Genomic DNA, 57,671 nt, shown 5'->3' on the forward strand with positions numbered 1-57,671 from the left:
ACTGCGCCTGACGGGGATTCCTCGCTTTCTTCGTTGCTTTGCCTTGTCCGGTGCTCATTGCCTTAGGGCAACTCCGCTCCTGCCAAGCCTTCGCGCCTCGGAAGACAAACGGTTTCATTTCGCCTGACGGGGATTCCTCGCTTTCTTCGTTGCTTTGCCTTGTCCGGTGCTCATTGCCTTAGGGCAACTCCGCTCCTGCCAAGCCTTCGCGCCTCGAAAGACAAACGGTTTCATTTCGCCTGACGGGGATTCCTCGCTTTCTTTGTTGCTTTGCACATGTCTGGTGCTTATAACATCACTCCTCTGAGGCTTGCTAATATCTCGTAAGCTTAAATGCATCGTGGAATCCTTGTACATACATCAAACGCTCACCTTCGCTAATCATGGAATTCACTTCGCTTTCTATGTCCAGTAGCATCGCTTCTTCGAAACCAGGAAGCGTTTTTAAGTTTTCAAGCATTCGATAGAAATTTGTATAGGACGTTGCATACTCCATCGATTGCTTTTCAGGGATCACTTGCTCCATTCTTCGATAGATAAATTCTTGAAAATCCTTTTGAAAATGTGAATCCATTCGATCACCTCCACAGAACATTTGTTCCCTGTTATCATAAAACAAAAACCACTAATCGTCAACTTTTTTCTAAAAAAGCACAAATTGTGTTATATTAGTGTTTAGAAGTCTTAAGATAAAGAGGAGGTCACCATTTTCACTAAATAAACCAAGCGATGGTCTTTTTAGTGAGATGGAATACAAAATGAAAGCTTTGGCCAATCAATTAAAAAAGCTCCGGAAAGCACGTGCATTTACACAAAAACAGCTGGCTTTGCAATTGGGCATAAGTGAAAGCGCCATCGGAATGTATGAAAGAGACGAGCGTGAACCCTCTCTGCCTCTGCTCTTAAAGCTCGCGGATCTATATGATGTCTCTCTAGATGAATTATTTGAACGATCACGCCCACTGCCACAAGAAGTCATGGAAGACTCCACTCTTTATGAAACAGCTGAGTTGAACGAGCTGCTCAAAAACTTGCAAAATGCCGATGCTAAAGAGATTAGAAAGCTTTTGGATCTCTGGGTCATCCTCCGAGCTTGATTTCATCACACGACTTCTTTTAAACACATAGTAAAATGACATTCAAAGAAAATTCTGGTACGCTTATACTAGATTTTTAGTGCCATTATTATTGGTAAATAGAGTGAAGATAAAAAGGAGTTGTCGTTGATGATTTGTCCTTACTGTGGACAGGAAAATGAAGAACACGCAGCTGCATGTTCTCGCTGTGGAAGATCATTACAAATACAAGAAGAAGGAGAAATGAATGAGACCAATGAGCCGACACAACAGCAAACGGTAAGCACACCGTCTCCAGCTCAAAAAGCACCTGGCAAAAGTGATCAATACATAGCTGTTGCAAAAAAATCGGCTTCTAACTACGGTCAATTCCTTTCAAGAGTATTTAAAGCACCTCTAACTACAGCTCAGTCAAGCACAAGTGCTGATATGGTCAATGGGATTATCTCACTTGCCCTCTTATGCCTTTTGTTTGCAGTCACTATCGCTGTATCCTTTGCAGATTTCGATGCGGGTTTTGTTGATGGATTCTTAAAACCATTACTGAACATCATTCTCTTTTGTGGTTTAGGACTTTTAGGCGTATGGGTAGTTGCGATCCTACAGAATGCGGCTCCTTCGTTTCAGGAAACAGTCGCAAAGCTCGGCACCTTATCAACCATTTCTGCAGCACTTGTCTTACTTAGCATGATTACTCTCTTATTTGACAATGGATCCTTGTTTTACACATTGATGTTTTTCTCGATGTTAACGTTTATGATTGCTTCAAGCTTTGTTCTTGTGAGCTTTAAATCAACAAGTTCACCACGGATTGATTACTTTTACGGCATTCTCCTTGTCGTACTTTTCGAATTCGTGATCTTCAACCAACTCATTAGTGGGTACATCAGTGGTAGTGAACTGCTCAATTCGTTCTATTAAAAATAGAGCATGACCTTTGCATTTATCACTGAATGTAAGTAATACACCAAAAAGCTGAGTGTCTCAATTAGTGAGAGCACTCAGCTTTTTTTATATTGCCAATGATTTTAAGGCTTCTTTCACATTCGTAAAAGACCTAAATTGGAAGATCTCTTCGTTCATTCCAATACTCGTTAGAGCCATGCCAGGACGAACGCCAGTCATAACTAGTTCGGTTCCCATTAATGATAGCATTTTAGCAAGCTTTAAAAATCCTTCACTCAATTCTCCTTCAAATACATCCAGTCCAGATAAATCGACAATTAAATAATCTTCGCCATTCTCCTCGACACCCTCTACTACTTGTTCCTGTATAATCGACCAACGTGAACGATCAATTGTTCCGAGTAACGGGAGAACAGATATGCCATTGCCAACAGGAACTACTGGCGCGGAAAGCTCTTTAATTTTCTGAAGCGACAATGAAAGCTCTTCTTCCATTCCTTTTCTTTGCGTAATATCTTTTTGTACGCCGACAAAAAGGCGACGATCTTGATTTTTCACATACACCGGATCAATCTGGAGCTCATTCCAAAAAGGCTCACCGTTTTTTTTGTAATTTAATAGCTCAACCAGAACGGATGTATTGTTTTCTATGGCATTTCTAATTTTATCTACAGAGAATGCGGACGTTTTATCCCCTTGCAAGAAACGACAATTGTTTCCAATGACGTCTTTTTCATTATATCCTGTTAAGAGCTCAAATCCTTTATTCATGTATACGATTGGGTTATCCTCAAGTGAAGGATCCGTCACAACAATGCCCACGTGGGAGTGATTCAGAGCTTCTTTGAGCAGTTCATTGAATTGACGACTTTCAAGAAGCGTGCTTGTTTGATTGGAGAATAGCTCAAAACAGCGGATAAAATAGCCGGCTCCATTCTCCAGGATAAGTGGATCCGTTTGTAGTTCAAAAGTGACATGTCCTCGAGATTTAGTTTTAAACACAAGCGTCGAGACGGATTGAAAAGAACCGTTTTTTTGGGGCCATGCTGCAATAAGAGACTTCAAAGAGACCCCTTGAAGCTCGTCCACTTTATATCCAAGCCTTTCTGCCAACGCGTTGTTGATGAATTCAATGTCAAACTTTTCGTTAGCTATAAATGCCGGCTCACGAAGCTGCATAAAAAGCTGTTTGTACATAAAAACTTCCTCCCTCAGAAATACACACAAGACATTACTTTATAATGTACGTTTATTTTATAAAACGCAAAAAAGAAAGCATATCTAGAGTAAGATTACGGTTATTTCCAAAAAAAACAGAGAAACACAGGGTTTCACTGTTCCCTTAATCATAGTATCTTTACCCAAAACAAGCCGGCTACAAACGAAATTGCTTCTGCCGAAAATGTTAAAAGATGGTTGTTAGCAAAATCATCAAAAGCAAACCAACAATAAACGCAAAGGTGGCAGGTCTTTCATGACCATCACCATGACTTTCTGGAATGAGCTCTTTGTATATAATAAACAGCATAGCCCCTGCTGCAAAAGCTAAACCAATTGGTACAAGCCATGCCACAACAGCCGTCAGAAAATAACCAAGCAACGATGAGACAATTTCAACAGCCCCAGTTGCCGTTGCTATGAGAAAGGCTTTATGCTTTTTAACTTTTTCTTGGATGAGATAGAGCGCTACCAGAAATCCCTCAGGCGCGTTTTGAAGACCAATAGCTAATGCGACTAGGCCGCCTAGACCTTCGTCGTCACTTGCATAGCTTACACCAACTGACAAACCTTCTGGTATATTATGCAGTGTAATTGCTGCAATGACGAGTAATGCCTTCCGATCAAACGGGACCGTTTGTTTACGATGGTCAAGCTCGACGTGAGGGATTGTATATTCTAATGAAGTAAGGACAAGGGCACCAAGGAAAATACCAATAACTAATGCTACATACGACCCTTCTTCAAGTGCCTGAGGGATGAGGCTGAATGTGGCAGCAGCCATCATGACCCCTGCTGTAAAGGCAAGCATAATATCCCGCCAGCGATGCGTCACATTTTGTAGCATCAAAATTGGCAGAGCACCTAATCCTGTTGCCATTGCAGATAGTACACTTCCAATCAATACATCTAACATAGGTGCATTGAAACGAGTTTCAGACTCCTCATTTCCTTCCTCCCTTGTATTAACTTCAATCCTCTATAGCGGTTTTCGTTATAAGATAATTATGATGACGACAGTAATTAAAGAAAGAATAAGGACAAACCCTATAAGGAGAATTATGCTCAACAAAACTGTCCCTAATGACGACCAGCGAGAAAACTGATGCACGACACTAATGGTATTCAGTGAAAGCACAAATGCCCATATCGTAAATATCGTACCGATGTAGGAATATGCAAGGCTTACGGCCAATAGTGCCCCGCTAACTTCTGCAGCCGGTGTAAGAACCGAACTCCCTAAACTAATAAGACACAGTAAGCTTATGATGCCAAAAACCATGCTTGGTACGTTTGCCCATACATACGCTATTTGCATTTGCTTAAAGGTGCCTGTTCCTTTAAACCATTTACCTACCATTGTATAAAGCCATGGAGTCAACCAATACATAGAGATCAGGCCTAATAAGAAACCTCCGATGAGGACTAGCGCCCAGACCATTGTAAAGGGCAAGTCATCAAAGGGCAGCCAATTGGCTTGCTCTGGTGAAAAACTTAAATCGGGTTGGAAGAATAGGCTTGATGCTACACTTCCTATGCCAGCCAAAGCGACAATAATAAGGAGCAATGTACGTGTAGGCGTACTGTTTAATATATGTCGAATGGTTTCTCGTGGTGCTATCCAAATTCTAAGAAACGCTTTCTTTTCACTTTGGTTCATTAAAGCCACCGCTCCTTCACTTTACCAATCTTCTTTCATTATATGTACATGCCTCACATTGTACCATAGGTTTCCTGTTTTTTCGTATGGTTAAACATTGAATTAAGAAGGGTAGCACTAAAAAAAGACCTTCAGATGTGAGCCCAGTATGATTCATACAATTTATGTAAAAAGGCTAGAACTTACCTAGTTTATCCTTATAAATCTCAGAACAAATCAATCGCATCTGTTCGGAGTTTTGTTTTTGCATACTATGTTTTTTCCCAGTCTCGTATAATGAAGAAAATGACCCTCAGGCAGTAGAGATGACGGCAAGAGATGTATCACAGTGAGGTGCTTTCGTCTTAGGCAGAGCTGAAGATCGAGGTGTCCATTGACTGTGCTTATAACGAGCGGATTAAACTAAAACTGGTTGGCTTAAGCTCGGTAAAATACCGAACTCAAACCAACCAGTAAACTACAATATTAGAATTCTACCTTTTTTAGGTCTCTTACTTTATTCACTCGCGCTATTTGCTACATTTTCACCGTTCAAGACAGCTTGTACATTCACTTGCATGTCTGGATACTTTTCTTGAAGCAATGTTTTATACTTGTCAGCAATTTGTTGACCTTGTTCAGCAGTCGCCGTATTTTCTAGTGTAATTGCAGCGATCACGCTACCATTAGACTGATAGATCTTACCATCAGCTACACCTGCTTCTTCTTTCAGCTGTGCAGTTAAGTCTTCCTCGGCAGTTGTTGCAGCTCCATCATCAGTCGCCGCTGCGTCTTCACCCTCCGCAGGTGTTTCTTCGTCTGTACCTTCTGCAGGAGCAGTCTCACCATCAGCAGGAGCTTCAGATGTTGCGTCACCATCTTCAGCTGGTGTCGTTGCCGCGCTGTCTTCTCCACCACTCTCATCAGTCGACGACTCTTCTGTCCCCGTGTCCGTCTGACTAGTGTCTTCTCCATTGTCTGTGTTAGTGTCGTCTGAACCACCTCCACTACAACCAGCAACAGCAATTAGGGTTGCCGCTGAAAGCGTCATAAGCCATTTTTTTGTTTCCATAAATTGAACATCCTCCTTTATTTATACATGGTATTTCTTTCTTACGTTTACCTATTCGTACATTTCCCTTCATCGATGGGGGTTAAACATTTCTTGATTGAGCTGTTGCAGGTTGATGGTGTGCACGTCGTTGTTTTGCCATGGAAAGGAGAAGGAGAACGGCAGAAACAAGAAATAATCCTGACATAGAGTAAAAAACGAAAGATATCCCATATACACCTGCCATTAAGCCTCCCATCATTGGACCGATTACGTTTCCAAGAAAGCGAAAGCTATTGTTATACCCTAATACTTCACCTTGCACGGAAAAGGGAGATACTTGGCGGATAAACGCTACTCGGCTTGGTATAAATCCACCAATGGCGACACCAAAAAGTATACGTAACACGATCAGCTGCCATATCGACGTTGCCATCCCCTGTGGGAAAAAGAACAATGCACCAAGGAGCATAACCGCCACCATCACTTTGTCGTAGCCAATACGGTCACCAATTTTCCCCCATTGCCTTGTGAAGAGCAAATTGCCTAATCCTGTTGCCGAAAAGACGAGTCCAGCAAAAAAAGCATTGCTTTCAGGTCCATGAAGCTCAGTGACAAAAAGCGCTAGTAACGGCTGAATGCTAAAATTAGCGGCTTGAATGAGAAGTGAAACAAACATAATCATTAACAGGACTGGATGGGACACGACGTGTTTAATAACTTCTTTCGAAGATAAAGAGTTTTGTTTGCCTTCTTTTTTATCCTGCAAAATAAATTCTCTCACACCGAAAAAAACGACCATCGCCGTGAGAACCATGACAATTGCTGTAATAAAAAAGGTGTACCTAAAGCCTGTCAAATCGGCTAGTATTCCTCCGAACAACGGACCAAACAAAGCACCTGAGACGTTTCCAGTCTGCAGGGTTCCTAACACTTTTCCTGATATTTTCTTAGGCGTCTGTGCAGCGATTAAGGCCTGAGACGTGGAGATAAACCCAGTGAACACACCCATAAAAAGACGCAACGTGAACAATTGATACACATTATCGACCCATGTCATAAGGAGCACAGAACACCCCAGACCAATCGCAGATATAATAAGGATCTTCTTGCGACCGAATTTGTCGCCAAACCTCCCCCAAAGAGGAGAAAATAAAAAGGCGGTTACAAATGTCACGCCGAAAGACAACCCTGCCCATTTCTGAACATAGTCAGTACTGTATGACCCCATCGAATCTATAAACAGTGATAAAAATGGCAGCACCATTGTCATGCTGCTAGCAATTAAAAAGTTCGCTGCCCACATAATGACGACATTACGTTTTTGAGCTTCGATCTTTTGCACCTTCTTCAAATAAATATTTCGATTCCCTAAATATATTTTACACTATTTCTTGACTAAAGGGAAATTCGCGAAGTTTGTCACTTGTTCCTAACGCTTATAAGTCTAACCCTTTATGATTTTGCTTAAATGGAAAAAGCGAAGAACCAAAATCATTTGGTTTCCTCGCTTTATAAAGGGAACTTCCATGCAAGTAAAACTATTCATTCACCCAAAGCTCGATATCTCCTGAGCCAGTTGTGACCTTTAATGAGGACTCATTGTTGCCGATCGTTGCCTGGAATGAATGTTCCTCATTCAACTGAGTTTGCCATTGTTCGACACCCTCCACATCAATAGAGCCAGAGCCACTATTCACATTTAGCTCTGCAGAAGCCGGCGTTTCTTGGACCCCCCAATCAACGTCTCCTGATGACGTTTGGACGGAGGAATTCCCATTTAGCTGCTGTACATTCACTTCCACCTCACCAGAAGACGTGCGAACTGTAAGCTCTCCTTGGAGCAGTTCTCCTTCTAGATCACCTGAAGAAGAATGGTGACCAATCGTCTCAGCAGCCACTTGATCAAGCGTTGTTTCTCCAGATGACGTATTTGTTTTAAGGTTTGAAAAATCGCCAGTATATACATCAATGTCGCCACTACTTGTCTTCAAATCCCAAGTTTCTCCCGTACCACGATCAACGACAATATCGCCTGAGTTCGTCCCTGCCATTACATTCTCACCATCAATAACCGAAAGTGACAGGTCCCCAGATGTTGTCGATGCTCTCACGTCGCCACCATCAATATCAGCAAGCGACAAATGTCCTGATGTCGTCTGAATGTTCGTGTTTTCCATAGTTCTTCCTGGTAAGCTTACATACAATTTATTCCTCGTAAACATGCCAAAAGTCAACCACCCACGTCGATCATCATCAATCTCAATCCGCAATTCATTTGCTGCCTCATCTTCATTCACTTGGAGTGTTTCCTTCCCGACATATCGTATAAGAATGTCATCTCCAGATGTTTCTGATACATAAACATCTGTTGATTGACCAGTAATCGATAGCCTTTTGAAGTCTCCCGTAATCGTTCTCTCTTCTTCCGCTTTGGCGCTTTTCTCCATATTGATGAGTCCAGGGAACAAAATGTATATAGATAAAAGGACCCCAAGGGCTACTAATATAAAACCAGCCAATTTCCTTGTCATACGACACAACCTTTCTGAGCCATTCACATCTACCTTTAGTCTAACCAGCCCATCTCCTTCTGAAAAGCGCTTAAAGATGTACCCCTTCCTCAGTCTTTTGTATGAGAAGTCTCGGGTTGTGCGTAGAAGGAAGGGGATATTTCGTTCACTAGGATGAGCCCGTCGTATTGTTGTCTCGGAATAAACGTTTCTTCTGTCATCCCCCAATAGGAACCATTCAGTGGCATGACCATCCAACTGTTGGCTGGTGATAGTGTACTCGTCAAATCCACAAAAACGGGAGAAAACGGCGCTGTGTGCAACACGGATTCAATGCTATAGGAGGAATGGTCAGCATTGATCGGTGCAATTGCCCCATCATTTCTCATCGTCTCTCCTTTATAGCCAAATAAGCCGATATGATAGCTTTGACGCTTTAAATTCGCTGGCAGCAATTCACCCATTGTAGGCAAATAATCGCCGTTGTGAGGAACTGGCTCAAACGCTTGAATCATCAATGAATTGTTCTTTCGAATATGATAATTATGCCCCCAAATAATGATCTTTTCATTTGGATACAACTCATTAGCCATCCAGCTAATCGTGTTCGCCATCCCTTTGTCACGGAGATAGCTTGCATTTTCCTTTTTCGAGGAAGATGGATGAATATAGGAGGAGTTGGTTTGTTGATTCGCCCTAATTTGCGCCTCAAGCTCTGATGTTAGAAAACGAATGCGAAGGTCGATCACTTTATCAATACGTTTCATTTTATCTGAAGTAAGTTTTGTTGGATTTTCTAGATAAAACGTCGTCAAAAATTTCTCCATTTCGATGTATTTCGGAAGCAGCTCTTGAGCGATTTTCTTAGCTTGATGAAGGTCTGTTTCGTGATGGTATAATGCCCAACAAGCATCTTCAGTTCGTTGGATTTCAGCAGCGATTGTTGGATCGGTCTCACGAACCATATCACGGATGAATGCACCGAAATATGGATCAACCTGTGTATCAAATCCCGTAAAATGCAGAGGATGGTGGGTTTCAGATGTCTTTTCCATATATGAAAACAGGGCTTCTGTTTCTTCTGTGTGCCATGCCTTAGAAATGCCATGCTTCATGATGTTCATTGGCGATCCAAGTTCAGGACTTAGTATCGAAACAGCTTGACCTAATGGCGATTCAAATGCGACCACAGAAAATCCCATCTCTTTATGTAAGTAGCGAATAAGCTTTATTTTCACTTCGTTAAATTCTTTTGCCCCATGGGAAGATTCACCGAGCAAGACGATACGTTTATCTTTTAAAAGCGGCTTAAGAAACGCTAAATCAGTGTCTTCTTGGTGCTCTGATAGATCAATTCGTTCAGCAATTGATTCTATGCCCTTCGACCAGCGTGATTCTCGTTCTGCTTCAATTGGTTCTATATAAGCCATAGCTGGTGTGATCGTTCCAAAAACGATGCCTATAATGAATAAATAAATGAGTGCGTTTTTAAACATGGTCAATCACGCTCCGTCCTCTCTGGGATGATAAAAGGGAATTGTAAAGGTCTTTCTGCCGTGTGTTGCTATCCATCAAACAGTCTCTTACAATAAAAGAACATTATTTTGATGAAGGAGCAGCCAAAATGAAAGTCGGTCTTTTTGTTATGCTTGGTGGCGGCGTTGGTGCTTTATCACGTTACGGATTAATGCTTCTTTTTACAGACCTTTCCCTTATTGCGACGTTGACAGCTAACATTAGTGGCTCTTTCCTGCTCCCAGTCTTGATGCTTCGTATTCCTAATACTTGGCCGCAAGAATTAAAAATAGCACTTACTACTGGAATGATTGGCGGCTATACTACCTTTTCAACGTTTTCTTTTGAGGTTCTAACCTTTTTCCAACATGAGGAGTGGATTCAAGGCATAAGCTATGGCTCCGCAACGTTCCTTATCTGTTTTGTTGCATCCGCTGCTGGCTTTGCTTATGGATCTAAAGGCAGACCACAACAGAGGAAGCACATATGACCTTTCTTTATGTTGCTATTGGCGGTGCACTCGGTGCCTTGGCACGTTATTTAGTCGTTTTGATGATCCCAATGAAGCCATCTAAATTTCCACTAGCTACTTTAATTGTCAATCTTACAGGGTCTTTCTTTATCGGCATTTTCAGTACTTTAGCCCTCTCAAATTATACCTCTTTGCTCATCATTACAGGGGGGTTAGGAGGCTTCACCACGTATTCGACCTTTTCAATTGAAAGTTGGACGTTATGGCATGAAAAGCGCTACGTTGCGTTTATTGTTTATCTCACCACTTCTTTCGTCGGTGGAATTAGTGCTTGTGCCCTCGGTTGGTATGTAACGTTACTATTATCTGGTTTTTCTTGACGAACAGGACGTCGCCAATGTACAATGTTGATAACTATTCTCATTTAAAATACAACAAATATGGAGTGATAAAATTGCCATTTGAAGCCAAAAATACGACAGCTGGTCCAGTTGCAGAGGCTATTCGCAGTCGTCGATCTATTAAAACCAATTATTCGAAAGAACCAGTTCCTGGAGAACTCGTTCGTGACATTTTAGAGGACGCTGTTTACGCACCAAATCACGGTCTCCGCGAGCCTTGGCGCTTTTTATTTATCTCCTCTGAAAGAAAAGATGCGTTTGTCGAAGAACTCGTCACTCTTTTTCCACGAGACAGACAAGACAACCGTCGAGATTACTTTAGTCAGCCCTCTGCGTTTTTAGTGGTCGTTATGAAAGAGGACCCGCGACAGAAGGAAAACGAAGAGAATTACAGTGCGTGCGCTGCGCTTATCCAAAACTTTCAACTGCTTGCGTGGGAACGGAAGCTCGGTGTTTGCTGGAAAACACAACCCCATGTATGGGATCCAAAAGCACTTCGTATTCTAGGCGTTCAACCAGGTGAAAAAATTGTCGGCTTCCTTCACTTGGGCTTTTTTGATGACGAAAATGTTCCAGCGCCAAAAGAGCGAAGCCCGCTTGAGGAAAAACTTAGCTTCTTTTAAAGACTATTCGAGACACAAAGCCTTGGCAAGAGCGAAGTTGTCAAACTGACACGGAGCAAGGCCATACCTATAAATACTGCGAGCACTTGTTTTAAGGGATGCGATATGCATCCCTTTTTTATTTACGCATACGCTCCCCGAATGTGGTGATGAACATGTTGCTTATAAAACTCAGCTAAATCCTGCAGCTCTTTTTCTGAATAAGACGGTACATCGATGGCTTTTAACGTATCTTCCACTTGCTCTGGGCGCTTAAATCCTGGAATTGCACATGTTACCTCCTCATGATCTAGAATCCAGCGTAAAGCCGCTTGGGTCATGGAGCCCCTTCCTTCTGCAATCCATTTCAGTTGATCCGCTAACTGAACGCCTGTTTGTAACGTCAAACCAGCAAATGTCTCACCTACAGAGAAGCGCTCGCCATTTTTATTGAATTGCCTATGATCATTTTCCGCAAATGTACTATCTGTGGAAAATTTCCCTGTTAGCAATCCACTAGCTAACGGGACTCGGGCTAATATTCCAACACCTTGTTTATGAGCTTGAGGGAAGAGAGTCTCCAGCGGCAGCTGGCGAAAGATGTTAAAAATGACCTGTAATGCGCTAATTCCTTCATAACGCAATGCCTCATGCCCTTCCTCAATCGTTTCGACGCTTACCCCATACCCTCGTATTTTTCCTTCTTGCTTCAATTTTTCAAGGACGCTAAAAATGTTACCGTCTTTGAGAATGTGCAGCGGTGGGCAATGGATTTGATAAAGATCAATGCATTCCCGATCTAACTTTCGTAGCGAATCCTCTACAAAGTTTCTTACCGCATCTTCTTTGTATGTATTTGCATGCGTTTCATCGCCTTTACGACAAAACTTTGTGGCAATATAGATATTGTCCTTCCCCTTCGTCGCTTTTGCTAATAGCTCTTCCGCATGACCAAGGCCATAGACATCCGCCGTATCAAAAAAATTCACGCCAGCGTCCATCGCACGTGCCAAACCATTGAGTGCTTCTTGATCATTTGTTTGCCCCCATGATCCTCCAATTGCCCAAGTTCCGAAGCTTACTTCACTGACGTCAATACCAGTATTTCCAAGTGTACGATAGTTCAAGAGTTTATCCTCCTTGGCACTATTTTTTAAAACGCATTCTAACTATGTCACTTCTGCAATCGCTTGCGATTTTCCTGTTTCTATGTCGAAGCCCCCTATATCTTGTTTAGTTTTAGAAAGATGTGTGTCTCCGCTTAGAGGATTAAAACCGTTGACAAGCCAATCATGATCAAGTAACTTCAGCATTAGAGGTCTTTTTTAGATTGAGAAAATTTCTATGTGATTGATTAAAATTTGCAGCGTTGAGTGAGGAAGGATGATGATATGTTCCTAGGTCGTTCTACGAGACTAGATCGTTTTACAGCTCATGATACGGAGCTTTATCACATTTGGCGCAATGATGCGGAAGTGATGTCCTTAACACAGACACTTTTGGACAGCTATAGCTATGAGGAAACTGAACGACATGTCAATGGAATGTTACATCAGCAAGATGCGAAGAGGTATCTTATTCGCGACCGAGAAACGGACCAGCCCATTGGCTTAATTTCACTTCTTCAACTCGATTATGTAAACGCCAACGCAGAATGTACGATTGACATTGCTGAAAAATCGTATTGGGGCAAGGGATATGGTCGCGATGCAATGGATACGTTAATGCGTTACGCGTTTGATGAGCTCCGCCTACATCGTCTTTCATTGAAAGTGTTTTCCTATAATGATCGAGCCATTCGCCTCTATGAAAAGCTAGGATTTCAAGTCGAAGGTAGGCATCGAGACGCCATTTTTCGCAACGGTCAATACCACGACATCTTTTTTATGGCATGCTTATCCTCTGAATTTAGACGTCAATGAAAAAGAAGCGCCACGGCAACGGTGGTCGCTTCTTTCTTTAAATTCTTTTACGTGCGCTGGCCATAATACGCATTTTTGCCATGTTTGCGCAGGTAGTGTTTATCTAATAATGCTTGATTCATAGGTTGTATCCCCGGACGAAGTTGTTCAGAATGCATGGCAAGCTTCGCAACCTCTTCAAGAACGATGGCATTATCAAAAGCATTTTTAACACTGGTTCCCCAAACGAAAGGGGCATGCTCCTTCACAAGAACGCCTGGCACTTCTAAAGGATCTCTTCCAGTAAAGGTCTCAATAATAACATTGCCTGTTTCAAGTTCATAATCGTTAGCAATTTCATCATCGGTCATTGATCTCGTGCAAGGAATTTCGCCATAGAAGTAATCGGCGTGGGTCGTTCCAAGTGGTGGGATTGCTCGTCCTGCTTGCGCCCAGCATGTCGCCCATGAAGAATGTGTATGGACAACACCACCAATGCCTGGAAATGCACGGTACAAAGCAAGATGCGTCGCCGTGTCTGACGAAGGATTCAGCGTCCCTTCAAGTTGACGCCCATCCAAATCAAGCACAGGAAGATCATCGATCGTTAGCTCTTTATATCCGACACCGCTTGGTTTGATAACGACAAGACCAGACGCTCGATCGATCCCGCTAACATTCCCCCATGTGAGCGTCACCAGCCCCTCTTCTGGAAGGCGCTGATTTGCTCTGAGTACGTCCTGCTTTACTTGCTCAAGCATATGCAGTTCCTCCTTTCTCTAAAGGCTTACACCTCACTGTATTCAATGCCGAGAAGTTTACAAAAATGCTGCCATTTCCCACGATGATCTCCTAAATTGAGGCACTGATGATGGGTACCACCGTTTAATAACCACCCATTCAAACACTCTCGAACACCGTTATGAGGCTTGAAATGAAAGTATGGCATTTCAATCGCAGGCACTTCTTCCGTGTCAAGAATGTCACCATACGACACTACGAGTCGATAACGTTCTCCTTCTAGAGCAACAAGCGATACCAATGTTGCTGGTCCTGGCTCTCCCATAAATAGAACCGTAGGAGGATTATCCAGGCCGCCGATCCCTAGTTCACGATCAATGAGCTTAGGTTTACGATCCTTGCGTGCAACCTTCCAGTTTCCTTCGCCCATATGACTCATTAGAATTGAATCTCGCTCAAAATCCATCGCATACATTTCGGTAAAATGAGCGTCCCCAATAAGTGTATGACCAGCAGCAACGAGGGCTGCTGAGTTGGTATCGCCTTCAGCACCAAAGCCATACCCCTTTGCCATTAGATTTGACGCAGCTAAAATAGGAAGCTGACGGAACCGCTTGTCTTGTCCTACTGCCTCAAAGTGGAACGAAAAGGCGTCATACCCTTTTTCTTGCAGCAATTCTTCGATGGCAAGCTGCACTCTAGCTGCATACACATGATTGTCATCTGTTAAATTTGGATCGATATCAAAGTTTTCTTTGTCTATTTTAATGGCTGCTCTAATCGCCTCATCAGAAATAGCATCCATACGTTCTAACAAATCACCAAAATTTTCACGTACAATCGTCGGACCAATTTTGCGCAAAAAAGCACTTTCATCGCCAACGATATCTCCCATGCCGTTCATGCCATATCCAAGCAATGCAACTTTCATGGCGCGAAGACGATGAATGGCTTGAGCGGCACGAGCCCAATCGCCTACACTTTCACTGAATGAATCAGATTGCCAGTCGTCCGAGATTACAGAGAAGCTAGAGCCTGTGCGTAGCAAAGCGTTTGCCATATCCTGAGCCCCGTGAACCCCTTGGTTATATGTTAAATCACTCATATCCCAATCTTGAGTAACAGTAGGGACAGGCTGAATGTTTGCAAGCAAAATCGGCGTACGAGAATGGTTTTGCAACGCACGTACCGTACGCATCGCTGGGCCATACGTTAACATGACAATAAGAATGCCATCAACATCTTGTTGAGCGAACTCCTTCATCCTCTCGTCAATATCGTTTTTATCCCGAGCTGGTGCAGTGAATAGCACTTCTGCCTTGTCTTCTAGACGCGCAGCGACCTGCTTTGCATAGTTCCCCTGTCTTTCCGTAATCCCAGGCAGCATGTCGTCATACAATTCCTGCATTATGCCAAGCAAACCAATACGTGGCTTTGTTGATGCTTTCCCAGCGACGAATACATCATTTACAGTTTGTGATTGTGTCATTTCAAATTCCTCCTCTAAAAGTTAAGGTTAAACATGCACAGGCGTGCTCTTACTTTTCAAGTGCTTCAAACGCTTCATTACATCATTTTCTCCACGACCAAAATAGTCGTACAACGAGCTATATTCTTTATAGAGTGCATCATAGACGTCCACTGCAGAAGCATGAGGTTGATAAGGGTCAGGCTTTGTTTTCCCCATTGCAGCGGCAGCGTTGTGAATGTTCTCATAGCCTCCGCCATCTTTACCAGCCGCTACAGCACCGAACATGGCCGCACCAAGCGCAGGTGTTTGACTTGATGCTGAGATTTTGATCTCCATATTGAGAACGTCAGCATAAATTTGCATGGCCAACGCATTCTTTTCAGCAATCCCTCCAGCAGCATAAAACTCATCAACAGGCACATTGCTCGTGCGAAAGGCTTCAATGATCGTTCTAGTACCAAACGCCGTGGCTTCAATAAGCGCCCTGTAAATCTCTTCTGGTTTGGTTTGTAAGGTCATCCCTAAAATCATGCCTGTCAAATCAACGTCGACAAGTGTTGAGCGATTTCCGTTCCACCAATCTAAAGCTAATAAGCCGCTTTCGCCTGGAGCTAAGGCCGCTGCTTTTTTCGTTAACAATTCATGTATATCAATGCCTTCTAGCGCAGCTTCTTCAAAATAGGATGCAGGTGTGCACGTCTCCACAACCCAATTAAAATGATCCCCTACGCAGGATTGTCCGGCTTCGTAACCATAGAGACCAGGCAATACCCCATCTTCTACTACACCGCACATGCCAGGAACGATTTGTTCCTCTGTGCCTAAAAGGATATGACAGGTGGATGTCCCAATGATCGCAAGCATTTTTCCTGGTTCTGTAATGCCAACCGCGGGTACGGACACGTGTGCATCAACGTTTCCAACCGCAATAGCGATGCCGGGAGATAGGCCAATTTTCTCTGCCATTTCAGGTGTCAACTCACCAGCTTTTTCTCCAATTGGTAGAATCGGTCCACGTAATTTCTCAGATACAGCGTTTACAAGTTTAGGAGAAAGTGCTTTCAAAAATTCCTCTGAAGGAAATCCCTCTTGCTTGTGCCAGATCGCCTTATACCCAGCTGTACATGCATTTCGAGTCAATGTGCCAGTGAGCTGCCATATGACCCAGTCTGTTGCCTCGACCATGACATCCATTTGATCGTATAGGTCAGGTGCCTCTTCTGCGAGCTCCCAAATCTTTGGAAAGAACCATTCCGAGGAAATTTTGCCGCCGTATCGTTGTAAAAATACCTCACCTCTTTGTTCAGCAACGTCATTCAGTTGATTCGCCTTGTCCTGTGCAGCATGATGCTTCCAAAGCTTGACATAGCTATGAGAACGTGACGCATGCTCCTCATAAAAACATAGCGGTTTCCCATGGTCATCCACCGGAAGGATCGTGCATGCTGTAAAGTCAATGCCTAGCCCAATCACATCCTCCGCCGAAACTTCCGTTTTTTGCAAGAGCTTCGGAATCGTGTGACTTAATACATCAAGATAATCCTGGGGGTGCTGCAACGCCACATCATGACCAAGCGCTGTCCCATCCGGAAGTGTACTATCCATGACACCATGAGGGTAAGCCAACAATTCAGAACCTACCTCACGCCCATTGGTCACATCAACCAGCACCGCTCTGCCTGACAACGTGCCATAATCGACACCAATTGTATACGTCATCACCGTACCTCCATTCTTTTCAACATCTTGTACGTTATCCAAAGTGAAAATAACCTAAAAAGACAAAACTCGTACGTATAAGTGTATGCGCTTTTATTATGCCATACACCGAACAAGTGCTCAAGCTTTTGTAAAGAATTAAGAAGTAAGAAAAGCGAAGGCGAGTACGTTTTGAAACGGAGGGCAGAATATCACGGCACGAGGAAATGGTTCTTCACATTTCCTCAGTGGCGGGATTTCTGTCCCGCAGTTTCAGCGAGCCGCAGCTAGACACGAAAAGCGAAGGCGAGCACGTTTTGAAGCGCAGAGTAGAACATCACGGGGTGAAGAAATGGTTCTCCACATTTCTCTCGCACCGGGATTTCTACCTCGCAGCTTCAGCGAGCCGCAGCTAGACACGAAAAGCGAAGGCGAGTACGTTTTGAAGCGCAGAGTAGAACATCACGGGGTGAAGAAATGGTTCTCCACATTTCTCTCGCATCGGGATTTCTACCTCGCAGCTTCAGCGAGCCGCAGCTAGACACGAAATGCGGAGCGTCGTATGCTCAGAAGCGCAGGTCAGAACATCATCGGGCAGGGAAATGGTTCTTTCATTTCACTAGCCCGATGATTTCTGCGCCGCAGCTTCTACGGCGCGCAGCTAGACAACGAAAAGCGGAGGCGAGTAAGTTTTGAAACGCAGGGCAGAACATCAACCGTTCTGCCGGAAACAAAAAACACCACCAAAGAACACTAACGCTCAGGTGGTGCTGTTGATTGCCGTTCGATAAGGAGCGGTTCGTATTTGTGGCTAGCCGCACGGCGCTCTCTTGATTCAATCATTGTCACGATGAGTTTGGCTGCATCTTCCCCCATCTGTGACTTCGGATGAGCGACTGATGTCAAAGCGATCTCTGACGCGGTACATAAATGCGAATCGTCACATCCAATGATAGATAGTTGTTCGGGGACCTTCATGCCCGCCCTACGAATCGTGTGCAGCAACATCAATGCTAGCTCATCATTGTAACAAACAATCGCCGTTGGCCGCTCCCTTTGACGTAATGCAGCCTGCAACACCTCTGTTGGCACCGACGTTTTTGTTTCCGAAGTGTAAGTGACGCACCATTCTGGTTTAGGCGCAATGTCTTTTTCTTGCAACGCCTTTAGAAATCCATTCATCCGTTTCAGACCTTGCCTGTCATCTGTTTTGAAAAATCCCATAATTGATGTATGTCCTAAGTCAAGCAAATGCTGACAAGCGACTTGGCCCGCTTTTGTATCATCTAATGTTAATGAAATGGGTGAGAGCTCCTCGTAACCAGCATTAATCATCACATAAGGAATGCGATGATGAGCAAGAGCAAGGTATTCGCGCAAATTGGGATTCGGTAGTGAACTTTTTGTCGGTTCAATAATCACTCCTGCAACCTGCTTTTCTAAAAACGTCCGCAAGCATTGTTGTTCTGCATCAGGGTTATTGTTCGTACTCGCCAAAAGCAAAGTATAACCAGCGTTGCTTAGTGTCGCTTCAATGCCACGAATGATCGAAGGAAAAATATAGTCCGACAAATAGGTCGTCACAACACCTATTAGCTTTGAATCCATGTTTTGATCTTTGCGTTGGCGATCAGCAACAAACGAACCGACTCCATGCTCACGATAAAGCCAGCCTTCTGAAACCAACTCTCCTAACGCTTGACGAATCGTATGCCTGCTCACCGCAAAAGTGATCATCAATTCGTTCTCTGAGGCGATTTTTTCTTTTGGATGGACCGTCCCCTCGACAATCCATCCACGTATCGTTTCCTTTACGATGATGTATTTGGCTGTCACTGTAAGATCCTCCAGTTCTTCATTCCGAACTTGTACGTAACAGTGAACAGTATATCACGAGGGGCACAAAGAAAAAACCATTTCTCCAATGGCTCTCCTGTCCTCCTTTCATTTACAATGTCACAGTTTTGTCATGCACTGCTCGCTCACGCAGTTGAAACCGCTGTAGTAAAAAAGGTAAACTAACAAGGAGATTTATTAACGTTGTGGTAAATTTAGGAGGCATGCATCTTGAAATTCTCTAAAGCTTATATAGGAATTCCTCTCATCGTTGTTACGGTTGTTCTATTGGCCTTCGTTATATGGATGACCTTTTTTTCTCCAGAGGATGGAAACACATCACAAAGTTCAGGTCCAGCAACCAGCGTATCCTTTTCTGAACCGATCGCCCCTTTCTCAGGAGTAAATCAAAACAATGAACCTTTTTCGACAGATGATTTGAAAGGAAAAACGTGGATTGCTGACTTTATCTTCACTAATTGTCCTGATGTTTGTCCGCCTATGACCTTTAATATGCAGACACTTCAGGAGAAAGTAGAGGAAGCTGGGCTGGACGTAACCTTTGTTTCGTTTACAGTTGATCCAGAAAGAGACAGCCCCGAAGTCCTTACAGAATTCGGGACGAAATTCCAGGCCGACTTTTCAAATTGGCATTTCATTACCGGTTATACCCATGAAGAAGTCAAGGAGTATTCGAAGACTTCCTTTAAATCAAGCGTACAAAAGCTTGAAGATACATTTATGCACGGTGTCCATTTTTTCCTCGTTCGACCTGATGGATACATCAATTCATATTATGTCGGTAATATCGATCCTCCGTTTGATCAAATCATAGCGGATATTAAAGCCGTGCAGGAGAAAGCGAACTAACCATTACATTATACGTTTCTTAGCCCCCTTCCCTGATAGCAGATAACAGGAAGAGGGCTTTTACTTGGAACTAGTTAATTGTTTCTTTTTTTGATATACTCTGATTTTTTTAAACATAACGTTTCCTATTTAAAGTTCTCTTAAAAACACATCATCAAATAATTCATACACAGATACACCGTAGAGCTTTTCAAATCTTACCATCGTTTCACGACCTGGATTTGCTGCACCTTTTTCAAGTTTACGAACATAAACCTCAGAGATTGCTAACCGTTCGGCGACTGACCGCTGCGTCCACCCTCTTTTATATCGTTCATGTGCAAGTCTTCTTCTCATACGTGTTCCGCCGCCAAAATAGATCGCTTGATTGATGTATATCGATTGAACGCCGTGTTTTGTAATGGCGAACGGACTTCCCTCCTTATCTTTAATTTCAGTACTGTGTGCAATAAGTAAGCAATTTCGATTGTCAAAAACAAATAGTTTCTCAAAAATTACCACTAAATTGATTATAAATGATCAAAAATATATCGTCAATATTTTATAGATACAATATTGAACATTACGATGACAAGATACATTTAGTATCTATAATAGGAGGAACTAGGAATTTTGAGGTGAGGCGTTTGATCGGGGATCGTTTAAAACAACTACGTGGATCGACTATAACACAGCAAGATATAGCAAATCAGTTAGGTCTTTCACGTGCAAGCTATTCTCATTACGAAAATGGCCGCAGCGAGCCAGATCTCTCTACCTTACTAAGTTTAGCTGATTTTTTTAATGTAAGTGTGGATTATTTGCTTGATCGCTCTACTCCCGACGGCAATCCTGCGCTTGAACCTTATAAGGATGTTCTTGTCCTTCATCAACTTCTACGTAAGCAAGGTGTGGATGACTTGTTTTTCTTACAGCTTGATGCTTGGGAAACGCTCACACGTCAGGATACGGTTGAGATTAAGCATCATTTCGAATGGGTTGTCGAAAGAGCTCGGCGCAAAAAGAATACCACTGATCAATGAAGAGGTTGTCCGAACAGTCATTTTATGACCTTTGGACAACCTCTTTTTTCAGATGAACAATTGTATTGAAAATTTGTCGATCACATTAACGAAGTTGTGCTCTTTTTCTCGACCATAAGTCAATTGCGTCCTTGAGACAAATCGCAAGCATTATGAGAGCAATGCCGACCCATTGGAAGGGCAGCATCGGTTCATGTAACACAATGGCAGCCATTAAAATAGCGACCGGCAGCTCTGCTGATCCTAGTACGGTTGCGACCCCGCTTGAAATGTGAGGCACACCGATGGCCATAAATAACGGCGGCAGAACGGCACCAAAAATCGCTGCGCCTAAGGCAAATAACCACAACGAACTAGTGGCAGCATCGGTCCACAAAAAGGTTGGTGGAAATACACATAGGACGAGTACAGCTGCTCCAGAAATCATAATTGGGCTACGGAGAAAAGGGTCTACATGAGAAACAACTCGACCACTTACATAAATAAAGCCTGCATATGAGAAGGCGGCAGCTAGACCGAGCAATAATCCTATAGTTGATAATGCCTCAAATCGATCCATCGTCAAATTAGCTGCAAAGCTTACTCCGATAAGTGTTAACACAACAGAAACAAGCGTTATAGGTGTGGGCTTTCGCTTGTCAAGAATCCACTCGTACAATACACCTATCCATACAAATTGAAATAACATAATGATTGCAACAGATGAAGGCAGGTATGCCATAGCCCCATAATAGAAGATTCCTGTTGACCCATTCAAAGAACCTGCGACCATGAGCTTTACTACTTGTTTTCTCGTCACTTGTTGACGCTTTACTTGCCTAATTGCCGCAATGATCCACAAAATAACGAACGCCAACATCATTTGTGCACCGACGACTTGCGCAAGATTATATCCCTCTATAAAAGCACTCTTAACAAACACTGGCGTAAAACCAAAACCCCCAGCGCCTATGAGGACGATTAATACCGCTTTCCAACGAGCCATTACGCCCCTCCTTTCTCTACTCTTTACACACGATTGCCATTATACATTGCATACACGCAAAATGAAAAGTAGAAGCCATTAGCCTCTACTTTAACCAAAGATGATTCTCCCGATGATATGGACTGGGTCACTAAATAGATGCTTTTCTTTCAGGGGATGCGACTGAAGATGTACGGTTTTTGGTTGACGGTTTTACTTGCCCAGTTAGCGTAGCCCCTCCAGGTAAAAGATTAATAATTTTCATAGATCCCATTGACAAGAGGATAGCACCAACACACAACACGACGATGTACAATGACATCGGCAGTTGATGCTCAATAGCTTCAAGGCTCCCATTTAGCGCATATAAAAAATACATATGCCACAGATAAATCCCAAAAGAGTAGCGGCTGATCATTTCAGTTTTTAGTGCTGCTTTCGGTAGCACAATCGCAAGAGCAAGCAAACCGAGCACCATCGCTGATGAATGCAGCAGCATGTCGACACGCTTTGAACTGGCTACTGTTAATACATCTGTGTAAACCAACACGAGGACGAGAACAGAGGTGACCAGTGGGGCTGCTAATAGCTTAAGATAATGCATTTTAATCCACGAACGTACCTTGTCGTAGGATTGACCAACATAAAATCCAGCAACAAAATAAAACAACCATCCTGGGAAAGGCACCCAATAATATCGCTCCCATATATACTCTCCATGCGGTATATTTGGCGCAGGGATAAAATTAAAAACAGCCAAATACGCAACATTAATAACAAATGCATAACCAACAATTCGATAAGGCTTCTGAGCTGACATCCACGTTTTTAATAGCCAATGCAGGCCATAAAACTGAAAGATAATCAACACAAAATACCCATGATAGTCCCCGATCACGGCATGCATGAATGAACGCCAAACAAAATCACTCCAGCCATCCGCTTTTGTCCAGGCATAGAACATCGCCAAGGCAAGATAAGGCAAAAAAAGATACAAAAAGCGCTTTTTGAAGAAGCCTTTTGGCAAAGGTTTATCCTTATATAAATACGCAATTAAAACTTCACTTAAAAAAATAAACGTCGGTGTGCCATAAAAAAGCACCATATAAAATGATTCCCAGATCACCCGAGCACTTATAGATATGTCCCCATAATGTGAGGATAGCAACGCTCTTTCAATCGTATGCAAAAGAACGATTGATACACACGCGATCGCCCTTAAAAATGTTAGCTCGCTTAACCACTTGGCTTTTTCCATTCATTTGCCTCCAAAAGCTCACCTTTTACAACCACTTCTTTCGTACATATAGATGTCGTTATAGGGAGCTTTACAAAAACGATACACAGCTTCACATTTGAATGAAAGCACAAAAGATTGCATTCTAATCCATACATATCCAATTCTTTATTTGCAGCAGCTGAGTTATTTCAATGAATTTAGTAAACAGTCCACGCAAACTCCCTATTTTCTACCGAAGTCTGCCTTCACTTCTCCCCATTGCTTCGTTTCCCATTTCAGCAAAGACGTATGGTAGGTTTCCGTTCGCAGCCAAGTCTCCGCCCGCTGTATCAAATCCCATAGACGCTTTGTCGTCGCATTTTGCACAAGTGTCGTGTTGCACTTTTTTTTACGGACCCAAGCGAGCGCGGTCGCTGAATCGGAATACACAGGTGTCGTCTCATCACCCTTTTCCTTTAACATCGCGAGCGCATGGACAATCGCAAGGAATTCGCCGATATTGTTCGTCCCCTCCTGAAAGGGCCCTTCATGAAAAATGAGCTTTCCCGTCTCCGTATCCACGCCTTGGTATTCCATCACGCCAGGATTGCCGCTACAAGCCGCATCCACGCTAATGCTTTTACTAATATATGTGGAGTTTGTGCTCTTTTTCTTCGAGGTTGAAAAAGAATCCTTTTGTTTCACACCCGCTCTTTTACTCGTATCCCCTTTGAAAGCTACCTCTGCCTCTTGGCGTGTTGGGAAGGATTTAAAAGCAGCACCCGAATAGCCTTTAATTTGCTTTTCACAATCCGCCCAGCTCGTATAAATGCCCGGCTTTCGACCTTTCCAAACCGTATAATATTTTGATTTAGCCATTGTATCTTGCTCCTTTTCGTTCACCGAATTCATCGTAATTCCTGATGCATTATATCACACAGACATAAGCTTTCACGCCAAGACAGCCAAATAGATTATTGGTGTGTCATATGTCGTCGTTTTGCACCAACCCAAACTCTCTGACTCAACTTTCGCACCTTTTATTTGGCAGGCACGCTTAGCAATCACTGGGTAAACCTACAATATAACGTTGTCGTTGCTTTTTATACAAGCTGCCGTACGATCGCTTTCATCCTAAAGGGCATAACTCAAAAAGCTTCGTCGTGACTTCTTTTCACCCTACGGGTACAAGTGCAACATCGATTCGAAAGGACCTCATCGTGTTTTCTTTGCCGTTGGAGTCTCGCTAGTGGCATCTTTGAGTGATGATATGATATGAATCAAAACGCAGAAACAAACATCAGCGTAGTCAACATACGTAGACTCCTACGGGAACAGCGCGAGCTGAAGATCCCGCAGGAAAGCTTTTGCTTTCCGAGAAAGCTGAAGCCGTGCCCGTGGAAAGCGAAGTATTTTGACGAAGCAGTCGTGATTTATGGGCACTGGCTTTTGCTTTGTTAAAAAAGAGCCCTCTCGCAAAGAGGGGCTCATCGTTTTTCTTTTCTGTTGTTAAGTGTTCGGTTGCTCGTCAAGTGAAGAATCCTTACGAATGAAAAAGGCAAGGACAAAAGCAATAAGAGAAAAACCGGTTGCAACGACGAAGGCATCGTTAATGCCTTGGACTTGAGAAACTTGCCCTAAGTGAACGATGGCTTCTTTATCCATCCCAGCAGTCGCATGGCTTTCCCCGTAAGCTTTTGCACTATTGGTCATCACGGTAACTAAAAAGGCGGTTCCGATCGCACCAGACATTTGTCTCATCGTATTCGCCATCGCTGTTCCATGCGAATTAAGACGATTAGGCAAGGCGTTGAGTCCTGCTGTCATAATGGGCATCATCAGCATTGACATGCCAAACATACGCAACGAATAGATAATAATCATATGTGTGTACGTCGTTTCTAAATCCAATTGCGCAAAATCCCATGTTGTCCAAGTCGTGATACCCAGTCCAACAACCGCGAGCCATCGTGCGCCGACTTTATCAAAAATCTTCCCTGTAATTGGTGACATAATGCCCATTAAAATCGCGCCGGGTAACAGAAGCAAGCCTGATTCCAATGGAGAAAATCCACGAACATTTTGCAAGTAAAGCGGAACAAGAATCATCGCAGAGAACATCGCCATCGTTAAGACGATATTAATAATTGTCGTCAAGCTAAACATCTTATAAGAAAAGACATCAAATCGCAAGATCGGGACGTCTAAACGATTTTGCAGCACGATAAACCAAACAAGAACGACCGCTCCTACGATTAATGAGCCTAAAACAACTGGGTCTGTCCAGCCATTTGTTCCTGCGGAGCTAAATCCGTAAAGCAAGCCTCCAAACCCAATTGTTGAAAGAATGACACTAGGAATATTGACCTTTGGAAAGGTTTGCTCTGTTACATTACGCATATAAATAAGTCCAAAAACAAAACTAATGAGAGCAATTGGCAAGACAACATAAAATAAAGAGGACCAATGATAATTTTGGACAAGCCATCCCGATAAGGTTGGACCAACAGCTGGGGCAAACACCATGGCGATGCCTACTGTTCCCATCGCTGCTCCACGCTTTTCATATGGAAACGAGGATAGGATAACGACAGTCATAAGAGGCATCATAATGCCGGCACCTATCGCCTGAATGATGCGACCAATCATAAGAACTTCAAAAATTGGTGCAAGCGCACATACGAGTGTACCGATCGCAAAGGAGCCCATCGCTGTTAAAAACAACTGCCTCGTACTGTAACGCTCCATCAAAAATGCAGTTATCGGAATTAAAACACCGTTAACGAGCATATACACAGTCGTTAACCACTGCCCAACGGAAGGATTAATATGCAAGTCTTCCATAATCTTCGGCAATGCGACATTGATTAACGTTTGGTTCAAAATTGCTACAAAGGCGCCCATAATCATGACAGCTACAACAATTTTTCGTTGTGAACTGGTCAATGGAGACGCCGAATCCTCAACGCCTTGAGCTTTATTACTCATGTGTAAGACTTCCTTTCTTTATCTGTGCAATCACCTTCTGATGTAATGAAAGCAATGTTTCCATGTCCTCCTCTGGTAACTGCTCCACTTCCTCCAAACGTTTGTAAAAGAAGTCTTTAAATTGATTTTGTTTATCCTTTCCCTCTTCCGTTAAATTCATCACAAGCACTCGACGATCTTCACTAGAGCGATCCCTCTTCACAAGGTTTGATTGAACTAAGCGATCCACAACCCCGCTCATTGTGCTGTTGCTCACTTTTAGTTCATCAGCCAAATGCTTTAACGATTGATCTGGGTTCTTCCCTAAATAGGAAAGAACGAATAACTGTAATGGCGTGCTGTCCATTTCAGTGGCGATCACACGAATCACCTGATCCATTAATTTACGAATTTCTCTTAAAGAAGCCATAAATCGTTGAATTTGTTCTTTCTCTTCAATCATTTTTTTCCCCCTGCGTTTGAGAATTAAAAAATAAGCACACGAATCATTCGCATACGAAATATTATCGTAATTAACCTCCCTTTGTCAAGTGCGAGACAATTATCGAAAGGTTGGATTACTTTTAAAACGTATTGAGTCCTTGTCTCACATGTAACCGGATCGGATCTAAAGGCAAAAATAAACCCTGTGCGAATAGCTGCACAGGGGGAAATGTACTCTCTACTGAATCCTACTCGCGAGCTCATCAAAAATTGGTCGGGACCACTCCGGGTACTCATGAGCTAAACGCAAACCGGTATACCTGTCACGTATCGTATGGGCAAGGGTGAGCCCTTCGTGTAAAAGTGATGGGGTGCCCCCTAATTCAGCAAATGTCCCTGGACCTCCGACGAGATGGAGCCATCGTTGAATTTCTGCCGAGGGAGGCAGGCTTTGGAATAGATGTTCGATGTCTGTCCATCTTTCTCGTAAGGTCGGAGTTGCGTTATGAGGGCATGATTGGTGAGAGAGCTGTTGATAAAGATCGATGATAATTCCACAAGCGACACCAACTTTTGCTCCGTGAAGCCATTGTGGATGCCGATGCTTTAAATGCTGCATCTCCCATACATGTGACAAATGATGTTCCGCACCTGAAGCCGGACGCGAATGATCAAGAGCCATCATGACAAGGCCAGACACGACGAGTGATTCCATCAAGGTTTTTATTCCTTCTTTTGTCGGTGTCGTGAGATTGTCTATGGCCTCTAGACAATTGTGCAGCGCTTTTTCTGTCAGCTGTGCTCCCTGTTCATCATATGGTTCTTGTTTCAGCCATGAGGACACCTTCCAATCTGCGAGCGACGTCCACTTTCCAAGCATGTCTCCAAAACCCGCAGCCGTCATTGCTCTGGGGGCATTCACTAACACACCTAAGTCTGCAAACAAGGCTTCTGGTGCGACAGTTTGAATGGTTTTCTTAAACCCACGTAAAACAATCGGGGCGCCTTTTGATGTGAAACCATCGACGGAAGCTGCGGACGGAACAGACACAAACGGGATGTTCTTTTGGTATGCAACAAAACGGACGATATCGTGAATCGTTCCTGCCCCAGCAGCGATAATCACATCCGTCTGATCAGACACTTGCAGAAGCACCTCAATAATGGCTTCTTCATTGGCGAGCACTTCGTTCCTTTCATCATCCTGAATGATGCAAGATTCGGTTTGAATCCCCTCCGCTTCCAACACGTGCTTCGTCTGTTCCCCAATCGCCAAATAGGTTCGCTGATCAGCAACAATTAAAGGATGTTTCCATTGCTTTTGTTTACAAAAAGAGGGCAAACGGTGCAAGGCATTGTCTTCAATAAACAGTGTCGAGCGATTGAAACGGGCGAACCTTTCATCCGCTCCGTACACGTGATACCATTCCTGCCAAAGGTCCATATGTCGCGACAGTGCTCCACTCCACTGCCTTCCCTCCAATCTGTTTAGGTGAATCACTTCATTTTTTTGTAAAGGTTTTCATTAAAGCATATCCTTGACGAACATTTGCCTTTCATTATATAGAGAGAAGCTCTTTCAATCAATCAAGAGAGAATTAATTCATTTGCAAAGGGAACAGACAAATGAAACATCTTGTCAGGACCTTAATAAAAAATGTGGTCCTCCAAAGTCGTTTTATGACTCCGGAGAACCACCTTTTAATCATCCCTTAAGGCGCAAGCGTCACTGATTGTGTGAGGAGATTTTCCCCTTGCTGCCGCAAGCGAATGTTTCCTTGCGTCGCTGAAACATCCGTTAATCTCATGCTAAACGTGATTTTACCAGTGCCATCATTTCCGATCGAAACTGGCGCAATGCTGGCATAACCAGTGCGTGACCATGAACCATCTGCTTGCTGAACTTGAGAAATTTGTCTACCACCTGAGAGATAAAGCTGAATTTCCAAGTTCGATACGGTTGAGCCTGGTGCAGCATTGGTCACTTGAACGGTTACGTCAAAGGGCTTATTCCCGACTGGAACTGGCTCTTCTAAGCTAATCGCATAGGATGCATCAACTGGAACTTCCCCATCCTCTGCTCCGTAAGATCCTGGCGCAAATGTTGAGCGATCATACCAGAGATACCCTGCATCAGGCGATCGCCATGGCTCGGTCTGTGGTTCCGTACTTTGTTCCGGAAGCTCCATATCAAGAAGTGGAGACACATCATCCAATGGAATGTTTTTTTGCGCAAATGTTTTGTAGCATTCTTCTTCAGCCAACCAATTCATCATATTGATTAAAAGCGTTGCATCATCATGCTCTAGGAAGCCATCGTACGTACGCTTCGTGCCTCCATGTTCTTCATTTCGATACTTTGGCGTAGCGTCTTCAACAGGCGAAGAATCTCCGATGAAGGCAGCCTTCCCATTTTCAACCTTCGAAATTGCTGCAAATGGACCTTCGTCAATGCCTCCGCCGAAATAAACGCCTTGATCGACAGCCGGTCCCCAAGAATTCGCTTCAGACGTTAGCCCTGTTGGCAAATACACAATTCCCTTTGCAATGGTAGGATCCGTGATCGCTAGTGTAGCACCTGCGTGAATTGCCACTTTCTCAACACCTTCAGTAATCCCAAAAGTGTCGGATGGCGCTACGATGTGATTGGCAACGGTATTGTTAATTCCATTGTATCGGAACTGAATGCCGAAATTGTCCGAAAGCCATTCAGAATTTGTCACACCTTCAAGTGCCTTCTTCTCTGCTGTGTTCATTCCTTTGAAAGGATCTTCCCATGCGCCTCTTCTCCAACCATTAAAGATCTCTCCTGAGTCCCAACGATTCAAATTTCGATCCGCATTGTAATGGTCGGCAATAAAAAACACGCCACCTCCGGCCTCAGTAAAAGACAAAATAGACGCTTGCTCTTCAGCTGTGAAGGGGATTTGCGGCTCAGGGATGACAAACACGTCTATGCCTTGAAGATCCGCTATCGTCAAATCGTCTTCGCTGCGATGTTCTCTCACAAGATAGCCTTCTTCCGCTAACGCCTCAGCGAAATCAGAAAATGCTCCATCAATGACCCAATCTGATGCACCTGCCGTTTGACCGTGGCTATTGTCGACCAACACCGTTTTTCCATTTGGCTGAACCGGTTCTAGGACAGGGGCGGGATCAAGCGGTCCTTCTGCATGCCCGGGTTGAACGACCAACAAGACAGTGGCGAGAGCAAGAATCCACCCTCGTACAGCGATGCTCCATGACGTTTTTTTCACGTTTTTTCCTCCTCTTCCTTAGTCAGATTTATTTTATCGTACTTTTAAACATAGAAACATTTTGATTGTTTTATTTTTTTGTAAAGTAGGAAATATTGCTTTTATGCTCTACCACAGAGCTTTTTTACAGCAGGAAAATCAGACATATTATCGAAAATCTTTACAATTTCTTCATCTTTTAAGCTTGGATTCATGCTACAATGTGCCTAGCTTAGTTGCTACTTTTTAACTTAATTTCCAAGGGGGAAAACGAAGTGAAGAAACAATGGTACATAACGCTTGCACTTGTAATGCTTATGCTGTTCATTACGGCTTGTGGTGGAGGCAACGAAGGAACCACTGAAGATACACCAGAAGAGCAGACGACCAGCGAATCAACAACGGACGGGGGAGAAGATGCTGACGCTGAGGCAGAAGCAGAAGCAACTGGCGAAGTTCCACAAACGTTACGCGTTCAATTTGTTCCTTCTCAAAACGCTGGATCGCTCGAAGCAAAGGCTAAGCCACTAGAAGGATTGCTAACAGAGCAGCTCGATATCCCTGTCGAAGTGAGCGTTTCGACAAGCTACAACACAGTTATTGAAGCAATGATGTCTGATCAAATTGATGTCGGCTTCTTGCCACCAACGACTTATGTCCTTGCTCATGAGCAAGGGGCAGCAGACGTTATCCTTCAAGCTCAACGCTATGGTGTCAATGATGAAGATGGTACACCAACGGACGAGCTTGTTGATGCGTACAAGTCCATTATCATTGCAAAAGCAGACTCTGACATTAACAGTGTTGAGGATTTAAAAGGAAAAACAATTGCCATTCAAGATTTCACTTCTTCTGCAGGGTATGTATGGCCTGCTGCCTTAATGCTGGACAATGGAATTGATCCATTAAATGATATTAACGGCGTTAATTTCAAAGGACATGATGCAGCGGTTCTTGCGTTAATGGACGGAAGTGTAGACGCAGCGGCAGTCTTCCAAGATGCAAGAAACATCGTCAAAGGCGATTATCCAGCTATTTTTGAGGAAACGAAAATTGTCGCTATGACGGAGTGGATTCCAAACGATACAATCGCGATTCGTCCGGAAATCGATGATGAGTTCGCAACGAAAGTACAGCAAGCCTTTATCGAAATCGGCAAGTCTGAAGAAGGCCATGCCATCATTAGTGACATTTACTCTCATGAAGGGTATGTAGAATCCGATAATTCGAACTTTGACATTGTTCGAGAGTACGCTGAAAAAGTGAAAACCGAATAGAACATAGGAGGGCCGGAATCGGCCTTCCTTCTCTATTTGTTCTGAATAGAGAAATGTTCTTTAATCTTGTTAATTATGAAGAAAGTTGGGGTTGGCTCGTATGATCGAATTTAAAGATGTGTCGAAGGAGTATCCGAACGGCACCAAGGGTCTGAAAAATATTAACCTAACGATTAATCAAGGAGAATTCGTTGTCATCGTCGGGCTCTCTGGTGCAGGGAAGTCTACTTTGTTACGCTCGATTAATCGCTTGAATGATGTCTCGTCTGGCACCATTACGATCGATGGTCAAAACATTACCACAGCAAATTCATTAAAACTTCGTAAAATGCGGCTCGGTATTGGGATGATTTTTCAAAACTTTAATCTCGTCCGTCGTTCTACCGTGTTACGCAACGTGTTGTCTGGACGTGTCGGTTATCACTCGACGCTGCGAACAGCCTTTGGGTTATTTCCTAAAAAAGATGTAGAGCTTGCCTTAAACGCATTGGGACGTGTCAATATTGTCGACAAAGCGTATCATCGTGCCGATCAGCTTTCTGGTGGCCAGCAGCAGCGCGTATCCATCGCAAGAGCACTTGCCCAGGAACCAAAAATCATCCTCGCAGATGAACCCGTTGCATCGCTTGACCCACTGACCACCGAACAGGTCATGGATGACTTAAAGCGAATCAATGAAAACGACGGCATCACTACAATTGTTAACTTACATTTTATTGATCTTGCAAGAAAATACGCAACTCGAATCATCGGATTAAGGCAAGGAGAAGTTGTTTTTGATGGGCCTGTAGAAGAAGCTACAGATGAAGCGTTTGCTGAAATTTATGGACGACCGATTCAATCAGATGAATTATTGGGAGAGGCCACCCAATGAGTAGGCCAGCAAATCAGTTCCCTAAACGACCAACCAAAATAAAGCATTTGTTTACAGCCCTTATCATTCTTTTACTGCTTTGGATGAGCGTCGTTCAAACAGACGCCAGCTTTACTAGACTATTCGAAGGTTTTACGCAAATGTATGACTTGGTTTGGCGAATGCTACCTCCAGACCTCGATTACTTTGACAACCTAACGGAACCTATTTTAGAAACATTACGGATGGCTCTGCTCGGAACAACCTTTGGAGCCATCATTTCCGTTCCATTTATTTTGCTTTGTGCGTCCAATGTCACGACTACTTCCTGGCTCCATCAATCTGCTCGTGTTGTGCTAAACGTTCTTAGAACAGTCCCTGATCTACTATTGGCGGCCATTTTCGCAGCCATTGTCGGGTACAATGCGTTAGCTGGGGTACTGGCGCTGACGATTTTTTCAATCGGCATCATCGCCAAATTGTCTTATGAAGCAACAGAGGTGATTGACCCAGGACCCCTTGAGGCAATGAAAGCTGTCGGCGCAAACCACATACAGTGGATCATCTACAGTGTTCTCCCGCAGGTCATGCCAAAGTTTGCGTCTTACGTGCTGTATACATTTGAAGTGAATGTTCGAGCTGCCGCAATTCTCGGGCTTGTTGGTGCCGGCGGTATCGGTCTTGTATATGACCAGACATTATCCTCATTACAGTATGAGCGTACAACGACGATCATTCTTTATACCTTGCTCGTGGTCATCCTCATTGATTGGATTAGTACACGACTTCAGGAGCGATTGCGATGAAACAAGATCAAGTACAACTAAAACGTCAACGTTTCAAGGTCTGGTCAAAACGAATTGTCATTTCGTTGATCGTCCTGCTTATCTACATTTGGGCGTTTGGCGGCATTTCATTCAGCGGGATAAAAGAATCCGCCATGATTGTCACAGCAAGTATTTTCGATGGTTTAATAAACCCTGACTGGGGATATGTTTACGATCCAGCAGGAGAAGACTTATTGAGAGGTCTTTTGGAAACCGTCGGAATTGCCTTTTTAGGCATCTTTATCTCGACCATCATTGCTTTTCCCATCTCCTTTTGGGCAGCATCAAACCTTAGCAAATACCGAATTATTTCTGGTTCCGGTAAAGGGGTATTGAGCTTTATCCGAACATTCCCAGACATTGTCATGGCTCTCCTATTTATTAAAGCCGTCGGACCAGGTCCATTTGCAGGTGTTTTGGCCCTAGGTGTAGGCGCCGTCGGTATGCTGGGGAAACTGTATGCGGAAGATATTGAAAACCTAGACCATGGGCCATCTGAAGCCTTACTCGCTACAGGGGCAAACAAAGCACAAATCTTTCTTTTCGCCATTTTGCCACAGGTGCTGCCAAGCCTAGTTTCAAGCACACTGTACCGTCTTGAAATCAATGTGCGGTCCGCATCCATTTTAGGAATCATTGGTGCCGGGGGTATAGGTACAGCTTTAATTTTCGCTTTGCAGGTTCGAGATTGGTCACGCGTTGGTATCATCTTGTTTGGCATCATCTTTATGGTCCTTATCATCGACCTAATCTCAAGCTCGATCCGCAAACGTCTCGTCTAAAGAAAAGCTGTTGGAGACATACGACGGGCATTACGCACTGTAAAAAGCAAAGAAAAATAGTAAACAAGCGTTGGGCACCTCTGAAGCTTCCGGGATTCCGGAAGCTTCTTTTTTTGCACTTCATCCAATGAGCGAGACTCCAGCGGCAAAGAAAACACGATGAGGTCCTTTCGAATCGATGTTGCCCTTGTGCCCTTAGGGTGAAAAGAAAACACGACGAGGTACTCTCGACCGCTTCGTCAAAACACTTCGCTTTCCGCGGGCACGGCTTCAGCTTCCTCGGAATCTTGCTTTCCTGCGGGATCTTCAGCTCGTGCTGTTCCCGTAGGAGTCTACGTATTTTGACTACGCTAATGTTTGTTTCTGCGTAAATTTTTTATTATTTCCTGGCCTCATATAGCGAGGAAAAAGCATATTAAGATTAAGTCGTTTTGCTTACCAATTAAGACAAGTGTGCATCGTTTCATGTAAAACTGGATCATCTAGTGCAGTATTGATGCAGCGGTGTACTTATGTTTAGATAACTTCAACGCTTGCTATGCCTAAATGGAAGCAAGGTGAGATAGACCGATTAAATATCTTGAGAACAAAACCTGCTGTATTCAGTAACTTTTAAGGTGCACATGCCCACCATCCTGTATTATCTAAAGAATCGCCTTTTAGTAACTAAGCGGATCTCTGTGCTCTAATTAACTAGATGAGCCCCTTTTGAATTCATGTCACATCATAGAAAATGAGTACATCATTAAAAGCAGCCACTAGCGAGACTCCTACAGCAAAGAAAACACGTTGAGGTCTTTTCGAATCGATGTTGCACTTGTGCCCTTGGTCAGATGCGAGCTTATAGCAGCTTGCACGATCAACGACTAGAATTTCATCTCTCCAATTTATGAATCGTTAAGGATGTCTACTTTCAACTATCCATTCGTGCGTAAGACTACCAATCTATGGTACGATCATTTTAGTTTTAAAAGTCTATTTAATTTATTGAAAGGATGTGTGGCTGTGTTTTGGGTTGCTAGGTACGAATGGTTTCAATTAATTAAAAGCTTTAAAACAATAGGTGTCATCGTTTCCCTCCTTCTTATGAGCTATGGTTTATCAAGCTTACAAAATCTCGCTAGCGAGGCAATGATGACGGAGGATCTCGCATTAACCGATGTCAATGAAACCGTTATGATTGTATTCCTCTTTGGGACGTTTGGCATTGGGTTCCTTTACGTGTTTAGTTTGTCACACGACATCATCAACAGAGACATTTCATTACAATCCATACGTTTTACACTTACAAAAATATCACGACTTTCGCTTCTCTCAGGCAAATTTTTAGGTGTATTCATGTTTTGGTTTGTTTGCATCACCCTCTGTTTGTTGTTGTTGACAATTTTTTCTGGTACCAACGTTCTTAGCGGCATCATTCCACTAGCTATTTTCTTTTTGTACACAGTTGCCGCTACTTTGCTTTTGTCCTTATGCATTCCCAAACCAGGCATGAGCATGTTTGTTGGTCTACTACTTGGAATTGGAGCTCCTATATTTGCCATCGTTGCCCAATTTCGTGATGATCCGATTCTAACGATCATTCATCAGTATGTACTTCCTTACTATCCTCTATTAGAAGGGGTTACAATGCAAAGTCCTGAATTGTACTTTATTCCATTGGTATGGGCCGTAGTATTTTTCGCACTTGCGTTTCTATTGCTAAATAGAAAGGATGTGTAGCATGAAAGCACTTCACGTCGAACAACTAATGAAAAACTATGGAAATCGCCCTGTGTTAAACGGGCTTAATCTGACTATAAATGAAGGTGAACTTTTTGGTTTTGTCGGTAGAAACGGAGCCGGAAAATCGACATTCATCCATATCATTACGGGACTAATAAAAAAATCATCTGGGCAATTTGGAGCCTTTGGTCAAACAGAAGCCTCGATGAATGAAATAAAGAAAATTATCGGCGTCATGCCAGATGCCTCAACGATGTATTCTCATTTGCGGGCGGCAGATTTTCTCAAATACATGGCCCAGCTGAAGAATGCATCTTCGGATTCTACCAAAATTCAATCACTCTTGGAATCTGTTGGATTAAAGGACGAAGGACGCAAAAAAATTGCCTCTTTTTCCTTTGGGATGAAGAAAAAGCTCTCCCTTGCCCAAGCATTGCTCGGCGATCCAAAGCTTTTGTTTTTAGATGAACCGACTTCTGGTCTTGACCCTGAATCTGCAAAGGAGATTCAGGCGCTCATTAAAGGTCTGAATGAGGAAGGCAAAACAATTCTATTAACCTCTCATAATTTAAACGAAATTGAAAAGCTGTGCCATCGTATGGCCATTCTCCATCAGGGACGTGTGGAACGTGTTGGAAGTTTAGAGGAGCTTCAAAAAGAAGCAAACCGACGCGTGACATTAAATGTATCCTATGTGAGTGCAGAACCCATTACGGAAAATTGGCTTCATGAAGTGATCCCGGAACTGACAATTCAACAGCTTACAGAAAAAGAAATGCTTCTAGAAACAGATACAATTGAACGTGTTCCTCATTTAACCTCTTCTCTAGTGAAGTTCGGTGCCTCTGTTTATGGCGTTACGCCAAAAACACTCACTTTAGAGGATATCTTCTTCCAAGAATCCGACGATAAGGACACGGGAACAGAACAGAAAGATACTCGTCTATAAGCGACCTTTTCCCTAACAAAAAATCCGACTGACTCGAAAATTCACTCAGAATTTGGTAGCTTAGTTCGGATTTTTCATTGTCTAAAATACCTTTTGTCATATAAGTATCCAGCCCATGTACTGAAACCCTGTTCGTCGCAAAGAGTCCTTTTGTAAGAAATCCTATTCAACGTACCTCGCCTTTCGTTTCGTTAAGAAATCATTAGAAACCTTCCAAACCACCCTCATAATTTACATCAATTAACAAATAATTCATCATTCAACCTCAACCATTTCATTTTTTAAATAGTACAATTGTACCGATATATAAAATGAGTAAATAGTCACCTGTTTTAATATTATTGTTTTTCTCTGAAAGCTTTTTCTCATAATTTGTCGATAACCGACCGATTTTGTCGATATTTAACCATAAAATGTAAAGTGATGACTTTTATGTTATAATCAACGGATTTCTTTACTTAAACTCAAAAAAGATTCAATAATCGAACCGATATCTGTAGAAATCAAGAATATCGAACATTATTTGCTAAAGATATTATTAAATTTAAATATAATCGCAGTATTTTCTTTAAAAAATATTAATTTGAGTACAAAGTCATACGATTTTAACATAAGATTCCTTTATAGGGTTTTTTTAAAACTTAAAGGAGTGTTAAGGTATGAATGAAAAAAAATCAATCTATTTAATCGAAGTTTTTGATGCAATGACAAATCATCAGGGTGAACCTATAGAATTTAGTCATAATTATGTCGGTTATTGCTCCACAGAAGAGAAGGCTAAGGAGCTATGCGAGAGCTTCAATCAGAAGTTTTTTCGTTCTTCAAAGGTACGCGAGGAAACAGTACGCTATCCTGCGTTTGTTTATGTTGAAGTTAAAAACCTTGACCATTATTAGCTGCGTAAACGTCTTTTTTGTCGAACGGTGTTCTTTATTAAGAATTCACACAAGTCAATGATGCTTGTGTGAACCATACACGCCTTCATTCGTATGCTATTCCTTCGTACCGGACAGCCCTTCGTAACGAAGGTATCTGAACCATCGATACATAAAAACCACCTAGGGAACAAGATTCCTAGGTGGTTTTTATGTATCGTCGAAAATGATTATGCAAAGATTGCCCGGCATGCCTCAGCACACTGGAAGCACTGCTTCGCACAGCGCTGACAGTAGTCGTGCTGATGAGGTCCGCATGCATGACCACACGCCTCACAAATCTGCGCACAAAGCGCACAAATTTGTTCTACATATGGGCTTTTTCTAGAAATCGCTTGAGCTGCAAATGCACACATGTCCGCACATTCACGCGTTAATCGAATGCATTCTTTTAATTCAGCAGGATTGGTTTCAAGCAAACAGGCATCATAACACTCATTGCTGGCCCTCAAAGTATCAATGCACGCTTGATAACATGCTAACAATTCATTTGGCATCGGCTGCACCACCTTTTGTCAATTAACTACTACGACTCTGTTCCCTTTGTGTCACATATGTAACCCACAGAAAGATAAAATAAATTGCTCATCCTTTTGCTCTCCGTTAAAATGAGAGCATTGTCAATAGATCGAAAGGAGACGCTTATGAGTTGGACGATGGTATTGCTTCTTGTTTTTGCTATTCTCGCTGGTGCTGCCCAACCTTTTCAGTTTAATGTGAATTCTCAACTCAGATCCTGGGTCGGTTCACCTGTAACCGCTGCAGCTATTTCGTTTTTTGTCGGCCTTATCTGTTTAACAATTTTATCGTTCTTTAATGGCTTCTTTTCGCAAGCCAAACCACTCACGCAAGCGCCATGGTGGATTTGGACAGGTGGATTGCTAGGCGCATTTTACGTGTTCTCAACGATCATTCTGACGCCTCGTCTTGGTGCCGCAGCGACCGTGTCATTTTTGCTTGCGGGACAGTTGATTGCCGCAATGGTAATGGATCATTATGGCCTTCTTTCTTTGCCCGTACACGAAATTAATCTTCCCCGTCTAGTAGGAGCTGCACTTATTATTGCAGGTATCTTTCTTGTGCAAAAATTTTAATCTTCATACCGAACAAGGCTGCATCAAAAAATTGAGCAGCCTTGTTGCCTATTTGACATTCAACCGTATAATTTAAACGTTTGGATCTGCGGTGTTTCTAATGAATCAAGAACGGTTAAGCGAAAATGTGTTGACCGTACTGTCGGGATGCGGTCAATTTTTTTGTGACCTACTGCTGACCCTTCAACGAGGAGCTCCCAGTCTCCTGTTGCGATGAGCGCCTCAAGCTTGTACGCTCGAATCCGCTCTCCAAACGAAATGTCTTCCTGTAAAATAAAATGGTTTACCTCTTGCGGTTGTTCAAAAACAACCTCGTGAACAGGACCTTGTCCTGAGGTTTCTCCAACCATGTTGTGAAAGACATCCTTTCGCTTCTGACTAAACCCAAACACGACATCACAATCTGCTTGCGGCATTAACCCGCGATCGTCTGGTGCGATGTTTAACATAAGCTGTGCTCCATGGCCAACAGAACGATAATACATGTCCATAAGTTCGTCAGCAGTGCGCAATGTGTCCTCATCATTTGGACGCCAGAACCAACGAAGCTTACGGATAGGTGCATTGCATTCTGCTGGCACCCATGAAGAGGTCTCTGGCAACCAGGCTGTCATATCCTTTGTGAACATACTAACCTTCGCCTGCTCAGCAGCATTCCAACACGGATATGGGGCAACTCCATCTTCATTCCCCGCCCAGCGAACGGTTGGGGCTCCCATATTAAACACCATGGCATCAGGTTGTTGTTCGTTAACAATGGCCATAATGCGCTGCCAATCATAGCGCCTTCCTTCAGAACCTGCCCCATCGAACCATAGCTCTACAAGTTGACCGTATTGAGTCGTGAGCTCTGTCAATTGAGCGGCATAAAAGTCGTTATAAGCTTCTTCATCACTGTAGCAAGGGGCATTTCGATCCCAAGGCGACAAATATAACCCATAGCCTAAACCCTCTTCTTTACACGCTTCAACAAACTCACGAACGACATCGCCGTCTCCATTTTTCCATGGTGATGACGCAACACTATAGGAGGTTGTTTTTGTCGGCCATAAGCAAAACCCGTCATGATGTTTTGCCGTTAACACACAGTAAGAAAAGCCCGCTTGTTTCGCAGTTCGTGCCCATTGCTTGCAGTCAAGCTGAGTCGGATGAAAATGTGACGGATCATCCGTGCCATCGCCCCATTCTTGTGCGCGAAACGTATTCATTCCAAAATGGATAAACATCCCCATCTCTAAATCTTGCCACTTTTGTTGTGCCTTTGAAGGCAATGGAAGTTTTTCTTTTTCCACTTGTTTCCCTCCTTGAAATCGGTTACATTTATGTGTTTTTCATTTTATCACGTACAAAAATGGCTTGCATGAAAAACCTACGCAAATTTACAAATGAATGCGAACGAAATGCTTGCGTCTAAATAATCATTATGTATTTCATTCAATGAAAATCATCCATTTCCTTTTAGCTGTGATCGATTTAAAAAATGACATTCCATTTAGAATTCTATTTACCAGTTGCCTAAAATGGGCAAACGTTCTGCTTGTTCACAAGCTTTAAGCTTACTCTCTGTTTACTATTTTCAGCACTATAGCGAAAAGCGCTATGATAAACTACAGGTAGCGAGGAGGAACGAAGAGATGGATCATCTTGCAATGCTTAAGGAAATTGCCAAAACCCTATCAACGGGGACCAAGCTAGACAACATGTTGTTGGCAGCTTTAAAACGCTTGTTAGACATCACGGGACTTCAAAGCGGCTGGGTGTTTTTTATTTCAAAGGATGGGACCCATTCTTTGATTACAGAGCACGGAGCCCCTCCTGCACTCGTAAACAACGACTGTCGCAGACTAAAAGAAGGTGGTTGCTGGTGCAAATCGCAATTTTTAAAAGGAAAGCTGCAAAAGGCAGTCAATATATTGGAATGTCAGCGACTGGAGCGAGCAATTGAAGCGAATGATGGGTTAACAAATGATACGACTCATCACGCCACGATTCCTCTCATGGCGGGAAATGAAGCAGTCGGCTTAATCAATGTGGCTTCACCTGGAAAGCAGCATTTTGCTAAAGAGGAGTTGGAGCTGTTAGAGACAGTGGCATTTCAAATGGGCACCTCCATAAAACGCTTCCAATTGCTTGAAGAGTCATACGAACGCCAAGAACTTCTAGATAAAACAAGCGAATTTACTGGTGTGCTCCACCGACCAAACGGCCCTCGAACAGTTCAACATGTTGTTGAACAAATGCAATTGACCTACGGCTGGACCTTCGTCTCATTAACCATCGACAACCAGGGATTTGAAGTAGGCTCTAGGCAAGGCAAACAGTTCAATGCAGAGACGAGCGTAGATACACAACTTTCTTCGTTATGGCTTCAAATACAGAACAAAACAAAAGTTCCCCAAGATGTCCTCGAAACGGTGATGCTCCATATCAGCGTTTATGTAGAACGAATTGCTCTTGAAGAAGAGCAGCAGCAGCTGACTCGCGAAACAGAACGCCACCGCCTGGCACAAGAGCTTCACGATTCGGTGAATCAGTTATTGTTTTCGATTTCGCTTCATACAAAAGGACTTTCACGAGGGGTACCAGAAGGTCAGCTCAAAGATGGCCTTCATCATATTCAGCATGTGACCGAACACGCGCTAAAACAATTAAAGCACCTCGTGTCCCATCGAGAGCTGCCAGATATCGACGACTCATTGCCCGATGCTATTATCCATTATGGACGCCTGCTTCAGCTCGACATTTCCGTAGACATCGATCCAATAATTTCACTGTCGCCGTCTTGCTTAGAAACCGTCTTTCGTTTTATTCAGGAAGCGTTAAACAATGCACGCAAACACAGCACATCTGAGCAGGTGACAGTGACAATGTCAAAAAATAACGACCAGGTAACGTTGCAAATCAGAGACAATGGAAATGGTGTTGATGTTGCGGAGTTAGTTGAAGGTTTTGGGGTTCGACATATGAGGACACGTGCAGCCGAACTTCAAGGAACAGCAAAAATGACGTCAGATTCAGACACGGGGACAACGTGGACCCTTGTGTTTCCAGAAAGTGAGGAGCCGATTTGAGCATTTCTTTACTTCTAGTTGATGATCACAAAATTGTCCGTCAAGGGCTTCGTTTTTTCTTTCAATCCGTTGAAGGAATCTCTGTTCTCGGTGAAGCCGAAACTGAAAATGAGGCAGTCTCACAATTTATTACACTGCAGCCTGATGTTGTTTTAATGGACTTACAACTCAAATCTGGGGATGGTATTCAAGCGACCAAGCGAATCTTAACTGAATCTCCGAACGCGATCATTATCGTAGTTACTAGCTTTTCAGACCAGGATTATGTGATTCCAGCGTTGCAGGCGGGAGCAAAAGGCTATCAACTCAAGGATGTTGATCCTGAAGAGCTTGCCCAAACAATTTTTGCTGCTGTACAAGGTGGAAATGCAATCCACCCAAGCGTTATGAACCATGTTCTTTCCCATATGACCTCGGAGAAAGATCAGCGACTTGCCACACTTACTGAACGAGAGCTGGGGGTGCTTATTGAAATAAGTACGGGAAGAAGCAATAAAGAAATTGCCTTGGAGCTGCAAATCTCTGAACTAACGGTAAAAACCCATGTGTCTAGACTATTAAGCAAGCTAGGCGTTCAAGATCGCACCCAAGCCGCGTTATTCGCCATTCAAGTCGGCGTTGCCAAGCCACCATCCTTCGATGTTTAACACAATATACAATAAACTGAAGCAGCCTCAGCGAGCGCAAGTCTGCTTCAGTCTATTGTAGCTTGAGAACATCACTAACCGGTGAGAACAAGCTCCACCGAGAAACAAAGAGGGTGCGTATAAAAATTGGAGGTTCCCACACCATTGATATCGTAAGTCTGTATATCGCGGCGATACCCTTTTCTATACAAGTGCTCTTCAATCAAACGATCGTCTAAAGGCATAGCAACAGACACATGATACCACTCCGCTGCCTCTCCCCCTTCAATGATTTCAAGGACCTTATCGTCTTTTCGTAAGAAACATAGGTGTTCCTCTTCGATTTGCTTCCACCCTTCGACGACAAACCCATATGTCTGTAGTACTGTGACTGCTTTGAAAAGTGATTTCACATGAATGCCAAGATGATGAATTGCTAAGCTTTTGAAGGCAAAATCAGGTTCATATCGCCAAATTCGTGCCATAGATACCTCTCCTTTAGCGCCTCTTGATACATTGCTTCAAGGTCCTCCTTCGTGACAAAAGCAGTTAACATATCCAAATGGCTTGCTTCAAATTCATGGAAGCCAGTAAGCAAACCGTCAACGACTGATAATGCGCTTTCAGCGGTCACGTATAACGCCGTTTCACCTTTTGTCGGTTGAAGAACTCCACCAGGAGAATGCGCACTTTCTAATGCTCGCACAACCGTCGTTCCCACAGCTACGACACGTCCGCCATTTTCTTTTGCATGCTTAATGGTTTCCACCGTTTTTTGCGAGACAGTAAATGGCTCTGGGTGCAGGGCTGGTGATGGCCAGCTGTCGTTTCCATAATAGCTTAAGCCAGCGTGAAGGCAAATTGACTCCACTTTCACTCCCTTTCTTTGCAAGTCATTAATCAACTTCCACGTAAACGCTCTCCCAGCGGACGGCATTTCCACCGAGCCAGGCTCATTCGCATACACTGTCTGAAAATAGCGTAGTGACCAAGGGTGAGACAAGTGCTCATAACGAACAACATCGCCGTGACGGTACAAATGCTCAAAGAAGACTGCCCCTTGCAACGAAAATGCCATTTGAATTAAAGGTGACTCACTGCCTCTACCAACAATTTTCCCAGTCAATCCACCAGGAAATCGATGAAAAACCCGCTTAGGTGGTTTGACAAACAGGACGTCCCATACCCCTTTACGGCATTGTCGGGACAAACGGATTTCTTCTCCTTTCATAGTGTGTAGCACAGCAGGAATCGTTCGACTTGTGTTTAAAACAACGACATCGCCTTTCCTAAACACTTCTGGCAGTCTTTCAAACTGTTTGTGCTTCATTTGTTTGGTCAATGAATCAAAATGCAGCAGGCGTACTTTTGAGCGGCTTTTTCCTGCTTTTTCAGGTGGTATTGAAGCATCTTTAGGAATCAGCTGCTTTTGAAATGCATTCATTCTGACTCCTCCTCTGATGCTGCGATGCGTAAAGGCGATTTCTCCAAATGAAGTGCCCGTTCAAATAAAGGAATGGCATCTGCCGGTCGTGCCAATGGATAATCGCAATCCGGGACAGCGATGGCGTGCATTTCCGTGTCCATTTCACCTGGATCAATGAGATGCATCCGTACCCCTGATTCTTCAAGCTCATCTGCCCATGTCTGAATCATTCCTTCAACGGCGAATTTGGATATGCCATAAGCTCCCCATTCCGCAAAACCAGTTTGACCTGCCTCCGATGTTACCGTAAGGACAACGCCACTACCCTGAGCAAGCATGGTTGGCAGCACCTGGCGCGTCATCAAGAAAGGACCTACCACGTTTGTTAAAAGAACGTCCGAAAACGAATCCGTTGGATAATCTAACAAAACCGATGGCCCTGGTCCAAAGACAGAGGCATTATTAATCAGCACATCGATCCGATGATAATGAGCTAGGGCAACGGAAACGATACGTTCAACATCTTCCTCCTGGCTCATGTCCCCTTGAAGCACTAATGGCTCTTTGCCCGAACGCAGTTGGATCTCTTCTCCGACTGCCTTTAGATTTTTTTCTCCTCGTGCAACCAAAACAAGTCGATACCCCTTTTGGCTAAAGTGCAGAGCCAATTGTCTTCCTAAGCCTTTAGATGCCCCTATAATCATCATTACGTTTGCTTGTTCTGTCATGTCAATCACCCTTTGTGTTGTGTTGACTGAAGTATACAAAACGCCTGACTTTTTTTCGTCCACATTATGATTGTCATTCATGATCACATTTGAAGGAGGAGAATGTCCTCCTTTTGATGTACGTACGCATGTTTGGTTGCTACAATAGAGGGGGAAACGAAGGGGGAACAAACATGAATATCGAGGCATTTTTTTCGGGATGGATAAGCATTGGCCTTTCCCTTCTGATCCTCATCACTTTTATCATCCTCATTGTAAAACGACGAAAGCGAAAGAAATTTGATGTCGCAAAAATTACGATAGCGGATATTGATCGAATGGACGGGGCTGAGTTCGAGGATTACCTAGCTGTTCTTCTATCATCAATCGGCTTACGCACCTTTCAGACAGCGAAAAGCAGAGATTTCGGCGCTGATTTGCTTATTTACTCCGATGAAGGTGTGCCCTTTGTCATCCAAGCAAAACGTTATAGTGCCAAGCTTGGGCTGCAATCTGTTCAGGAGGCCTTTACAGCAGCGACCTTCTATGGGGCTGATCGGGGGATTGTCGTTACTTCTGCAGAAGACGTCACTTTAGCCTGCTGGCAGCTTGCCGAAAAAACGGGCACGTCCATCCTCATTCGAGAGGACATCATGGAGCTCATCACTCTCACAAAAGGAGGGCAAGTCGAGGAGGCAACACAAATCCTCCTCGCCATGGACTACCCTGAACTCTCTGCCTATACGCCGAATTTAAAAGAGACATATATAGAACGCGGCCGTTATCAAGCAGGGGAATATTTTATGCGTAAGTCGTAACGTACACCTCTCAAGCTTACTGACTCAACTTTCGCAGAGCAAAAAACACTGTTTATGTTGACTGCGCCTGAGTTGAAGCACGGTGAGATAGATCTATTGACATCTTGAAAACCTGTGTAGCTTTAGAGGTGCTAATGTTCACAAGCCTGCATTTTTAAAAGTCTTCTACACCATATATTACGACTGCTCGTCAAAATACTTCGCTTTCACCCTAATGCCATTTAGGGTGAAAGCGAGCGTATGGCAGCTTGTATAAAAAACAGAGACAACATTGAATTGTAGGTTTACCCAGTGATCTCTAAGCGTGCCTGCCAAATAAAAGGTGCGAGTGTTGATTTACTGAGATACTTTTAGAACAGCGCGTTCACCTGGAAGAAGCGCCAGCTGAAGGTTCTTTTTGTGCCCCAGTGCGCTGTTCTGAAGGAGATCCTCCCAATTCCCTTCCTGCTCGAATGTCGTCATTGCCTGTTCCTCTGTAGGATTTAGAACGACATAAATGGTTTCCTTCGTTCCTTCAAGAGAGAAGCAAACAAGAGAGTTATGGCGATGCCACCGTAGTTGTCCCTCATTATGGAGCAGGGATTCTTGATTCCTTAACTGGATCAACATACGAATATCGTCTAACAACGTGCGATCCCATGTCTCTTCATCCCACTCCATGCATTGTCGACAGTCTGGATCCATCCCTCCAGTCAAACCAATTTCATCGCCGTAATAGAGGCAAGGGGTCCCAGGATACGTAAACAATAATGTAAAGACGAGACGAGCAACGGCGGCGTCATTGCCACATTCTGTTTTGATTCTTGGCGTATCATGGCTACCGACCAATGTGAGCAAATGCGCCGTCACCGTATGTGGATACATCGTCTGTAGCGAGACCATTCTTTCCGTAAACTGCAATGGCGTTATGGATTTACGTGCAAAAAGATCCAAGGCATTCGAGAGGAACGGATAGTTCATCACCCCGTCAAATTCGTCTCCATCCAGCCAAGGAGATGAATCATGCCAAACCTCCCCTAGAATGTACAGGTCTGGATTAATGGCTCTCATGTTGTGACGAAATGCCTTCCAAAAGGCATGGTCAACCTCATTGGCAACATCAAGTCGCCAGCCATCGATTCCAAACTCTTTCGTCCAATACGCCGCGACATCAAGCAAATACGTTTTCACCTCGTGGTTTTTCGTGTTGAGCTTTGGCATAGTCTCCACAAAAGCAAACGTCTCATATGTAAGGCTTTGCCCACTTTGCTGCAGTGATCCTTCAGTAAAGTGAAACCAGTCCTTATAAAGTGAGCTGTTTCCTTTTTCCAACACATCTTGAAACTGAGCAAAAAGAATACCAGAATGGTTAAACACCGCATCGAACATTACACGGATGCCTTTCTCATGGCACGCTGAAATAAAAGATTTCAGTGTAGAGGTTGATCCAAACGCAGGGTCCAACGATTTATAATCAATCGTATCGTATTTATGATTTGATGTTGCCTCGAAGATTGGAGTTAAATAAATGCCCGTAATGCCTAGTTGGACGAGATGATCCATGTGCTGTAAAGCCCCTGCTAAGTCACCTCCAAAAAAATCATTTGCCTTTGGTCGTCGACTTCCCCAAGGCAATGTACCAGGAGGATCATTCAACTCATCGCCGTTTGCAAAACGTTCGAGAAATAGTTGATACCATACCGTCTTCTTTACCCATTCAGGAGAATCATGTTGCTCACTGCTGTGAATATAAGGGAAACAAAAGCAATCGCTAGGGTCCATCTGGCACTTATCAATCCACCCTTTTTCCGAGTAAAAAGCGCTTTCATTTTCAAAATCTATTAGCTCAAAACCATAGCGTAGTCGTTTGGAGGGAATTGCTATTCTCGCCTCCCAAAATTGATGGACATCGGTTTCCCCAATCAACTCCATCAGCTGCTCTGATGCTTTCCACTTCTTATCCTTCCATTCGTATGGGTCGCCGTAAATGACGTTCACAGAATGGATGTCATTCACTTTTGTTTTCAGTCGGAGTACAATTGTTTCATTAGCGCAAACGCATGCATACTTTTTTGTCGTTTCATGAAAAACAGCTGATTTTTCCACAACGATCCTCCTTATTTTAATCTTCAAAACCCATCCTAGAACATAGATATAATCAAGTCAAATTTCATCTCCAAAAAAAAGATTGCTATTTTATCGGAGCACGATATAATAAATGTAACATTGAGCAACCGCTTGCACAATGTTACATTTTCGAACAAAAAGTAATCGCTTACAAAAATCAAGGGGGACTTTAAATGAAACAGCACTGGCTTTCATTGATGACGATTCTTATGCTTGTTGTACTCACAGCTTGTGGACCAGGTAGAGGAGATGTACAGACCTCTGCACCGAAACCGGAGGAAGAAACTTCTACTCCAGCTGCATCTGACGAATCGCCTGAGAAACCTGCAAGTCTTAGCGTTTGGGTAAACGACGAAGAGACGCAACGTGAAGCACTTGAAAGTATTTTTACGTCGTTTGAAGAAGACACTGGTATACAGGTAGAGACAACTCCGATCAATATGCTTGACCAAGTGGAAGCCCTTGCGCTTGATGGACCAAGTGGAAATGGGCCAGATTTATTCTTCCAGCCACACGATCGCATCGGCAACATCGTGCTACAAAACTTAGCTGCGCCGATTGATTTAGGAGATGCTGAAACAGATTATACGGAAAATGCATTGAAAGCTGTAACGTATGAAGGTGAAACATATGGGATTCCAATGGTCGTTGAAACCTATGCCACCTATTACAACAAAGCATTGGTTGACGCCCCAGAAACAATGGAAGATGTCACAGCTGCTGCGGAGTCGCTTACAAATGCAGCGAACAATGAATACGGTTTCTTAATGGAAGCGGCTAATTTATATTTCTCCTATCCCTTCTTCGCTGGGTTTGGGGCGTATGTGTTTGGTCATAACGAAGAAACCGGATATGATGCGGCAGATATCGGCCTTGCCAATGAAGGTGCGATTGAAGGCGGACAGTTGATTTCTTCATGGTATGAAAATGGGTATATCCCCGTTGAAGTAAATCCTGATATTATTAATGGCCTTTTCGCTGAAGGCAAGGTTGGTATTGTCATCAACGGCCCTTGGGCATTGCCAGATTATCAAAAAGGGCTTGGTGAAAACCTTGGAACCGCCCCATTGCCAAAGCTGTCGAATGGAAATGTCCCTGTTTCTTTTGTTGGTGTGAAGTCATGGATGGTAAACAGCTATTCAGAAAACCAGCATTGGGCCATTGAATTGGCAAAATACATTTCGAACGAAGAAAATTCAAATCATTATTTTGAAGTTGCTGGTGAGATGCCTGCCAACAAGAGTGCATTAGAAGGAGATGTCATCACGAGCAATGAATACATCCAAGCGTTTGCAGAACAAGTCTCCTATGGCGAACCAATGCCAAGCATTCCTGCCATGCAGCAGGTTTGGGAGCCATTTAACAATGCCTTATTATTCATTGCACAAGGAGAAGACGTCGAAGCTTCTCTAACTGACGCCAAGAATACGATTCAAACCAATATCGAAATGAGCCAAGGGCAATAAACATGGCTGTTCGACGAAAGGCGGATAACTATGTCACCTTCACCTAAACCAACCGTGAATACGCCATTGAAGGAACATCAAAACGCAAATCATAACCCAACGATTGCAACCATTCTTTCTATTGTTTTTGCTGGTCTTGGGCAGTTGTACAATCGCCGTTATTTCAAGGGTGGTGGCTTCATCATCCTTGAGATGGCCTTTCTCGTTGTTTTTGCAGGCTTTCTAAATGATGGCTTATGGGGATTGAGAACGTTAGGCATTATCCCTATTGAACATCATTCTGTCTTTTTACTCATTGAAGGAATTATTGCCCTTTTGCTCCTTCTGTTTTTTCTGGCACTTCATGTCTTAAATGTAATGGACGCCAGAAAAAATGCCCAAAGATTGCAAATGGGACTATCGAATCCAACGATGAAGCAGACGATACGTCATACTTGGGATCAAGGCTTCCCATACCTTTTTGTCACACCAGGACTTGTCATGCTCACCTTTGTGACGATTTTGCCAATTTTGTTTACGATCACACTCGCCTTTACAGATTATAGCCTGTTTAATTCTCCGCCGCGCAATCTTCTGAGTTGGGTTGGTTTCGACAATTTCATTCGTTTCTTTCAGGTCGAAGCTTGGCGAAATACGTTTGTCAGTGTGTTCTCTTGGACGTTGGTATGGACGTTTGTCGCCACGACATTACAGGTCGGACTTGGTCTATTATTAGCGTTATTAGTCAACGACGAACGAATTCGCTTTAAACGACTGATTCGAACGGTTTTAATTTTGCCTTGGGCGGTCCCTTCCTTTGTCACGATTCTTATTTTTGCTGCCCTGTTTAATGGAGAGTTCGGAGCCATCAATCGTGATCTACTTGAACCGATATTCGGAGCTGGCTTACCTTGGATGATGGACCCTTTTTGGGCAAAAGTTGCTCTCATTCTCATTCAAACCTGGCTCGGCTTCCCTTTTGTTTTCGCTCTATTTACCGGTGTATTGCAAAGCATTTCGCGGGATTGGTATGAGGCGGCTGATGTGGATGGCGGCACACGATTTCAGAAATTCCGCTTCATTACGTTGCCACATATTTTATTTGCTACCGCACCGTTACTGATCATGCAATATGCGGGCAACTTCAACAATTTTAATATCATTTATTTGTTTAATGATGGCGGTCCGGCTGTTCCTGGTCAAACGGCAGGCGGGACGGATATTTTAATTTCTTGGGTGTACGACCTCACCTTTACCCAAAATCAATACAGCATGGCAGCTGCAATTACACTTGTTTTAGGATTGATTGTGACAAGCTTCGCCGTCTACCAATTTAGAAAAACAGCGGCATTTAAGGAGGATCAGCGCTAAATGAATAAAACGCTGCGCTCTCGTCTAGAAGTATCATTGATCTACTTGTTTCTAGGCTTCATGGCACTGATTATTGGCTACCCTCTTCTATGGACACTGGGGATGTCTCTCAATGAAGGATCTAGTATGTTTTCGAATACGATGATTCCAGAAAACATCTCCTTCAGCCACTACCAATGGCTATTTACAGACCCAAACAGTGATTACTTGATTTGGTACAAAAATAGCTTAATCGTCGCTGTAGCGAATTCTTTTTTCTCCGTTATTATTACAGCATTTATTGCCTACGCGTTTTCGAGGTATCGTTTTCACGGACGGACGTATGGCCTCTATGCCTTTCTCGTCCTGCAAATGTTCCCTTCGATTATGGCAATGGTGGCCATCTACATCCTGTTAAACTTGATTGGTCTTTACGACAATCTCTATGGGTTAATTCTCGTTTATGTTGGCGGGCAAATTCCATTTAACGCATGGCTCGTCAAAGGGTATTTTGACACGTTACCTAAAGAGCTTGATGAAGCAGCAAAAATTGATGGTGCCGGTCATTTCGGGGTGTTTTTTCGCATCCTGCTTCCCCTTGCGCAACCAATTCTCGCAGTGGTGGCCCTATTCAATTTCATGACGCCGTTTGTCGACTTCATCTTGCCTCGAATTGTCCTAAGAAGTACAGAAAATTACACGTTAGCGCTAGGGTTATTTAATTTTATCAATCAAGAATTCGGAGCGAATTTCACACGTTTTGCCGCAGGTTCGATTCTCATCGCCATCCCAATTGCGATCATCTTTCTCTTTTTACAAAGATTTCTAATTTCAGGCTTAACCGCTGGCGGCACGAAGGGATGACTCTCGCCAATGCTTGAATTCAATGCCTGACTTAAGTATGCTAAATGCATCATGGACAGCGTGAGAAAAGAGGTATAACCTAGTGTCAGTGACGATAAAAGATGTTGCAAAATTAGCCAATGTGGCGACTTCTACAGTTTCAAGAGTGATTGCAAACAATCCACGCATTAGCGATGGCACAAAAAAGAAGGTTCGGGACGCCATGCATGAGCTCGGGTATCATCCAAATGCCATTGCGAGAAGTCTAGCCTCTCAATCAACGCAATCGCTAGGGCTTATCATGCCAAGGTCAACAGACATTGTCTTTCAGAATCCTTTTTTCTTAACACTTCTAAGAGGGATATCTGAAGGGGCACAGAACGCGCAATATACACTTTTGATGACGACAGGAAAATCAGACAAGGAAATTTATGATGGGGTCGTCCAAATTGTCCAAGGAAGAAAAGTGGATGGCGTCATTTTGCTCTCCTCTCAAGTCGAGGATGACATCCTGTCCTACTTATACAAGCGGAAGTTCCCTTTCGTATTAATAGGAAAGCCGTACAAATACAAAGATAAAATTACCCATGTGGACAATGATAATTTTAGTGCTGCGAATGAAGCGACAAAACATTTGCTTACAAAAGGGCACACGAAGATTGCATTTATCGGAGGAAGTCGAAAGCTCACCGTGACAATGGAACGTCTTCTTGGCTATCGTGAAGCTTTAGAAACCGCCGATATTCCTGTTAGAGATGCCTATTGCGTGCATGAAGAATTTTTATCTTCGGGTGGTCAAGAAGCCGTAAAGGGACTCCTTGACCTTCCAGATCCACCTTCGGCAATGCTTGTCACAGACGACCTCATGGCGCTTGGTGTCCTTCGTGTTTGTAATGATTTAGGCATTAGCGTTCCTGAATCCATCGCCATCGTCAGTTTTAATAACACTATGATGGCTGATATGTCTCGTCCACCACTAACAAGCATGGAAATTAATACGCTGGATTTAGGGTATCAAGCAGTGACAAGTCTCATCCAACATATTTCACAGCCAAATGAGCCCATTAAACGAGTGATTATTCCTCATTCTCTCGTCATTCGTGAAACGACTTAAATTTAGGGAAGAGTAGCTCCTATCAAAGACTAAAACGCCAGGTCCTTAAAAGGACTTGGCGTTTTAGTGTTCGCATTTTTACACTTTTGGTTTAAACGTATTGCAATCTGTTTCCTCTTGTCGACCTGCATGTTTTCCGTGATGACTTACAACGAAAATTTGATCGGCCTGACATTGGTTTCCTTCTGCCCAGTGCTGACAATTTCGCACCTCACATAACACATCTTGCGCCATCATTAACACCTCCAAAGGGTTTTAATAGGCTTTGCTTCATGCTTACCTGTAGTCTTCCCAATATTCACTGAGAAAAAACCTTTTTGCTTCAGTCATTTGCCCTCACATTTCATTTTCCATTTCATACACTATCTTATCCATTGGACGTGCTTTGTTTTAGAAATGAGGGAGAATGATGAAGCCACCTATCCGCTATTTGGCGATTGGCGATTCACTTACTGTAGGTGTTGGAGGTAGTATTTTTTCAACGGGCTTTATTGGGCCTTACGCTACAGTTACAACGGACACGTTGCGTATACCTGTGCAAACACATTTGCTTGCAAAATCAGGAAGAACGAGCGGCGAGCTATATTCAGCACTTAAAACACTGCCTACACAATGGTTGACAACCTGTTCCCTAGTCACCATCACGGCAGGCAGCAATGATATGCTTCGAGCAGCGAGGACATATATGATTACAAAAGATGAAAAGGTATTGAAAGAAGCTCTTTCTCAGATCATTCACCAGCTAAAAAAAATGATTACCTTTTTATACTCGTTTCAGCCAACGCATCCTCCGCTTATCCGTATTGCCAACCTTTATAACCCTTGGCCCCATGACAACGTATTCAATACGTGGGTCGTGGCTTGCAATAGCGCTTTGTTGTCCTTAGAAACGCCCCGCATAGCTGTGGCAGATGTGTACGCTCAATTTGAAGGCAACATCCCACACTATTTATCCTTTGATGACCTTCATCCAAATGATGCGGGTTACAGAGCCATGGCCTATGCCTTTTATAAGGAAGGATATGAGGGTTTGAAAACGCAATGAGGAAGGGACGTAGTAACGTGAAAGATAAGAAGCGTATCAGTACATTCGTCTGGGATACGCTTCTTCGCTGTGATATTTTGTTACCTCAACTTTCGCACCTTACATTTTGCAGACAAGCTTAGATATAACTGGGCAAACCTGAAATTCATAGCTAGGGTTGCTTTTTATACAAGCTGCCCTACGCTCGCTTTCCATTATATCCACTGAATACAGCCGGTTTTGTTCTCAAGATGTTAATTGGTTTATCTCACCTTGCTCTTACTCATGCACAGCCAGCGTTGTTATCTAAACATAAGTCCACCTCAGCATCAATACTGCACTAGGTGATCCAACTTGAATGAAACGATGCACTTACTTGTCTTGTTTGGTAAGCAATCACTCCTTAACACGCTTTCTTACTCGTCATACGAGACCGGGACAAATAAAAACATATTTACACAGAAACAAACATCAGCGTAGTCAAAATACGCAGACTCCTGCGGTATCAGCGCGAGCTGAAGATCCCCTCGGAAAGCTCGCTTTCCGAGGAAGCTGAAGCCGTGCCCGCGGAAAGCGAAGTATTTTGACGAAGCGCTCGTGATTTCTTCGCACCCTAAAGGGCATAAGGGCAACATCGATTCGAAAATACCTCATCGTGTTTTCTTTGCCGCTGGAGTCTTACTAGTGGCTGCTTTTAATGATCCGCATTTATAATTTAATAACAATATAAAAAAGACTCTTTTAGTGATCTAGGAAGTAGAAGTCCGCTTCAATACTGAAGACGACCTTTTAGAAATACAGAATTGTGAGCACAGGCACCATTCTTATTTACTGAATACAGTAGGCGTTGTTTGGAGAGGTCAATTGATCTATTTCACCTTGCATCAATTGCCCAAGTTATCTTAATTATAAACAAATCTTAAATCCACCACTTCATCAATAAGCACTAGGTGATGTAACTTTGCATGAAACGATGCACTACCTTGTCTTGATTGGTAAGCACTCACGCCTTCACACGCTTTTTTCCCCGTTAGACGGAGACCAATAAAAAATAAAAACAATGTACGCAGAAGCAAACCCCAGCGAAGTCAACATACGTAGACTCTAGTGGGATCAGCGCGAGCTGAAGATCCCGCAGGAAAGCAAGATTCCGAGGAAGCTGAAGCCGTGCCCCACAGAAAGCGAAGTGTGTTGACGGAGCGGTCGTCATTCCCTTGCACCCCAGGGCATCATCGATTCGAAAGGACCTCATCGTGATTGCTATGCCGCTAGAGTCTCGCTAGTGATGTTTTTAATGATGCACTTTATTCATTCACAATCTCACCATTGGGCAACATACGAGGGTTTTTCAGCGCACCACCTTCTTCTACGAAGTGCAGTGAATACGCTTGCACTTTTTGATCCTCTGACCAAAATAAAAATAGCTGGAATTGCAGCAACCCTTCCTTTAACGCCTCAGTGTCAACTTCGTCCTCTTCGTTTGATGCTGGTGTAAAGGTTTGCAATGCGCCTATGTCATAGCGCCAAAGCAGCTTTTCTCCTTTTGCGCTATGCATTTGGGCGCTCGGTTCACCTAGAGCGCTTTTCACACTGTTTTGCGACGTTCCCTGCTGCACAATGGCAAGCAAATCCGCCGCTCGTTGCGAGGTTTGGGTCATTGGTTTTACTGGCTCAGCTGACAAATCAGTCATTTTAGGTGGCTGAGCGCCGGGGGTTTCCGATGCACTGTTTTGTTGTTGACAAGCAACCAATAAGAGGACAAGCAGGAGGACCAAATACATCGCTTTCTTCATACATACCCCTCCTCCTTTGCATGTGCGTTTTTTCCTTTCCTATTCCAAATAGCGGAAGCGAGAAGAAGAAATAAAAACGCTCCGGTTGAATCAATAACAACATCATACCAGACGCCAGTCCGTGACGGGATAAAGCTTTGACAAAGCTCATCAAATACTCCGCAGCCTGTCGCGATCATCCATGCGAGCTGCTTGGCGTACTTCACTTTTCTCAAGACCCTCCATAGTAAAACAGCCAACGCGCCGTAAAGTATAAAATGAGTTGACTTTCGAACAATAATATTCAAGAGGTCTATGTTTATTTCGACTGGCAGCCAAGAGGTCAACGTAAGCAACACTGACCCTGTTCCATGTCCAGTGAACACTGGCATACTGTACATACAGACCAGCATGAGAATCCATCCAGTAACAATTCCCACTGCATATTTCACATGTCTCCCTCCATTTCCTGCCTGTCATTTGACGTTGATTTCATCTATCCTATTATAGAATTAGATTAGTATGTTTCATTGTACCACGCTTTATCGGAACTGTTGTTTACTTGTCATTTCGAATAGGGAATGCTATTTTTTTATTAAACCTCATTGCGCTTGCAGAAAGGAATTGCTCATGATTGCCTCATTAGACCATTCGTCCTTAAAAGAATTTCTAGGACTATATCAACACATACAACTCACTGGTGATCAAGAAACAGCCAAAAAGCTCCAAAGACGCATACAAAAAGCCGCAGAGAATGAATGGCATATTGCTTTGTGCGGTCATTTTTCCGCAGGTAAATCAAGCTTAATTAATGCTTTGATTGGCCAAACCTTACTGCCTTCAAGTCCCATCCCTACAAGTGCTAACTTAGTTGAAGTCAAAAAAGGAGACGCATCTGCAGTCGTGTCTACGATGGCTGGTGCTACCTATGCACTCCCTATCCCGTTTACTGCTTCTGACTTGCGACCTTTGCTCACAAATGGAGACGATGTGGAATCGGTTGAATTACGTCACCCTGACGTACGACTTGAAAGCGGATGCACTTTGCTTGATACGCCAGGTGTCGATTCCGTCGACGAAGCCCATCAAAGAGCTACCGAGGAAGGCATGTACTTAGCTGACATGGTCGTATACTGTATGGATTGCAACCACGTGCAATCAGACGTCAATGTACAGTTTTTACAATCTATAAAAGCGCTTGGTAAACCGATCGTTCTTGTCGTGACACAAATGGATAAACTCCTTGACACTGAAATCGAAATTGAGCAATTTCGACGTGATACCGAGACTGCATTTAAGCAGTACGACATTCCGACAGAACATCTCTTTTTCATTTCTGTCCAGGCACCTGGGCTTAAGAAAAATGAATGGGCAGACTTGCAAGCATTTCTACATACGCATCAGCACAATCGTGGCGAAACGGACCAGCATGCTGCGCGTATGCTAGTCGACGAGCATATTGAATGGCTACGTATGCAGCAAGAAGAAGATAGGCAATTAAATGAACACATCATTGCTGATGCAGATGAAAACGATATCCAGGCGGCGACAGAAAGTCTTCAGCTCTTCTCAGACGAGATCCAACAAGCAGAAGCGAAAAGGGATGCGTTCATCAAAGCCGCTCGACAGGACATTGAACAAACCGCGTATAACGCCCCTTTGTTCTCGTTTGATGTGAGAGAACAAGTCCGAGTGTACCTAGAAGCGATGGAAGCCAATTTTAAGCCTGGATTGTTTTCAACGAAAAAAAAGGTGGAAACCATTCGTCAGGAGCGACTTACTCAATTAAACGAGAGCCTTCAGAATGGCTTGGAGCATTTGCTTGGCAATTTACAAAATACGCTTCAAACCCATTTTCAGTCTGTAGAAGTCACCTCTCCGAATGTGCAGGCAGCTGTTTTTCAAACCACACTTCCATATCAGCCAAAAGACTTGCACAGCTTAATTCAACCCGGTGCCACAGCCAACCCTGACTACGTGCTAAAATATAGAGATGACGTAATGAGCCACATACGCCATCTTGCCAAGCAAGCCTTCTTTCCACTTATAGATGCAGGGGCTGAAGCACTCACAACTCAAATTGAGGAAAAGAAACGCGCCCAGGCGGATGACGTTTCCCGTTGGGGAGCATTGGTGGACGCTGCGAATAAGCTAGAAACGCTCGACCAAAAGCTAGCCGAAGCAAAAGCGGCTCTTCTATCAGAGCTCGAAGCCCCTACTCCCGTTAAGCATTCGTTGCTGGAACAACTCCTGGCACCTAAACAGCCAGAGCCACTACCAGACTTCTCTACACAAATGGAGGATGAATTACATACGACGGAGGAAAACGAGCCTCTTTATTCAATGGCCACAAACGACGTAAACAAAGAGCAATTGCTTTCCGATTTATATAGGGCTGCACAATGTTTAACGAGTGTGACTAATTTGGAGCAATCGCGTCTCCGCCTGCTTGAAAAGGCGAAACGGATTGAAAACAAACGCTTTACGGTCGCTTTATTCGGCGCCTTCTCTGCTGGAAAATCATCCTTTGCCAATGCGCTTTTAGGTGGCTCTTATTTACCAGTGTCACCACAACCAACGACGGCTGCCGTCAATCGCATTTACCCCATTGATGAAACTCATCCTGACAGACATGCCACCATTCATATGAAACAGGGCGACGACCTTCTTGACGATGTGAATCACGCCTTAGCTCCAACAGGAAAACAAGTCACTCAATTAGACGATATCGAGTTGCTACGTTCTACGCTGTCATGGCCAGAAAATGCCGGCGCAAATCAAGCGTTTTTCAATGCCTTTCTCAAAGGCTGGGCGACACAAAAATCACATATTGGGACAGCCTTTACCGTTGGTCCTGATCAATATGAGGCCTATATCGCTGACGAAGCATTGGCTTGCTATGTAGATTCCATTGATGTGCATATTGATTCTCCACTGACATCTGAAGGAATTGCACTTGTAGACACCCCTGGGGCAGATTCAATCAATAGCCGGCATACGTCTGTGGCGTTTGACTATATCAAAAATGCGGATGCCATTCTTTTTGTGACGTATTACAACCATGCTTTTTCGCGAGCGGATCGTGAATTCCTCGACCAGCTTGGCAAAGTGAAGGACGCCTTTGCTTTAGATAAAATGTTCTTCATCATTAATGCGAAGGATCTT

General features: G+C 43.5%; 55 protein-coding genes (1 of these 55 cut by a window edge). 25 read left to right on the forward strand and 30 right to left on the reverse strand.

Annotated elements, in window-relative coordinates; all coding sequences use genetic code 11:
* Positions 1 to 313 precede the first annotated feature (313 nt).
* Entirely contained in the window at positions 314 to 574 is a 261-nt protein-coding gene (locus EV213_RS00795) for a hypothetical protein (protein WP_133578570.1), read from the reverse strand.
* 184 nt (positions 575 to 758) lie between these two features.
* On the opposite strand from EV213_RS00795, the gene EV213_RS00800 reads away from it, so the two are divergent.
* Both EV213_RS00800 and EV213_RS00805 read left to right on the forward strand, forming a co-directional pair.
* Positions 759 to 1,097, forward strand: a complete 339-nt coding sequence (locus EV213_RS00800) for a helix-turn-helix transcriptional regulator (RefSeq protein ID WP_166639102.1) — start codon at positions 759 to 761, stop codon at positions 1,095 to 1,097.
* A 129-nt stretch (positions 1,098 to 1,226) separates the two neighbouring features.
* A complete protein-coding gene (locus EV213_RS00805) occupies positions 1,227 to 1,997 on the forward strand; it encodes a zinc ribbon domain-containing protein (RefSeq protein WP_133578572.1) in 771 nt (256 codons plus the stop codon).
* A gap of 90 nt (positions 1,998 to 2,087) precedes the next feature.
* Here EV213_RS00805 and ytvA read toward each other — a convergent pair whose 3' ends face one another.
* The 7 genes from ytvA to EV213_RS00840 all read right to left on the reverse strand — a co-directional run bounded on the left by ytvA (position 2,088) and on the right by EV213_RS00840 (position 9,899).
* Positions 2,088 to 3,179 (reverse strand): YtvA family blue-light photoreceptor, encoded by a 1,092-nt coding sequence (gene ytvA, locus EV213_RS00810; RefSeq protein WP_133578573.1) that lies wholly within the window; start codon positions 3,177 to 3,179, stop codon positions 2,088 to 2,090.
* Between the two features lie 208 nt (positions 3,180 to 3,387).
* The gene (locus EV213_RS00815) at positions 3,388 to 4,116 is read right to left on the reverse strand and encodes a ZIP family metal transporter (protein WP_133578574.1); all 729 of its coding nucleotides are present in this window, start codon (positions 4,114 to 4,116) and stop codon (positions 3,388 to 3,390) included.
* Positions 4,117 to 4,194: 78 nt separating this feature from the next.
* Positions 4,195 to 4,860 carry a Yip1 family protein gene (locus tag EV213_RS00820; RefSeq protein WP_133578575.1) on the reverse strand — a complete coding sequence of 222 codons (666 nt, stop codon included), beginning with the start codon at positions 4,858 to 4,860 and terminating at the stop codon, positions 4,195 to 4,197.
* 496 nt (positions 4,861 to 5,356) lie between these two features.
* Positions 5,357 to 5,911 carry a hypothetical protein gene (locus EV213_RS00825; protein WP_133578576.1) on the reverse strand — a complete coding sequence of 185 codons (555 nt, stop codon included), beginning with the start codon at positions 5,909 to 5,911 and terminating at the stop codon, positions 5,357 to 5,359.
* Positions 5,912 to 5,993: 82 nt separating this feature from the next.
* Positions 5,994 to 7,235, reverse strand: a complete 1,242-nt coding sequence (locus EV213_RS00830) for an MFS transporter (protein ID WP_279512742.1) — start codon at positions 7,233 to 7,235, stop codon at positions 5,994 to 5,996.
* Between the two features lie 196 nt (positions 7,236 to 7,431).
* On the reverse strand, positions 7,432 to 8,424 hold the full coding sequence (locus tag EV213_RS00835) for a DUF4097 family beta strand repeat-containing protein (protein WP_133578577.1): 993 nt from the start codon (positions 8,422 to 8,424) through the stop codon (positions 7,432 to 7,434).
* Between the two features lie 89 nt (positions 8,425 to 8,513).
* Positions 8,514 to 9,899: an erythromycin esterase family protein gene (locus tag EV213_RS00840; RefSeq protein WP_243739957.1), complete on the reverse strand. Its 1,386-nt coding sequence runs from the start codon at positions 9,897 to 9,899 to the stop codon at positions 8,514 to 8,516.
* Between the two features lie 128 nt (positions 9,900 to 10,027).
* On the opposite strand from EV213_RS00840, the gene EV213_RS00845 reads away from it, so the two are divergent.
* The 3 genes from EV213_RS00845 to EV213_RS00855 are packed head-to-tail and all read left to right on the forward strand — an operon-like array spanning position 10,028 to position 11,414.
* Complete coding sequence (locus EV213_RS00845; RefSeq protein ID WP_133578579.1) at positions 10,028 to 10,408, forward strand: fluoride efflux transporter FluC; 381 nt, start codon at positions 10,028 to 10,030, stop codon at positions 10,406 to 10,408.
* The gene (gene crcB / locus EV213_RS00850; protein WP_133578580.1) at positions 10,405 to 10,770 is read left to right on the forward strand and encodes a fluoride efflux transporter CrcB; all 366 of its coding nucleotides are present in this window, start codon (positions 10,405 to 10,407) and stop codon (positions 10,768 to 10,770) included. The genes EV213_RS00845 and crcB overlap by 4 nt, the downstream gene beginning before the upstream one ends.
* Before the next feature lie 17 nt (positions 10,771 to 10,787).
* Entirely contained in the window at positions 10,788 to 11,414 is a 627-nt protein-coding gene (locus EV213_RS00855; protein ID WP_133578581.1) for a nitroreductase family protein, read from the forward strand.
* Positions 11,415 to 11,536: 122 nt separating this feature from the next.
* On the opposite strand, the gene EV213_RS00860 is transcribed toward EV213_RS00855, so the two are convergent.
* Positions 11,537 to 12,520, reverse strand: a complete 984-nt coding sequence (locus EV213_RS00860) for an aldo/keto reductase (protein WP_133578582.1) — start codon at positions 12,518 to 12,520, stop codon at positions 11,537 to 11,539.
* Between the two features lie 264 nt (positions 12,521 to 12,784).
* On the opposite strand from EV213_RS00860, the gene EV213_RS00865 reads away from it, so the two are divergent.
* Complete coding sequence (locus tag EV213_RS00865; RefSeq protein ID WP_133578583.1) at positions 12,785 to 13,315, forward strand: GNAT family N-acetyltransferase; 531 nt, start codon at positions 12,785 to 12,787, stop codon at positions 13,313 to 13,315.
* Between the two features lie 47 nt (positions 13,316 to 13,362).
* Here the strand turns inward: EV213_RS00865 and EV213_RS00870 are convergent, their stop codons facing one another.
* The 4 genes from EV213_RS00870 to EV213_RS00885 form a co-directional block, all read right to left on the reverse strand.
* Positions 13,363 to 14,055 carry an L-ribulose-5-phosphate 4-epimerase gene (locus EV213_RS00870; RefSeq protein ID WP_133578584.1) on the reverse strand — a complete coding sequence of 231 codons (693 nt, stop codon included), beginning with the start codon at positions 14,053 to 14,055 and terminating at the stop codon, positions 13,363 to 13,365.
* Positions 14,056 to 14,081: 26 nt separating this feature from the next.
* Positions 14,082 to 15,524 (reverse strand): L-fucose/L-arabinose isomerase family protein, encoded by a 1,443-nt coding sequence (locus tag EV213_RS00875; protein ID WP_133578585.1) that lies wholly within the window; start codon positions 15,522 to 15,524, stop codon positions 14,082 to 14,084.
* 27 nt (positions 15,525 to 15,551) lie between these two features.
* Positions 15,552 to 17,225, reverse strand: coding sequence for a ribulokinase (locus tag EV213_RS00880; RefSeq protein WP_133578586.1), 1,674 nt, complete (start codon positions 17,223 to 17,225; stop codon positions 15,552 to 15,554).
* Positions 17,226 to 17,957: 732 nt separating this feature from the next.
* A complete protein-coding gene (locus EV213_RS00885; protein WP_133578587.1) occupies positions 17,958 to 19,040 on the reverse strand; it encodes a GntR family transcriptional regulator in 1,083 nt (360 codons plus the stop codon).
* 231 nt (positions 19,041 to 19,271) lie between these two features.
* Here EV213_RS00885 and EV213_RS00890 point away from each other — a divergent pair, with 231 nt between their 5' ends.
* Positions 19,272 to 19,910: an SCO family protein gene (locus tag EV213_RS00890; RefSeq protein WP_133578588.1), complete on the forward strand. Its 639-nt coding sequence runs from the start codon at positions 19,272 to 19,274 to the stop codon at positions 19,908 to 19,910.
* A gap of 129 nt (positions 19,911 to 20,039) precedes the next feature.
* Here the strand turns inward: EV213_RS00890 and EV213_RS00895 are convergent, their stop codons facing one another.
* On the reverse strand, positions 20,040 to 20,246 hold the full coding sequence (locus tag EV213_RS00895) for a helix-turn-helix transcriptional regulator (RefSeq protein ID WP_133578589.1): 207 nt from the start codon (positions 20,244 to 20,246) through the stop codon (positions 20,040 to 20,042).
* A gap of 281 nt (positions 20,247 to 20,527) precedes the next feature.
* Here EV213_RS00895 and EV213_RS00900 point away from each other — a divergent pair, with 281 nt between their 5' ends.
* Positions 20,528 to 20,932 carry a helix-turn-helix domain-containing protein gene (locus tag EV213_RS00900; protein ID WP_243739938.1) on the forward strand — a complete coding sequence of 135 codons (405 nt, stop codon included), beginning with the start codon at positions 20,528 to 20,530 and terminating at the stop codon, positions 20,930 to 20,932.
* A gap of 85 nt (positions 20,933 to 21,017) precedes the next feature.
* On the opposite strand, the gene EV213_RS00905 is transcribed toward EV213_RS00900, so the two are convergent.
* The 7 genes from EV213_RS00905 to EV213_RS00935 form a co-directional block, all read right to left on the reverse strand.
* Positions 21,018 to 21,917: an EamA family transporter gene (locus EV213_RS00905; protein ID WP_133578590.1), complete on the reverse strand. Its 900-nt coding sequence runs from the start codon at positions 21,915 to 21,917 to the stop codon at positions 21,018 to 21,020.
* A gap of 130 nt (positions 21,918 to 22,047) precedes the next feature.
* On the reverse strand, positions 22,048 to 23,154 hold the full coding sequence (locus EV213_RS00910) for an acyltransferase family protein (protein ID WP_133578591.1): 1,107 nt from the start codon (positions 23,152 to 23,154) through the stop codon (positions 22,048 to 22,050).
* Positions 23,155 to 23,358: 204 nt separating this feature from the next.
* The gene (locus EV213_RS00915; RefSeq protein WP_133578592.1) at positions 23,359 to 23,994 is read right to left on the reverse strand and encodes a ribonuclease H1 domain-containing protein; all 636 of its coding nucleotides are present in this window, start codon (positions 23,992 to 23,994) and stop codon (positions 23,359 to 23,361) included.
* 630 nt (positions 23,995 to 24,624) lie between these two features.
* Positions 24,625 to 26,103, reverse strand: coding sequence for a DHA2 family efflux MFS transporter permease subunit (locus EV213_RS00920; RefSeq protein WP_133578593.1), 1,479 nt, complete (start codon positions 26,101 to 26,103; stop codon positions 24,625 to 24,627).
* Positions 26,096 to 26,545 (reverse strand): MarR family winged helix-turn-helix transcriptional regulator, encoded by a 450-nt coding sequence (locus EV213_RS00925; RefSeq protein ID WP_133578594.1) that lies wholly within the window; start codon positions 26,543 to 26,545, stop codon positions 26,096 to 26,098. The genes EV213_RS00920 and EV213_RS00925 overlap by 8 nt, the downstream gene beginning before the upstream one ends.
* A gap of 219 nt (positions 26,546 to 26,764) precedes the next feature.
* Positions 26,765 to 27,970, reverse strand: coding sequence for a sn-glycerol-1-phosphate dehydrogenase (locus EV213_RS00930; protein WP_133578595.1), 1,206 nt, complete (start codon positions 27,968 to 27,970; stop codon positions 26,765 to 26,767).
* 268 nt (positions 27,971 to 28,238) lie between these two features.
* Positions 28,239 to 29,783: a motility-associated ABC transporter substrate-binding family protein gene (locus EV213_RS00935; protein WP_133578596.1), complete on the reverse strand. Its 1,545-nt coding sequence runs from the start codon at positions 29,781 to 29,783 to the stop codon at positions 28,239 to 28,241.
* Positions 29,784 to 30,037: 254 nt separating this feature from the next.
* On the opposite strand from EV213_RS00935, the gene EV213_RS00940 reads away from it, so the two are divergent.
* From EV213_RS00940 to EV213_RS00970, 7 genes are all read left to right on the forward strand, one after another.
* The gene (locus EV213_RS00940) at positions 30,038 to 31,039 is read left to right on the forward strand and encodes a phosphate/phosphite/phosphonate ABC transporter substrate-binding protein (protein WP_133578597.1); all 1,002 of its coding nucleotides are present in this window, start codon (positions 30,038 to 30,040) and stop codon (positions 31,037 to 31,039) included.
* A 100-nt stretch (positions 31,040 to 31,139) separates the two neighbouring features.
* Positions 31,140 to 31,913: a phosphonate ABC transporter ATP-binding protein gene (gene phnC, locus EV213_RS00945; protein WP_133578598.1), complete on the forward strand. Its 774-nt coding sequence runs from the start codon at positions 31,140 to 31,142 to the stop codon at positions 31,911 to 31,913.
* Positions 31,910 to 32,698 carry a phosphonate ABC transporter, permease protein PhnE gene (phnE, locus tag EV213_RS00950; protein WP_133578599.1) on the forward strand — a complete coding sequence of 263 codons (789 nt, stop codon included), beginning with the start codon at positions 31,910 to 31,912 and terminating at the stop codon, positions 32,696 to 32,698. Before phnC ends, phnE (EV213_RS00950) begins: the two co-directional genes overlap by 4 nt.
* Positions 32,695 to 33,501, forward strand: a complete 807-nt coding sequence (gene phnE / locus EV213_RS00955; RefSeq protein ID WP_133578600.1) for a phosphonate ABC transporter, permease protein PhnE — start codon at positions 32,695 to 32,697, stop codon at positions 33,499 to 33,501. The genes phnE (EV213_RS00950) and phnE (EV213_RS00955) overlap by 4 nt, the downstream gene beginning before the upstream one ends.
* 999 nt (positions 33,502 to 34,500) lie before the next feature.
* Positions 34,501 to 35,223: an ABC transporter permease subunit gene (locus EV213_RS00960; RefSeq protein ID WP_208112697.1), complete on the forward strand. Its 723-nt coding sequence runs from the start codon at positions 34,501 to 34,503 to the stop codon at positions 35,221 to 35,223.
* A gap of 1 nt (position 35,224) precedes the next feature.
* Complete coding sequence (locus EV213_RS00965; RefSeq protein WP_166639104.1) at positions 35,225 to 36,175, forward strand: ABC transporter ATP-binding protein; 951 nt, start codon at positions 35,225 to 35,227, stop codon at positions 36,173 to 36,175.
* 659 nt (positions 36,176 to 36,834) lie between these two features.
* Positions 36,835 to 37,071 carry a hypothetical protein gene (locus tag EV213_RS00970; protein WP_133578603.1) on the forward strand — a complete coding sequence of 79 codons (237 nt, stop codon included), beginning with the start codon at positions 36,835 to 36,837 and terminating at the stop codon, positions 37,069 to 37,071.
* A gap of 209 nt (positions 37,072 to 37,280) precedes the next feature.
* On the opposite strand, the gene EV213_RS00975 is transcribed toward EV213_RS00970, so the two are convergent.
* Positions 37,281 to 37,607: a four-helix bundle copper-binding protein gene (locus tag EV213_RS00975; RefSeq protein WP_133578604.1), complete on the reverse strand. Its 327-nt coding sequence runs from the start codon at positions 37,605 to 37,607 to the stop codon at positions 37,281 to 37,283.
* Positions 37,608 to 37,754: 147 nt separating this feature from the next.
* Between EV213_RS00975 and EV213_RS00980 the strand changes: the two genes are divergently transcribed.
* A complete protein-coding gene (locus tag EV213_RS00980) occupies positions 37,755 to 38,204 on the forward strand; it encodes a DMT family transporter (RefSeq protein ID WP_243739939.1) in 450 nt (149 codons plus the stop codon).
* 59 nt (positions 38,205 to 38,263) lie between these two features.
* Here EV213_RS00980 and EV213_RS00985 read toward each other — a convergent pair whose 3' ends face one another.
* Positions 38,264 to 39,496, reverse strand: a complete 1,233-nt coding sequence (locus EV213_RS00985; protein WP_133578605.1) for an alpha-L-fucosidase — start codon at positions 39,494 to 39,496, stop codon at positions 38,264 to 38,266.
* 342 nt (positions 39,497 to 39,838) lie between these two features.
* Here EV213_RS00985 and EV213_RS00990 point away from each other — a divergent pair, with 342 nt between their 5' ends.
* Together EV213_RS00990 and EV213_RS00995 are read left to right on the forward strand one after the other, a co-directional pair.
* Entirely contained in the window at positions 39,839 to 41,275 is a 1,437-nt protein-coding gene (locus EV213_RS00990; protein ID WP_166639105.1) for a GAF domain-containing sensor histidine kinase, read from the forward strand.
* Positions 41,272 to 41,922 carry a response regulator gene (locus tag EV213_RS00995; RefSeq protein ID WP_133578607.1) on the forward strand — a complete coding sequence of 217 codons (651 nt, stop codon included), beginning with the start codon at positions 41,272 to 41,274 and terminating at the stop codon, positions 41,920 to 41,922. Before EV213_RS00990 ends, EV213_RS00995 begins: the two co-directional genes overlap by 4 nt.
* Before the next feature lie 74 nt (positions 41,923 to 41,996).
* Here EV213_RS00995 and EV213_RS01000 read toward each other — a convergent pair whose 3' ends face one another.
* Genes EV213_RS01000 through EV213_RS01010 form a run of 3 tightly spaced genes read right to left on the reverse strand, consistent with a single transcriptional unit; the run spans position 41,997 to position 44,055 of the window.
* A complete protein-coding gene (locus tag EV213_RS01000) occupies positions 41,997 to 42,386 on the reverse strand; it encodes a hypothetical protein (RefSeq protein WP_133578608.1) in 390 nt (129 codons plus the stop codon).
* Positions 42,338 to 43,345: an S-adenosylmethionine:tRNA ribosyltransferase-isomerase gene (locus EV213_RS01005; protein WP_133578609.1), complete on the reverse strand. Its 1,008-nt coding sequence runs from the start codon at positions 43,343 to 43,345 to the stop codon at positions 42,338 to 42,340. The genes EV213_RS01000 and EV213_RS01005 overlap by 49 nt, the downstream gene beginning before the upstream one ends.
* Positions 43,342 to 44,055 (reverse strand): SDR family NAD(P)-dependent oxidoreductase, encoded by a 714-nt coding sequence (locus EV213_RS01010; protein ID WP_133578610.1) that lies wholly within the window; start codon positions 44,053 to 44,055, stop codon positions 43,342 to 43,344. Before EV213_RS01010 ends, EV213_RS01005 begins: the two co-directional genes overlap by 4 nt.
* Positions 44,056 to 44,228: 173 nt before the next feature.
* On the opposite strand from EV213_RS01010, the gene EV213_RS01015 reads away from it, so the two are divergent.
* A complete protein-coding gene (locus tag EV213_RS01015) occupies positions 44,229 to 44,852 on the forward strand; it encodes a restriction endonuclease (RefSeq protein WP_166639106.1) in 624 nt (207 codons plus the stop codon).
* A 336-nt stretch (positions 44,853 to 45,188) separates the two neighbouring features.
* Here EV213_RS01015 and EV213_RS01020 read toward each other — a convergent pair whose 3' ends face one another.
* Entirely contained in the window at positions 45,189 to 46,937 is a 1,749-nt protein-coding gene (locus EV213_RS01020; RefSeq protein WP_133578612.1) for a glycoside hydrolase family 13 protein, read from the reverse strand.
* Positions 46,938 to 47,131: 194 nt separating this feature from the next.
* Between EV213_RS01020 and EV213_RS01025 the strand changes: the two genes are divergently transcribed.
* The 4 genes from EV213_RS01025 (at position 47,132) to EV213_RS01040 (ending at position 51,710) form a co-directional block, all read left to right on the forward strand.
* Positions 47,132 to 48,424: a sugar ABC transporter substrate-binding protein gene (locus EV213_RS01025; protein ID WP_133578613.1), complete on the forward strand. Its 1,293-nt coding sequence runs from the start codon at positions 47,132 to 47,134 to the stop codon at positions 48,422 to 48,424.
* Positions 48,425 to 48,454: 30 nt separating this feature from the next.
* The gene (locus tag EV213_RS01030) at positions 48,455 to 49,774 is read left to right on the forward strand and encodes a carbohydrate ABC transporter permease (protein ID WP_133578614.1); all 1,320 of its coding nucleotides are present in this window, start codon (positions 48,455 to 48,457) and stop codon (positions 49,772 to 49,774) included.
* Positions 49,775 to 50,617, forward strand: a complete 843-nt coding sequence (locus tag EV213_RS01035) for a sugar ABC transporter permease (RefSeq protein WP_133578615.1) — start codon at positions 49,775 to 49,777, stop codon at positions 50,615 to 50,617.
* A gap of 82 nt (positions 50,618 to 50,699) precedes the next feature.
* Complete coding sequence (locus tag EV213_RS01040) at positions 50,700 to 51,710, forward strand: LacI family DNA-binding transcriptional regulator (RefSeq protein ID WP_133578616.1); 1,011 nt, start codon at positions 50,700 to 50,702, stop codon at positions 51,708 to 51,710.
* A 78-nt stretch (positions 51,711 to 51,788) separates the two neighbouring features.
* On the opposite strand, the gene EV213_RS01045 is transcribed toward EV213_RS01040, so the two are convergent.
* The gene (locus EV213_RS01045; protein WP_133578617.1) at positions 51,789 to 51,944 is read right to left on the reverse strand and encodes a DUF1540 domain-containing protein; all 156 of its coding nucleotides are present in this window, start codon (positions 51,942 to 51,944) and stop codon (positions 51,789 to 51,791) included.
* 172 nt (positions 51,945 to 52,116) lie between these two features.
* Between EV213_RS01045 and EV213_RS01050 the strand changes: the two genes are divergently transcribed.
* Positions 52,117 to 52,755: an SGNH/GDSL hydrolase family protein gene (locus EV213_RS01050; protein WP_133578618.1), complete on the forward strand. Its 639-nt coding sequence runs from the start codon at positions 52,117 to 52,119 to the stop codon at positions 52,753 to 52,755.
* Positions 52,756 to 54,038: 1,283 nt separating this feature from the next.
* Here the strand turns inward: EV213_RS01050 and EV213_RS01055 are convergent.
* Entirely contained in the window at positions 54,039 to 54,527 is a 489-nt protein-coding gene (locus tag EV213_RS01055) for a hypothetical protein (RefSeq protein WP_133578619.1), read from the reverse strand.
* Positions 54,524 to 54,958 (reverse strand): VanZ family protein, encoded by a 435-nt coding sequence (locus EV213_RS01060; RefSeq protein WP_133578620.1) that lies wholly within the window; start codon positions 54,956 to 54,958, stop codon positions 54,524 to 54,526. The genes EV213_RS01055 and EV213_RS01060 overlap by 4 nt, the downstream gene beginning before the upstream one ends.
* Positions 54,959 to 55,136: 178 nt before the next feature.
* Here EV213_RS01060 and EV213_RS01065 point away from each other — a divergent pair, with 178 nt between their 5' ends.
* A protein-coding gene (locus tag EV213_RS01065) for a dynamin family protein (protein WP_166639108.1) crosses the window boundary here: on the forward strand, positions 55,137 to 57,671 show its 5' portion. 1,035 nt of this gene lie beyond the right edge of the window; only the first 2,535 of its 3,570 coding nucleotides appear in the window; it begins with the start codon at positions 55,137 to 55,139; its stop codon lies off the right edge, out of view.

The sequence above is a fragment of the Aureibacillus halotolerans genome, from assembly GCF_004363045.1.
In the GTDB taxonomy this organism is placed as follows: Bacteria; Bacillota; Bacilli; order Bacillales; family DSM-28697; genus Aureibacillus; species Aureibacillus halotolerans.

What these genes read in the sequence shown, in the direction of transcription:
- EV213_RS01000 (WP_133578608.1), bottom strand. Translation starts at nt 42,386, where the DNA reads ATGGCACGAATTTGGCGATATGAACCTGATTTTGCCTTCAAAAGCTTA.
- EV213_RS00920 (WP_133578593.1), bottom strand. Translation starts at nt 26,103, where the DNA reads ATGAGTAATAAAGCTCAAGGCGTTGAGGATTCGGCGTCTCCATTGACC.
- EV213_RS00915 (WP_133578592.1), bottom strand. Translation starts at nt 23,994, where the DNA reads ATGGCTAAATCAAAATATTATACGGTTTGGAAAGGTCGAAAGCCGGGC.
- EV213_RS01035 (WP_133578615.1), top strand. Translation starts at nt 49,775, where the DNA reads ATGAATAAAACGCTGCGCTCTCGTCTAGAAGTATCATTGATCTACTTG.
- EV213_RS00970 (WP_133578603.1), top strand. Translation starts at nt 36,835, where the DNA reads ATGAATGAAAAAAAATCAATCTATTTAATCGAAGTTTTTGATGCAATG.
- EV213_RS00805 (WP_133578572.1), top strand. Translation starts at nt 1,227, where the DNA reads ATGATTTGTCCTTACTGTGGACAGGAAAATGAAGAACACGCAGCTGCA.
- EV213_RS00925 (WP_133578594.1), bottom strand. Translation starts at nt 26,545, where the DNA reads ATGATTGAAGAGAAAGAACAAATTCAACGATTTATGGCTTCTTTAAGA.
- EV213_RS01050 (WP_133578618.1), top strand. Translation starts at nt 52,117, where the DNA reads ATGATGAAGCCACCTATCCGCTATTTGGCGATTGGCGATTCACTTACT.
- EV213_RS00795 (WP_133578570.1), bottom strand. Translation starts at nt 574, where the DNA reads ATGGATTCACATTTTCAAAAGGATTTTCAAGAATTTATCTATCGAAGA.
- EV213_RS00800 (WP_166639102.1), top strand. Translation starts at nt 759, where the DNA reads ATGAAAGCTTTGGCCAATCAATTAAAAAAGCTCCGGAAAGCACGTGCA.
- EV213_RS00880 (WP_133578586.1), bottom strand. Translation starts at nt 17,225, where the DNA reads ATGACGTATACAATTGGTGTCGATTATGGCACGTTGTCAGGCAGAGCG.
- EV213_RS01015 (WP_166639106.1), top strand. Translation starts at nt 44,229, where the DNA reads ATGAATATCGAGGCATTTTTTTCGGGATGGATAAGCATTGGCCTTTCC.
- EV213_RS00875 (WP_133578585.1), bottom strand. Translation starts at nt 15,524, where the DNA reads ATGACACAATCACAAACTGTAAATGATGTATTCGTCGCTGGGAAAGCA.
- ytvA (WP_133578573.1), bottom strand. Translation starts at nt 3,179, where the DNA reads ATGTACAAACAGCTTTTTATGCAGCTTCGTGAGCCGGCATTTATAGCT.
- phnC (WP_133578598.1), top strand. Translation starts at nt 31,140, where the DNA reads ATGATCGAATTTAAAGATGTGTCGAAGGAGTATCCGAACGGCACCAAG.
- EV213_RS00990 (WP_166639105.1), top strand. Translation starts at nt 39,839, where the DNA reads ATGGATCATCTTGCAATGCTTAAGGAAATTGCCAAAACCCTATCAACG.
- EV213_RS00870 (WP_133578584.1), bottom strand. Translation starts at nt 14,055, where the DNA reads ATGCTTGAGCAAGTAAAGCAGGACGTACTCAGAGCAAATCAGCGCCTT.
- EV213_RS00820 (WP_133578575.1), bottom strand. Translation starts at nt 4,860, where the DNA reads ATGAACCAAAGTGAAAAGAAAGCGTTTCTTAGAATTTGGATAGCACCA.
- phnE (WP_133578600.1), top strand. Translation starts at nt 32,695, where the DNA reads ATGAAACAAGATCAAGTACAACTAAAACGTCAACGTTTCAAGGTCTGG.
- EV213_RS01055 (WP_133578619.1), bottom strand. Translation starts at nt 54,527, where the DNA reads ATGAAGAAAGCGATGTATTTGGTCCTCCTGCTTGTCCTCTTATTGGTT.
- EV213_RS01030 (WP_133578614.1), top strand. Translation starts at nt 48,455, where the DNA reads ATGTCACCTTCACCTAAACCAACCGTGAATACGCCATTGAAGGAACAT.
- phnE (WP_133578599.1), top strand. Translation starts at nt 31,910, where the DNA reads ATGAGTAGGCCAGCAAATCAGTTCCCTAAACGACCAACCAAAATAAAG.
- EV213_RS00910 (WP_133578591.1), bottom strand. Translation starts at nt 23,154, where the DNA reads ATGGAAAAAGCCAAGTGGTTAAGCGAGCTAACATTTTTAAGGGCGATC.
- EV213_RS00980 (WP_243739939.1), top strand. Translation starts at nt 37,755, where the DNA reads ATGAGTTGGACGATGGTATTGCTTCTTGTTTTTGCTATTCTCGCTGGT.
- EV213_RS00965 (WP_166639104.1), top strand. Translation starts at nt 35,225, where the DNA reads ATGAAAGCACTTCACGTCGAACAACTAATGAAAAACTATGGAAATCGC.
- EV213_RS00825 (WP_133578576.1), bottom strand. Translation starts at nt 5,911, where the DNA reads ATGGAAACAAAAAAATGGCTTATGACGCTTTCAGCGGCAACCCTAATT.
- EV213_RS00975 (WP_133578604.1), bottom strand. Translation starts at nt 37,607, where the DNA reads ATGCCAAATGAATTGTTAGCATGTTATCAAGCGTGCATTGATACTTTG.
- EV213_RS00835 (WP_133578577.1), bottom strand. Translation starts at nt 8,424, where the DNA reads ATGACAAGGAAATTGGCTGGTTTTATATTAGTAGCCCTTGGGGTCCTT.
- EV213_RS01010 (WP_133578610.1), bottom strand. Translation starts at nt 44,055, where the DNA reads ATGACAGAACAAGCAAACGTAATGATGATTATAGGGGCATCTAAAGGC.
- EV213_RS00840 (WP_243739957.1), bottom strand. Translation starts at nt 9,899, where the DNA reads ATGTTTAAAAACGCACTCATTTATTTATTCATTATAGGCATCGTTTTT.
- EV213_RS01045 (WP_133578617.1), bottom strand. Translation starts at nt 51,944, where the DNA reads ATGGCGCAAGATGTGTTATGTGAGGTGCGAAATTGTCAGCACTGGGCA.
- EV213_RS00815 (WP_133578574.1), bottom strand. Translation starts at nt 4,116, where the DNA reads ATGTTAGATGTATTGATTGGAAGTGTACTATCTGCAATGGCAACAGGA.
- EV213_RS00930 (WP_133578595.1), bottom strand. Translation starts at nt 27,970, where the DNA reads ATGGACCTTTGGCAGGAATGGTATCACGTGTACGGAGCGGATGAAAGG.
- EV213_RS00895 (WP_133578589.1), bottom strand. Translation starts at nt 20,246, where the DNA reads ATGAGAAGAAGACTTGCACATGAACGATATAAAAGAGGGTGGACGCAG.
- EV213_RS00845 (WP_133578579.1), top strand. Translation starts at nt 10,028, where the DNA reads ATGAAAGTCGGTCTTTTTGTTATGCTTGGTGGCGGCGTTGGTGCTTTA.
- EV213_RS00865 (WP_133578583.1), top strand. Translation starts at nt 12,785, where the DNA reads ATGTTCCTAGGTCGTTCTACGAGACTAGATCGTTTTACAGCTCATGAT.
- crcB (WP_133578580.1), top strand. Translation starts at nt 10,405, where the DNA reads ATGACCTTTCTTTATGTTGCTATTGGCGGTGCACTCGGTGCCTTGGCA.
- EV213_RS01005 (WP_133578609.1), bottom strand. Translation starts at nt 43,345, where the DNA reads ATGAATGCATTTCAAAAGCAGCTGATTCCTAAAGATGCTTCAATACCA.
- EV213_RS01025 (WP_133578613.1), top strand. Translation starts at nt 47,132, where the DNA reads ATGAAACAGCACTGGCTTTCATTGATGACGATTCTTATGCTTGTTGTA.
- EV213_RS00855 (WP_133578581.1), top strand. Translation starts at nt 10,788, where the DNA reads ATGTACAATGTTGATAACTATTCTCATTTAAAATACAACAAATATGGA.
- EV213_RS00905 (WP_133578590.1), bottom strand. Translation starts at nt 21,917, where the DNA reads ATGGCTCGTTGGAAAGCGGTATTAATCGTCCTCATAGGCGCTGGGGGT.